Source organism: Paenibacillus terrae (assembly GCF_000943545.1).
Classification (GTDB): Bacteria; Bacillota; Bacilli; order Paenibacillales; family Paenibacillaceae; genus Paenibacillus; species Paenibacillus terrae_A.
Genome location: NZ_JTHP01000047.1, coordinates 1 through 54050, shown reverse-complemented (window position 1 = coordinate 54050; position 54050 = coordinate 1). Strand labels below are relative to the sequence as shown.

Genomic DNA, 54050 nt, shown 5'->3' with positions numbered 1-54050 from the left:
GTACGTAATGAATGAGGCTCCTCATTATCGTAGGTTGTTAAGAAACTATCCAGACAAAATCGCTCAGATTAATCCGGATTCAACAAATAGCAAAAATTCCCTAGACCTTGAGCTATATAAGATACAGCAAGTTGATGAGATGAAGAATTTAATTGATGTAAAGTCCATATTAAATATGAAGGAAGATGAAATTACAGACTTAGAAATATACAAGAAAAAATATGATGAGGTTCTTCAAAAAGTAAATGATGAAAGTAAAATGGACTTGGCGAAGTATATTGTAAAAAGAAGGACATTATTAAATCTACTTGAAAAAAGCTTAGAGATTCAAGATAACGGGAAGTATTTATTCGAAAAAAACCTGCATGAACTAATTATTCCTTTAAAAACTACGACAGATGAAATTGATTTCGAAAGCCACAACCTGTGGATTATTGATGAGAAGCTTGCGTATCACAGGTATTTGGCTTCGGATATTTCGCTAAATAATATGACTGAAATATTAAGTGGTGATGATTCAAGACCGGACATAATTGCGTTTAACGCACCTCATGCCTTTGGGCTTGAAAAGCCATACAACTCAATTGTAATTGTTGAGTTTAAACGACCAAATCGTGATGACTACAATTCTGACAGTGAGGGTAAAAACCCGATTGATCAAGTTTATAATTATATGTCCGTTATTAAAGAAGCAAAGGTGAGAGATAAAGACGGTAGACCATTCAATCTGTCACCGAACACTCCATTTTATTGTTATATCATTGCTGATATGACACCAAAATTAGAAGAAACGGCAAAGAAAAACAATTATAAGCCTACACCAGATGGAATGGGCTATTTTTACCTTCACGATTATTATAATGCATATATTGAGATAATAACGTATGACAAATTGCTCTCAGATGCTTCGAAACGAAATCGCATCCTGTTTGATAAATTGAAAATATAAATTTAAGATATGTGAAAATTTTTTTATAAATAGCAGGTTTCTTTATTGAGATGGAACGAGCGAAAGTTAAAGAACTTATTGTAATAAAGAATAGTTCAACGCAAGGAGAATCGTGATACATCATTTATTATTTTTACCGTTGCTCCTTTACAGAGAACATTATTACAAATAACGGGAATCGGAGTTGGAGGTTGAGGCTTCGATGCTAAACTTGCAGATTGGAGACTCTAAGAGACTGTAGCGAATGTGAAAATTTCGTAATTTACTTGCGGTGGCAAGGCGGGGCATTTACAGATAGATACGTTATTTTTGCAGCTGCTAAGTGTTACATTTGTTGCATGTGGAGTCGATTGGAGGTAGAAAATATGGGGTACTCTTATAGCGGCATAGTAGATGGATTAAAAGTATTTTATAGTTCTATGCATCAGCTTAATGTGGAGATAGGAACTTTTGAACATAAATACAATAATATTATATCAGATGCAATATTTGATACCAGAGATTCAAGCGGGTGGTCGCTAACATTTATAAAAAGAGTCAGGGGAAATGTTCTTTGTATTCCGATTCAAAAAGGATACCGTTTTGCTATTATTGGGGATAAAGAATATAACGCTTTTATTGAATACTTTGGGATTGGAAGTGGCAAAGGACAATTCAGCATTAAAGAATTTGTTGATTATTTAGATAAGCAGATTCCGGCTGAATACAGACTATCCGATAACAAGAGAAAAGTAATACTAAAGTATAATAAGTTAGATAATGATAGTGATGGAATATATCCTGTAGGTGTTAAAAACTGGGGAGTTATTCATGCTAGGAATCCAGAATTACCAGAAGATAAATATCATAGGACTGCAAAAAACTTATTAAAAACTAAAGAACTATATCCAGATATATATAACGCAATTAAAGATATTGATATAACAATTATTTACGGAAAACATCCTGGGGAAAATACTGAAACAATAAAGGCTGGCAAAATGGATTATAGGAATTGAGTTAACGGCTCGTTTCATATTAGCCGGTCATTTTAATGATTCGTAATGACTGTGATGTGGTTGTGTCGCTGCCTAAAGGAATAATGACACCTTGAGCTTGAAAAGTTTACGAGGGTTATAGGAAAGTTGAAATAGTAGTCGACTTATCAATGCATAATAAGATGATGTTAAAAAATGACCGGTCAAGCTACTGCTTGCGCCGGTCATTTTTTATCTAATTAAGCTAAATCCCAAGTTATGAATCGCTGCAGTATCTTTACCATTAGATTTTGCATATCTCAAAGCAAGAAAGGCATCGCAGAGACTAGGACTGACTCCCATTGAGAAAGATATCTCTTTACTACAGTTTTTGACAAGGTGGAAGAGTGGTTGAACTTCGAAGTTTTTTTTCTTGCATATTATCCCATCAGCACCGCTAAAAATAATTTCGTAGCCTTCAGCAACAAGCTGATTGGTTATGGATTGTACTGAATCTAAGACATGTTTATTGACTTGTTGTAAGCTACTCTCATCATTATTCATAAAACTTTTTTCGATTTTCAAACCAATATCGTAATTTAAAAAGCAAATGGTGCAACTCTATGAAAACGGGAAATCCAGAGCAGCCCTTGTGGAGGAATATGGCCTCACAGCCTCAGCTTTAGACCGCTGGATCAAACAAGCTCAGACATCGGGTTCCTTCAAAGAGAAGGACAATCGTTCGCCCGAGGAAAACGAATTAATCGCTTTGCGAAAAGAACTCCAGCGTCTGAGGATGGAAAACGATATTTTAAAGCCATGGGACGAAAGTAGCTATCATCCAGAATAACCGTGATAAATACTCGGTATCAGCAATGTGTGACGTCCTGCAAATCGCAAGAAGTACATTTTATTACGACGCCCAAGAACGAGCAACTGGAGACGATGTCACCGAAGCCGTTGTAGATATCTTTCACAAGAACCGAAAAGCCTACGGCACACGCAAAATCAAGGTGAAGCTCCGTGAGCGTGGGTTCATTGTCTCCAGACGCCGAATTGGTCGGATTATGAAAGAGCAAGGACTGGTTTCCAGCTACACCGTGGCACAATATAAGCCCCATAAAACCGCTTGTAATACAGCCACAACGGCGTGAGTTTGAGCAAACGGAAGCCAAACGCTTCGTTGTTAGCGATCTGACTTATGTGAAGGTCCAGAACCGATGGCATTACATTTGTGTGCTGGTCGATTTGTTCAATCGAGAGATCATTGGCCATAGCGCAGGTCCAAACAAGGATGCTGCTCTGATTTCCCGCGCTTTTGCGAGCGTCAAGGGCGATTTGTGTCAGATTTAGTGGTTTCATACGGACCGTGGCAGCGAGTTTAAAAATCAAAAGATGGACGAACTGCTGGAGACGTTTGAAATCGGCCGATCTCTGAGTATGAAAGGCTGTCCATACGATAACGCCGTGGCCGAAGCTACCTACAAAATCATGAAAACAGAGTTCGTGAACCAGATGAACTTCCAGAGCCTTCGTCATCTGGAACTGGAATTATACGATTACGTCAACTGGTTTAACAAGCTTCGTATCCATGGAACACTAGGATATATGACGCCTGTTCAGTATCGTCATGCAGCCCTTAAAAAAGTTGTCTGATTTACTGTTGACAATCCAAAGTCAGCTAATCGACCTTGCAGGAAGGCATTCTTAATCTCAACAACTATTCTAATAATTACCCCAACAACCACTGATGCTTTGAAGTCTGTCAGAGGTTGTTTTTTATTGAGATTTGCAGGGAGAGGGTACGGTCTGTATTTTATAGAGATTTTGTAGAGGCTACGATTTAAACTATGAAAAAAGTTTGGTGAAAATGTAGTTATCATGAGCTGATTTCCTAAGGATCACAATAAAATTGTGTTTTGAAAAAGCAGATATTCTTCAACATTGTCAGACAAGATACTAGAAGTATGTTTTCCAAGTCTTGTCGAAAAATGTTTATTGGCTTACACTGAGTAGGTAAATTGTCTCAAATTTAAAATATGAAAAAAGAACTAAGATAGGCTAGCTATATGTAGATGTCCTATAATCGGTGTCCTACATCTGAGAGTTTTCTTGTGATGATAGTCTACAGCGAAACGAAGATACTAGGAAGAAGGAACTACTACATCTACCAGCAAGCCAATCCGTTTCTAAGAGGAGGTGAAAAAGAGGGAACTTAGCAAGTTACATCTCGGCAGACGGTTTAAGCATACCTAGTTCCAAGAATAATCAACTGAACAGATGGTTGGACCGCATGTGATGGTGGAAATTGAGTTTCACGCTTCATATTGTCGAGTGGTTGTTTAGATTTTGTATAGGTCCCTCGTATATAATGTTGAAATACATTGTGTAAACTGTGCGTATTCTGCCATTTGCATTATGTAAGTGGCAAAGACCATCGAAGGAGAGGGGAAGATAGCTACTAAGCATGATCAACAGCCAGCACCCCACGGCACTTACACGTTCATCTGGAACTCCGCAAGAGTTTCGATGATATAAAGGCTGCTGGGATCAAGCCAATAGCATATGTTTATTCGCTTGAGCGGTTAAATCGAGGAAATGAGCTCGATATAGAAAAAAATCTGGCAATAAAGGGGTAATTTGTTTGAAAAGAAAACGCAGTTTGAGCAAAGCTGTGCTATCTCTCTGCCTAGCAGTTTTGCTTTTCTTGCAGACGGTGACGTTCTCTGCTGTCGCGTTTGCGGAGAGAACGTCAGACGGTTTCGGGACGGCGGACGAACCGTCGTCGGTATCTGAGGCAGTGTACGCTCCGCCGACCGAACCGTTGCCAGTACCAGAGGCGGTGTTCGCTATGCCGGCCAATCTCGTAGCGATGGCGGCAGTCCCGACGGACAAAACGGCGGTGTTCATGGAAGCTAATTCAACCTTTCCGCTGGAAGTGACGCAGGGAAATGCTGTTATTGATTCAAACGGTATTATTCAGGGTAGACAGCCATTTACTCTCAAATCGGAAGGTCTGAAGGTGCCAGTGAATGGTGATGACTCTAATCCGACAAATGCGAATCTCGACCTATACATTCAGAAGGGTGACTGGATCGAGCTGAAAAGAGAAGACTACTTCAAGGAAGTGGTGTTGCCGACAACTAATAAAACCCTGAATGCACAGACTGAATCAGGTATGAAACAGCTTGGTACCGCCTATTTCACTCCAAATAGCATCAGGATTGTATTTAACGGTGATGATAACTTTTTCAATGGTGTTGGACGAGGTATTGTCTTCAGCTTTGTAACTACTGCCGATGCAGATGTAACGGGAATGGAGTATGGCGATACAAAGCCTATCAACATCTTTGGCGGTGCTTATCAGCTAGAGAACCCAAATGTTACAGCAGCGTATAGCATTACTTTAAGCTCGCCTGGAATGATCAGGTGGGATCAGTATAGTTATCGCGGAATTCAACCGGCACAATTTGTTGAGGGAGCGATTACTTGGCAGTCAAGCGTATCTGCATTCGATCAGTTTGATAAAACAATCAAATTACCGCTAGACGGGAAGACATTTTATACGAATCCTTCAACTTATAATACCGGCTTTGGAAATGTCCGCGGTATCTATATGGAGGATTCATTCAAAGTAAATGACCAAAATGTAACTCCAGACATTGGGGCAGACGGATCGCTGACTTACACTTTCCCACAGGGGACAGGTGTAGATCCAAAGGTTGAATATAAAACATGGATTCCAAAGGAAGCCTATTATTACGAGCACCGGAATCCGCCAGGCAATCTTGGTCGCAGCTATCGGGATATGAATGGCAAAGTGGAACTGAGACAGGACAATAATATGTTGGTGCAGGCAGGTCAGGAAATTTCTTTCGCACCCGACTGGATTCAAGCCAGCGCCTCGTATGACAATCCTAATGAAACAATCACATGGAAAGTCACTGTTAACCAGTATAACAAAAAAGGTTTAAAGAACTTTACCATCACAAATGTACTACCTGAAGGGCTGGATTTTACTTCAGCCACATGGCAGACATGGGTGGATGGCACTGCATCTGAGGTACAATCAATTGCACCGGATGCGAACAGTGTTTATTCCTTTGGGGACATTAACGGTAAAGTGGAACTAGTGATTAAGACTAAGGTGAAAAACGGTTCAAATTTCAGAATCGATCCACGCGCTAACTGGAATTTGGACACACCAGGCGGTATTCAGAACAATGATGTGATAACTGGTATAAGACCTGCCGCAGTAACTGACGAGGCAATCGTTACTATTGGTGCGCATGATTTTACAAAAAATGGATCTGTTTCAATGGAGGATTATAACCTGGGCGGCATCACGTGGAGCGTTAATCTAACGCCACAGTATGCCCTGCCAAATGCGGCGGTATACGATGTGCTGGTGCATGGCGGAGATTTGAACGTCTTGGACAACGCAGTGGATGCAACCGGCGAGGTGAGCGCGGAAACGATTGCGAAAATCAAGGCAAATGTTAATACTACTCAGCTTTGGAAGCAATATCACGAAGGTACCCTCAAGAGCACAAACGGCTTAACCTTGAAGGTTATCCCTTTGACAGTGAACGGTGAAGTCGTGGCCGATTTGATCAAGGTAACCGGATACACCGACAAAGCTGCATCCTTCAGCTTCCGTTCACTTGAGACCAAGCCGGATATCCTCTTCAGACAGGATATTAATGCAGGGAAAACAAGTTGGAATCGGGCTTTGCTCTTTGACGGCGAAACCGTAAAAACTGCTGCGCAAAACGCTGTTAATCTTCATCTTCGTATGCTGAACAAGGATATGCTCTTTGCGTCGAAGCCATTGAAAGCAGATGGTACACTTGAAAATGTTAATCCAAATAACGTAAGTAGCTACATTAGAAACGACAGCAATGAAGCGTGGACGATTTCTGGCTATGACAGGACAACCAAGACTGTTACATTCCGCTTAGGGGTGAATATGCCAGGATACAACACAGAAGAAATGGCTAAGGACGGTGGTAGCCGAGTAATCAGCAACATCAAGCTAGTGGATACACTGCCTGAAGGCTGGGAATTCGTTCCGTTTTCTGAGAGCAAAGATGTTGAGCTTTGGAAAGGCTACTCGGACAATAATGGAGGTACCGAGTATGGTGTCAGAAACGACGCCAAAACAATTATTGAACCAGGCACTAATGCTCATGTGGTAAACTTCTCCCATAATGGAAACGTAGGAACTTTCACCTTCTCTAAATTGGAAAGTCCTTATGTCATTTTGGTAAAGGCAAGACCATCCAATGTGGCATTAGGCAAATATTTAGAGGAATACACTACAAACGGCACAACCAAGCAGGTGTTGTATAATAAAGCTGACCTTCATATGACATGGGGCGGAGAGGAAAAGGTTCTCACTGAACAACGTAAGATTATCGTACCTATTCAGACCTTGGGCAAGTCGGTAACTAAGCCAGTTCCAGGGGTGCTGGAATGGACAGTGAACTATACCCCGCCATTTAACATGAAGCAGGGCGTTTATCTGCAGGATACCCTAGGTGCAGGCATGAATCTGCGCTATGAAGAAAACGGAAAGCTTGTGCTGACAGCGCCTAGTATGGCAGTCTATCGTGCTAAACTGACTGCCAGCGGTGCTCTGGAACGAGAGGGCGCAGCACTGGATCTAAGCGACCCGAATGCTGAAGTTCAGGTAGAAGCTGCACCAGGCGCGGGAGGCACCACAGTTTTAAAATTCAAAATGAACGACCCTAATAAGTTTTACCAGTTTGTGTACCAAACAGAGGTTGATTCATCTAAAGCGAAAGCCGGAGACAAAATGGGCAACGAGGTAAAGCTGGAGGGTGATGACAATCTGAAATCTGTCAGTGCCAGAAGCGAAAGCACGCTGGACAGTTCGGATGTAGCCGGCAGTTCAAGCTCCAATGCCCTGCTGCCCCTGAAAAAGGTGGATCCTAATGGCAATCCGCTAAAAGGCGTAGAGTTTACGCTCTATAAGAAGGATGATGGAACTCAAATCGCCAAAGGAACAACCGATAGCGGAGGGAAACTTAATCTGCTATTCCCAGATCCAGGGTATTATGAGCTGAAGGAAACTTATATTGACACAACGACATGGTTGCCGACTACAAGAATTTATCAGGTGTACGTAGGGAATACGCCCGGGAAGCCCATCTGGGTAGATGGCGTAAAAGTAACCTCTGATAATCCGCTGGTCGTACCTACGCCGGCGCAAGGAAAGCTGACTATCGGCAATAAGGTTGGAGGAAACGGCAGCGATTCTTCCAAGGAATTTGAATACACCGTGACCTTTACCGGCGAAGGCAAGGATGGAGAGTACACCTATAAGAAGCCGGATAATACGTTTGGCACGATCAAGAGCGGAGATAAGATTACCCTCAAGCACGGGGAATCTGTGACGCTCCCGATATTGCCTGCGGATCTGGTCTATACCGTAACCGAGGCCGATTATACGACCGTTGACGGTTATATCACCACGCCGGAGACGAGAGAGCTGTCCGGCACAATCGTGAATAAAGGCGACCACAAGGCGGATTTCATCAATGAACGGACCGTCAACAAACTGACCGTCAGCAATACGGTCATGGGCAACGGCGGCGACAAGACGAAGGTGTTCGAGTACACCGTCGTCTTTGAGGATGCAGGCAAGGATGGAAGCTACTCTTACTTGAAGTCGGGCGGGGGCACAGGTACGATCAAGTCCCGCGATACCTTCAAGCTCAAGGATGGAGAGACACTGGATATTTCGGGTCTGCCTAAGGGTCTGAAATACACAATTACCCAGAAGGAATACACAGCCGACGAATACGTGACCATTCCTGAGGAACGGTATTATACCGGAGTCATGGAGGGCAAAGATGAAGATGCCCCGTTTACGAACGTGCGAGTCTTGGAGGGCGACTTGCTAATCAGCAACACGATTAAAGGCAAAGACGACGACAAAAAGAAGCCGTTCAAGTACACAGTCACCTTCACAGGCGAGAGAGCGAACGAATCCTACTCTTATGTGAAGTCGGATGGCAGTAAGGGCACGATCAAGAGCGGAGAGACCTTCGAGCTTACAGATGGCCAGACGCTCATTGTGCAAGGACTTCCGACATATCTCCAGTATAAGGTGACCCAGGATGATTATACGAAAGACGGCTATGTGACAGATCCTGAAAGTCTCGTTCGCACAGGCACCATTCCACAGAAAAAAGCGGCCGAAGCACACTTTGTCAATACCCGCCCGTATCTGGAAGGCGTGCTGCGTGATAACAACACAGGAGAAGTCATTCCGAATGCCCCCATCACGGTGACCGATCTGAACACAGGCAAGGAGCTTCAGACGAAGACAAATGAGAAGGGTGAATATTCGGTCCCAGCCGCAGCGGATACCGACTATACGATCACATATACGAAGTGGTATCAGGTAGGTGGGAAGGGTGTGACTGTCGAGTTCACGCAAAAAGCAAATGTGGACGGCAGCGTGACGGACGAGACCGTTCCGGCGGACATTACGGCGGTAGGGATCGTTCTGTTCAAGCAGCTGAATGGAGCAAAAGAGCTATTCAACGATTCGTTTACCAACCAGATGCATATCTATTTGAAGGACAAGGACGGCAATTATATTAAGGAGAACGGTCGTCCTAAGGCGTTTCCGATGGCTTCGAACGGAACTTTCTCTGTGGAAGGGCTAAGCGAGCAGAAGTACACAATGGAAGTTCGCTATAAAGCTGAGACCGGCGAGGAACTGCTCCTCAAAGTGACGCAACTGGACGTGAAAGCTAACGGAGAGCTGAATATTTCCGAGGAATTGGTCGACCCTTATGGTACGGTTTATGATGAAACGACAGGAGATGCCATCACTGGCAAGAAAATTGACGGAGCCAAAGTTACACTGTTTTATGCGGATACGAAGCGGAATAGAGATAACGGCCGCATTCCGGGTACGAAAGTAACGCTTCCTCCGGTTCCGAATTTTCCACCGCACAACAACGAGAGCCCGGAGCAGGATAGCGATGCAAATGGCTCCTATGCGTACATGGTGTTTCCTGAAGCGGATTACTATCTGATCGTAACGAAGGACGGATACGAGACGCACCGGAGTGATACGATTTCTGTCGATTTTGACATTATAAAATACGACGTGCCAATGAAGCCGATCAGTTCCGGTGGCGGCTCCGGCGGCAACGGTAACAGCGGAACCGGCAATGGCAACAACGGAACCGGCAATGGCAACAACGGAACCGACAACGGTAACAACGAAACCGACAACGGCAACAACGAAACCGGCAATGGTAACAGCGGAACCGGCAACGGCAACAGTGGAACCGGCAACGGCAACAACGGAACCGGCAACGGTAACAGTGGAACCGACAACGGCAACAACGAAACCGACAACGGTAACAACGGAATCGACAACGGTAACAACGGAACCGACAACGGTAACAACGGAACCGACAACGGTAACAACGGAACCGACAACGGTAACAACGGAACCGACAACGGTAACAGCGGAACCGACAACGGTAACAGCGGAACCGACAACGGTAACAGCGGAACCGATAACGGTAACAACGAAACCGACAACGTCGGCAACGAGCTGGACGATGCTCCGAAAACCGGAGACAACAGCGTATCGCCAATCTTCTATATGGTTTTGGCGCTGATGTCCTTGATGACGATTGGGTTCTGTCTACTCGGTAACAAGAAGAAAAAGCACATCCAGTGACCGGGAAGGCGGTAAGAAAATGAGCAAAACTAAAAAGTTTCTTATCGCCGTTTCCTCCCTTCTGTTGGTATTTTCCCTCGTTAATATTGCGAGAACCTTTCTGGGGGATTATGCCGAGCAGCAGAAAATCGAAGAGCTGACAAAAGTTTGGGAGGAAGGGTCGGACAAAGGCGGAGGGGATGCATTCCCCTCCCTTTTGTTCAATAAGGCGAATGAGCCGGTTATGCTTCCCGAATTTCGAGAGCTTTACGAGAGGAACTCGGACATCGTCGGCTGGCTGAAGATTGACGGCACCCGAATTGAGTACCCAGTCATGCAGAATCCACAGGATGCGGAGTACTATCTCAATCATGATTTCGATAAAAAGGAAAACAAAGGGGGCCTCCCCTTTTTGGACGCGCATAGCCGGACCAACGGTTCGGACATTTTGCTGATTCACGGACACCACATGAAAAGCGGCTGGATGTTTAAAGATTTAATGAAGTACAAGAACGAAAGCTTTTATAAAGAGCATGCTACGTTCCAGTTCAGCACGCTTTACGAAAAGGAAGAGTATGAAATTGTTGCCGTTATTCTGTCAAAAGTTTATCGCAAATCGGACGACGTTTTTAAATACTACCAGATTGAGAAGGTAAGTACGCCCGCCGAGTTTGACTCATATATTCAGAACATCAAAAAACTCGCTCTTTACGATACGGGCGTGACAGCCCGATATGGCGACAAGCTTATTGTACTGTCTACGTGTGAATACTCAACCGAGGACGGCCGGTTAGCGGTGATCGCCCGAAAGCGTAAATGACGATATTGAAACACGGTGTCAAGCTGCTTCATATGCGTTATAGAAGAGAGGCAGGGCATTAGTGCCTCTCTTCTATTTTTTGTGACCAATCTCTCCATCTGACGCCACCGTTTCGTTCCTTAAGCAAATGCACCTCCAGCATATCCTCTTCATACAGACAAGGAAATGGATCATCCCTTATTAGTCATGTTAGCCACCTGTAGAATCTAGGAAATTAGTGAAGAATACTACAGTATACTACATTTAAATGCTCTGTAAGATGTGCAGCTCTTAAATAGTTTTACTTAAAGGAGGTTTATTACAGGATTGATTGAGCAAAAGGTGGGCTACCTGATGAATGAAGAACTTATACACCTACCACGTCTTTGTTCTACTTTTACGATATAAACTGGGCGTTTGCCGTTACTAGGACGGGTGTCCCTACATAGAAATAAGTTGATGAGAAAGGCTTATGTCATGAGCAGGGATGGTGTAAAGTAGATGGCACAAAAGTTGCAAAAGAAAAGTACACGATTAACCGGAAGGATCGTAATTCCGGGTAATCCGTCATACAATACGGCCAGAATGGAGTTCAATAGGCGCTTTTCCAAATTTCCAAGGGTCATTGTTTTTTGCCAACGGACTCAGGATGTGATCAACGCAGTCAAATGGGCTCGTGAGCGGGGCATACGTCTGCGAGTGCGCAGCGGGCGGCATAGCTATGAAGGCTTCTCGGCTGTAAATGGCGGTATTATTATTGATGTGAGCGAGATGAATAAGGTTAAGGTTGATCGAAAAAATAGAGTGGCCATTGTACAAACGGGAAATCCACTTGCCCGTGTGTACAAAAAGCTGTGGGATAAGCGTGTGGCCATTCCGGCGGGGACTGCGCCCGACGTAGGCGTAGCTGGGCTTACCTTGGGAGGAGGCATTGGACTTCTTTCCCGCAAATATGGACTTACGTGCGATAACTTGAAACAAGTGAAGATGGTCGTAGCTTCGGGAAGGTATGGGGCAAGGACGATTGTGGCAAACCGGAAGAAACATTCCGATCTGTTGTGGGCATCACGAGGCGGAGGGGGAGGGAACTTTGGTGTTGCTACAGAATATACATTTCGGGTTAGGCCGATTTCATCGGTATCTATTTACAGTATTACATGGAAATGGAGTGACCTTGAGAAGGTGTTACCAACTTGGCAGCGCTGGGCCCCGTCTGTCACGAACCGCTTAACCTCAACAATTGAGGTGGCTGCCAAGCAGGTGGGAACCATTGTATCTACCGGGCAATTGCTTGGCGGTGCAGAGGAGCTGCGCCGATTGATTAGACCGCTCTTGCGAGCAGGCACTCCGGTGAAGGTGATGGTGAAGACAGTACCTTTTATTGAAGCAACCAAATTTTTTGCCGAATCGGACCTGAATTTGGAACCGAAGTTTAAAATAACCGGGGCCTACGGGTTCCAAGCTTTGCCGCCTGTAGGAGTACGAATTATACGTGACTTTTTATCCAAAGCACCCAACAGACATTCTAGCGTGTGGAGTCAAAGCTTAGGTGGTGCAGGAAGCGCGGTGAGTCGAGTATCGCCTACTGCAACGGCCTATCCTCATCGGAAGGCTGAGACAATCTACGAACTGTCAGCCCGCTGGAGAAACAATGGGGAGCAGGAGCGGAATATTCAGTGGGTGGAAAGGTTTCGCAGAGCGTTACGTCCCTTTGTTAAAGGGGATTATGTGAATTTTCCCGATCTGCAGATTAAGAACTGGCCCAAGGCGTATTATGGCGTGAACTTTGGCAGATTGAAGCAGGTGAAACGAAAGTACGATCCTCATAATGTGTTTCGTTTTGCTCAGAGTATTCCAGTGGATAAACAGGTCGGAAAATGACAATATGCACACCAGATCGAAATTGCTAAAAGAGCTGACAGATGCAGCTCCTTTAGCAATTTCGCTGATAGAGACGTAAGCTGAACCGTATCATAAGTAGGGCGAAAAATAATAAGAGCTACGAATTTCAATACCAATGCGCTTCAGCGTATGGACTTTCAGAAGAACTTTAGTCTTAGGTAACGACTTTAGTCGTTGACATTCATGTCAAAATCAACCTGCTTTGAGCAGGTGGTCGTTTAAGTGGGATGATGTAGCTTTTGGTATTGATGAGCATCGTCAATGCCAATCATATTCTTAGGTTGATTGGTTCAAAAGTTACATGGGGGAATACGAGCAAGCACGGTTATTGAAGGAATTTGTAGACACTGAGCTTGTGCCTGGTAACTTATTAATCGCCAAACCCTGAAAACTATACAGACAATGCTAGCGACTACATTTAATTCATGGAAAGGCTGATATAAAAATGGACTTGTTGTAAGTTATGCAATAAAGGCTAGGCGCTACTCCAGTGAGAGAGCTGCCTGTGAAAGATGGCTCAGAGGGTGTTAGATATACTTGATGATATAATGGCATAAAATATTAAAAAGGATGACTGATATGAAAAAAGCAGTGAAAGTAGCCTCCTAATATTAAATAAATTATATTAGGGGGCGTTGAAGTTGAAATTCAGTATTATTAATCGTGACAATTGGTATCGAAAAGAATACTTTGAACATTATTTACAACAACAGACAACATTCAGTATGACGAATGAAATTAATATTACTGTTCTAATGAAGAACTTAAAGAAAAAGGGATATAAGCTATATCCTGCGTTTATTTTTATGGTTACAAGAATAGTTAATTCTCACAGAGAATTTAGAACGTGTTTTAACTCAGAGGGTAATTTAGGTTATTGGGCAGAGATTTGTCCTTGTTATACTATTTTTGACAATAGGACGCATACATTTCCAGCCATTTGGTCGCCAAATATGAATAATTTTTCAGAGTTTCATTTTCAGTATGAAAAGGATGTCCGAAAATACAATGGTACAGGTAGTTTATTTCCAAAAGAACCTATACCAGATAATAATATTCCGATATCTATGATTCCTTGGAGTTCTTTTAAAGCGTTTAACTTAAAATGGTGGAAACTTTCTCTTACCAATAATAACTGGCGGAAAATACTCCCAAGTGAATAATGAATTATTCCTGCCTGTCTCTTTACAAATTCATCATTCTGTTTGCGATGGCTACCATGCATCTGTTTTTATGAATGATTTACAAAGATTCGCTAATGAAAGCGAAGACTGGGTTTAACTGGTCGTTTGTTGATAAGCTTGGCGTTCGATGGTGCTTGATGGTTTAAACGTATGTGATTACAAAGTAGGGCCATCCGACAAAGGATGGTCCTAAAACTTGCTGTTACAGACAGCGCGGAGAACCTTATCAGAAGCGAATAGTTAGGGAAATGTATACGCATTTTTTAGATAAGTTTGTTAAACTTTAAGTAAGAAAGCAGATTTCGAATATATTACATGCTTTTATAATGGAAACGAATCGGCTCGCTTGAAATTCTCCACTTGGGGTGTCCACTCTATTGACAGTAGTCCAAGCTGTTTGCTGCACCGGTTGTATACTGCTGAAAACCTACTTAAAGATACATATAATTCTAAAGAGATAAGACCCTTAGAAAAAATAATAAAATTGCTGGTTAAGCAAACAAAGGAAACCTGGCTATAGTCAACAGGAGGGTTCAATATGTGGTTTGGAAAGAAAGAAACGCAACTGGATCGAATAAAAAACAAACTGAATCAAGCCATGCGCAAAGACACGGCTTTCTCGGTGTTTGGAGCATCCTCACATCAATACAAGGTTAATGGGAAGCTTACTGCAAAAGAGCTGGCGGACTGGCAAGCCCACAATCAGGTCACTCTTCCTGAGCCTTACGCGCAGTTTTTAACGAAAGTCGGCAACGGAGGCGCCGGACCCTATTATGGAATTTATCCGATTGAAAAGGCAGCCTCCTATACCGAGCGCCAGGCACTCCTTGCAAAATCCGTTCTGCATCCCGGGATGGCCAAAGAGGAATGGAACCATCTGATTGAGCCCCTGACCAAGGATGAGGACATCCCCGATGAGGAATACGACGACACCTGTAATAAGGTGTTGGGCGGCATGTTGTGCATAGGCACTCAAGGCTGCGAATACGACATGTATCTCGTACTTGAAGGGAAATACAGGGGGAGAATTGTGTACACCTCTGATTTTCATCCCGATCATCCTTTTTTCTTTGTCTATGAAGACAGCTTTCTGGACTGGTACGAGCGCTGGCTGGATGAAATTATTCTGGATTATGATATCGGGTGGTTTGGCAGTCGAATACCGGGTGATGAGAATGCGCTGATCCAGATTTATCAGAGCGCTCCAAACGAAGAAATCCAAGCAAAAGCGCTTGATGGAATGTCCAAGTTTAAGAAAATATCTCAGCCAACCCTTGGTTTTTTGAAAAATATTGCGGAGCAAAGCCCAAAAAATCGGACCGCAGCCATTTGGCTAATCTGCAAAACTTCTTTTGACGCGGGTAGAAAATATCTTCTGGAGCTGTTGCAATCGGATGGGCATGAGGATTTTCTGCAAGCTTTACAGATTCTACATGCTTCCAGTAAAACTGCGGATTTAACGGAATGTATTTCAGTGATCTTGCAAAGGCTTGACAGGATTCACGACCCGGAAACGTTGCGTTATGCAGGGTATATTTTGGAAGATTACGGTGGGATTACTCTCCAGAACTTTGCGCCTTTCTTGTGTCACGCCGACCCGAAAATGCAAACCACGGCCATCTATGCCGCGCGCAGTTGCGAAAACAAGCTGGGAGGCTGGCAGATCATTGAACAGATGTTGATGGGGGGCGGCCCGCAGGTTATGAATAACTTAATTTTGTACTGGGGCATTATTCCACATGAGAAGTTGCTGCCTTACTATAAGGCGGTATGGCCGAAATATCAAAGAGATCCGAAATTCAGAGAAAAATTTATCGGTTGTTTGCGAGAACTACATTTGCCAGATGATTATTTCGACAAAGACGAATCGTGAGGAAGGTCTAGATGATCCCGTTAGTAGATTTGAGCCTATTGAGTAGCGGCAAGTTTTTTTGGAAATAATGAGATAAAAGGAGAGATGGAAATGTCCTATATCGTTGATTTTACTAATGTGTCTACGGTTGGTTTAGAGTCTTCACCTGTAGTAGAAGCGCTTGCTGGTTTGCGTGCTAATGAAGCCCGTTACTTTATGAACAAATACAAGCATGAATTTACGGTTGTGCCAGCTAGTGAAAGTCAGGAGACCCTTGATTATGTGAACCGAATTCTGAAAGAGCGTGATATTGAGTTTGCGGCCAAACCTTTAGAAATGTCACGTTTTCAAGTGGAAAATATCAAATTTGCCTATGTCTTTTATGAGGATGGTCTCGAGGTCAACGTCATGTATACAGTTGATGACCCTAAGAAGCGGGCCGTTGGTTTTAAGCTTTCTGAGGGGATGGAGGTACCAAAGGAGTTAGAAGGGAAGTTTAAGTTTGCTAGGCAGAAGTCAAAACTAGCTGGAACAATTCGGGGTTCGTTTTTTGTAATTAAAGGAGAATATTAAAGTAAGCAAAAGTGCAATTTGGAGGAATCGATCCACTTGTTCTATTTGCAAAAAAGATGCGATATCAAAGAATGGACCTTCCCGCAAAATGATGGTCCTAAACCTTGCCGTTACAAACAGCACGGAGAACCGTATCACAAGTAGGGCGAATTTTTTTTCAAGGAAAGGGTTGGGCGATCTTCCGCATTTCAACCCTGATCTCGATTTCGATGAAGGACCTGCTTCGGTAAGAGAACTACGGACACAGCTTTGGGAGGCAAATGATGTACTTTTATACATTTGAATATGGGAATGCCGTGCCTGGTGTGTTAAAAAATACCTTGGATTTGAATGCTGGGATTGTAGAAAGAGGGAACTATTTAATATTTTTCTTTAGTAACAGTAGACGTTCCAATCCCACTGCTCATTTTTTTGAATAGCAAGATGGCAAGAAGTAATGCAACGCTTACAGCAGCCAAACCTACCCAATTCAAATTCAGAACAGAGGTACGACTGATGACAAGGCCGCCTAATCCAGATCCTAGCGCAAAGCCAAATTGGATGAAGGAAGTATTTACGCTCAGGGCAATGTCTGGATTTCGAGGTACCAGAGTGACCAAAAATAGCTGCTGAGCAGGGGAAATGCTCCAGGTTGCTAACATAAAGATCATTAAAACTAAGATTAATACAATGATATTGACACCAGCTAGAGTGAATAAAAGGAGCATTGCTCCCTGTAACAGGAGTCCAATACAAATTGTGAATTTCGATCCCTTTGTATCTGCCAATTGTCCACCCACTTTGGATCCGATAAAGCTGCAAATTCCCGCTAGGAATAAAACACCGCTAATTTCGGTTATGGAAAGAGAGGATGCGGCTTGCAAGAAAGGTGTAATATAAGTAAAGAGCGTAGAGTAACCACCAATATAAAATAAAGTAATAGCCAAGGCAGTTACAATTTTTGAATCCTTTAAAATAGAGAGCTGCATCCTGAGGGTAACAGCTTCTTCTTCTCTGATTGCAGGAACCTTTTTATAGATGATAAACAATGGAAGAACGCTTATTATACCGATCAAAATAAACAAAACTCTCCATCCAAACATCTCGCTAAAAAATGTGCCAGCTGGAACACCCAGAACTAACGAACTACTGAGCCCCATCAAAATAATACCGATGGCATTGCCCCTTCTTTCTTTTTCGACGAGTCGTGTCGCTACTGCCATGGCTACTACGGTAGCGATTCCTCCGCTAACCCCTTGAATAATTCGTACCCATAGTAATGTTTCGTAAGAAAGGTTTACAAGCATAAGTCCGTTGCTGACAATAAACACACTGAGGGCAGCCATCAGTAGCTTCTTGCGATCCATATTTATTGTTAATGCAATCAGAATCGGAGCAACAATGGCCGCTGCGAGAGCAAATACAGTCACCAGTAAACCAGCTTCTGAAGTAGATACTCTCAAATCCACGGCGATCATTTCAATGACTCCTGTAATAATGTATTCAATGGTTCCGATTAGAAAAACAGCAAGTGCTAGGACATATATAATCAATTTATTTTTCAATTTAATCCGCTCCTCCTCAGTTTCATTCAAGCAAGAAACTTTTTAGACTTTTATCTATAAATACGGAGTCTGGTTCATGCTGTCCAATGCCTGCGCAATGCCCCCACTTGGATTCAATCGGGAGGAAGAATGCATTTGGTATATGGCGTGCTTCAACTTTGTTATCCTGGGGAGGGAAGAAAAGGTCTGTACTTCCCGGCATAACCAGGGCCCGTGCTGTTATCCTGCTTAATGCAAGGTCAAAATCGCCGTTATACGTCGGATTAGCGCTAATGTCACCTGTAATTCCGGTACGTAACATGGTGATCAGGTCATTAGCGTCAAAGGCCAAAAATACTTGATCCCAGTAATCGACGAGATATTCCTCCAGTGTGTGGTAGCCCTCTTGCTGATAGAGCTGCTCTAGATAATAAGCCTGAGAGAACCCCCAAGCTGCGTAGACTCGACCCATGGCTGCCAATCCCGTTTTGGGTTTCTGCGTGTAAAAGCCATTTTTCCAAGCAGAATCAGCCTGAAGGGCAGCGATCATTCCTTCAAATACAACCTTTGCATGTGGCCGGGTCATGGCAGTCCCGCCGAATGGAGCGATTCGTTTTACCATATCGGGATAGCTTGCCCCCCACTGAAAGGTCTGCACAGCGCCTAGTGACCAACCTACAACGAGGGCGATTTCTGCAATACCAAACTTTTGATTCACCAGTTGATGCTGCAGTCGCACATTATCATAAATCGAAATCAGTGGAAAATTCGCTTGATGATAGGGCGATGGCGTATTGCTTGGCGAGGAGGAGAGTCCATTGCCCAACATATTAGGGACGATGATAAAATATTTTTCTGGATTCAGTGCCTTGCCAGGTCCGATTAACCATTCGTTATCAGTATGCAAGCCGGCAAACCAGGTGGGATATACAATCACATTATTTTTGGCTGCATTTAGCATGCCGTATGTTTTGTAGGCGAGAATGGCATTTGGCAGAGTGATACCGGATTGCAGCAGAACATCTCCTAGTTCATAAATATCATAATCCTTCATATAATAAACTCCTTTTCATAGCTAAAGTATGGATTTGCCTTCCTTGTCATCACTCTACGATGCTGCTATTGTTAAGTCAAAGAAACGTTTATGAATAGAACGTTCATTATTTTTGAATTAAGGAGCGGGAACTTGATGGAATTGCGCCAATTAAAAACCTTTTATACGCTTGCGTCCACACTCAACTTTACCCGAGCTGCAGAAGTGCAGAACTATGTCCCTTCAACGGTTACGATGCAAATGAAGGCCTTAGAGGAAGAATTGGGTGTCAAGTTGGTGGACAGATTGGGTAAAAATGTGACTTTGACCGATGCAGGGAGAAAGTTCCTGCGCTATGCAGATAACATATTGAGTGTGGTTGAAGAAGCACAGCATGCCGTCAAGCAATCCGGCGAATTGACGGGTACGATAGTCATAAGTGCCGATGAAACGTTGTGTACGTACCGGCTGCCGGCTGTATTGCGCCAGTTTCGTTTGTGCTATCCAGGGATTGGGTTAATGTTTCGACCGCTGGCTAATTCGAACCTCAAACAGAGCTTGCGTGAAGGGGACGCTGACATTATTTTTATGCTGGATGAGGACAAGGGTGAGACAGGATTTTGCGGTGAAAAAATGCTGGATGAGCCCTTTTATCTATTGGTATCACCAGATCATCCTTTGGCTGCACATACTGCATTGGCCATTGAAGATTTTCATGGCGAGACCTTTTTGTTGACGGAGAAGGGATGTTCCTATCGCACTTTTTTTGATCGAAGTCTTTCACAGAGGGGCATGGGGGGAATTACCGAATTGGAGTTTAACAGTGCTGAGGCTATTAAACAATGTGCGAAAATAGGAATGGGCATTGCCATATTGCCTGAAATGGCCGTGATAGGAGAAGTGGAACGGGGAGAACTGGTTCCGTTGCCGTGGGATTTGACCGCCACATCGTTTGCAACCCAAATGTTTTGGCATGAAGAGAAGTGGATCTCGCCTGCAATCGAAGCCTTTTTGAGCTTGACCAGAGAAACATTTTTGAAATCTTCGGGTGGATTTGAAACCTTATCTTCAAAAGGAAGGTGATTTAGAATCTTTCATTCCTGTATGGGTGGATGTGAACATGACTCAATGGAGCGTTTTTCACTTCACTGTGCAGTGAATTTATTATTATTCCAAAAACAAAATATTTTAATGCTCTTACCAACAACACGGGATTTGCAGACGGAATGTTTGCGGTAGTAGGCGGTCATCTTGACGGAGGAGAATCTGCAACCTCCGGATTGATTCGGGAGGTAAAGGAAGAGATCAATATAGAGGTGCAGCCGCAGGATTTAAAGTTAGTTGTAACTGTTCATCGAAAGCTTGATCACTGTGAATATATTGATTTATTTTTCACCTCAGATACCTGGCGAGGAGAACTAAAAAATAATGAAATATTTGCCGGAAAATACCATTCCACTTGTTCAGCATGCCCTTGAAAATTACCTGAAAGGCATGAACTATCTCGAACTTGGATGGCACAATGAAGAATAGGTGGAAAATCTCTATCTCTGTAGTAGTCTCTAAGAGGTAGTCTTACATTCTGAGAGACTGCAATACTTTAGCTGAAGGTGGAATTAAGTTGTTGGTATGGCCTTACCTTACACCCTAAATATGTGTAGGGTGTTGCTGATTCTCGGGAGGCCCTTATTCTAGGGCGAAACTTTGGCTATAGTTGCTTGCTGGGCGCAGAAGGCTGTCCATGAGCGAGGTAATGAATTAGGTCCACCGCAGAGAAATATCTCCCTTATACGGGACTGTACACGGAATTTTGGGGGCAGACGCTAAATGATGGCGGCAACTAAAAAAGCTTTGGATGGGAATTGAAATCAAAGGGTTGAAAATTTCCAGAAGCGATTGAGCAAGTCGAAAAAATCCCTGCATGCAACATGGCCTTTTAAGGTGTACCGAGCTTCAAAACCCACGTTGGCTATTTGTTGCTGCTCCAGCATCACTGCTAACTGTTTACGCTGCTCTTCCGTGAGCTTTGTCGGTTGTCCAGGGAATGATCCAACTTTCAGGCCGGACAGACGATGCGTTTGGTAGGCTCTCCAATAGAGGCCGATGGTTTGACGCGCACGACTGAGCAGATCACCGATCTCATCAAACGTATGTCCTTCAAGACGAAGACGGACTGCCAGGTACCTTTCGTAGAGTCGTTTATCCGATGTTTGTTTCATTGCTGCATTCAACCGCTCTATTTCTTCGTTTCTCATTAATATCGCCGCCTTGAATTATATAATGAAACCAGGTGGACCGAGGAAATAAAAGCTATTCCTCATCATACTCCGACAGCATACCTAGATCTACTGGTTGAATTTAATATGAAAAGAGAAGAGTTAGTCAATACAAATAAAGAATTTCATGTTTATTACTGTGGACCTGATGAGAAATACGCCCTAAGATTAAATGCTTTCAAAGAGGTTATATTGCATGAATACGACTATAATAATCATAACATTGCGAAATATTTAAGGGACCAAGGGGAACTACAAAAAATATTTAATCAGTTTTTGCAGGCTCAATCTAGAAATTAGCGGTTGAACGTTTCAAGATGATAAACGGAGACGATTGCATTCAATTAGAATGCCAGCTTTGTAGCACTCACGATTCCGTGTAATGTAATGCCGACGCTGGTAAGCCTTAATGCGATTATGACATCCTTCTACTGTGGCATTCGTCCAACGACAACGATGTCATCTTGCCTATTGCGCATGGTTTTTCAAGGTGCCTCGGACGGTGTCATGATCAATTTTTTCGCCTTGCTCCAACCATCGGGTAAAGCCCAGACGAGCTATGCAGACATTTGATGAACAGTCGTACCATCGGGAAAATGCCTCCTTCCATTCCCAAGCGCTGCGAAGCAACGCAGAGCAGGCAAGCAGGAATTCAAACTGAGCTCTGCTCTTTTCAGACAGACTGTCGACGGGTGGATTCAGTAGTCGATGTGACTTTTCAAGATCGACTTGGCCCTGGGGGAGAGCGTCTGCTGAACCGGCTTGCGGACAGCCTGGACACTTTCCATGACATAGCCATCAACATGGAACCGATCCGCAATTCGGATGGCACGCGGGAAACATTCGCTGATCCAGGTGTGATAGGCCTGAGCCAGATCCATCACAACCGCTTTGGGGTTCAATGCCAGAAAGTCGGGATGTTAGCGAGCATAGATACGCAGATCCTGGAGTGATATCCTTTGCATGGTGAACCGTATCATAAGTATGGGCAAGTTCTTTGAGGAAAAGCTCGCAGGATCTGTATTTACAACATGCTGACATTGGGAGTAGAGTAGATCACACACCGGTCTGAACGATGCGTAAACAACAGTCTTCTGATCCTGAAACGAAAAGAGCAGCACGCCCGCTACATCGGGGCACGCTGCTCTTACTATTGTTCCAGTTTCAAAGCCAGATGTTTCATGCAGTTCACAAGTTCGCAGCACCACCGCCCTTTAATCAGTACGGTTACTGACAGCGACGTATTACCGACATGGCCTGTTATCTCCGTATTGAACCGATGGGCAAGAACAGGTTCGATGAATCCGCCATGGCTGACCAGCAACATTCGTCTCCCATCATGAGCCTGCACCCTCTCTTCAAAAAAGTGATCCCAGCGGACCAGCAAAGACTCGATGGACTCTCTCCCCATATCCAGCTGCCGCCAATGCTCACCCCACCGCGCGTTTCTTTCCTGTAAGGTGGTTCCTTCCAACAGGCCAAACCCGCGTTCGCAGAGCCTGCTGTCGGTGCCAAGGCATGGAATACCCGAACTCGCAGACAGCAGCTTTGCCGTCTCCTGCGCACGCAATAGATTGCTGGATAATATACCGTCCCATTCCTCAAGGGCCAGCCGCTCTGCCAGCAATTGTGCCTGTTCCCTTCCCGGTTCAGCGAGCACGGTATCCTGCTGTCCCTGCATTCGGCCAAGCTGATTCCATTCCGTTGTCCCATGGCGCACAAAACCTATTTTCATCATGCTTTCTGGTTATGATCCATCAAAGGTTCGGGAGCAACGAAATATTTAGCGTTGTTCTCCAGAATTTCATTGGACTGATCGGTGATAATAATGCACTCCTCAAGCCCGAATGCCCGGCAGAACGTGGTTCTGTCCGCCTTGGAACTGTCTGCAAGCACATAGGTGTCCGTAGAATTGTTCTTCACAATTCCCTTCTTCTTGGACTCCTTCAAGTCATGGGTATTAATGCCGCTCTTGAGGCTGTAGCCGCTCGCCCCCAGAAATGCCTTGTCAAAAAACATGCTTTCCAGCATCGTTTCGGTGATAGGTCCTGCTATGGAAGCAATAGATTTCGTGATCTCCCCTCCAAGAACAATACAGGAAAAAAGAGCATCATCGAGTTCAGCAATTACTTTCGTATTGGAGGTTACTACCTTCACGTTCTTATGTTTAAGGTATTTGATCATCTCAAAAACGGTTGTTCCCGAATCAATGTAGATGACGTCACCTTCGTTGACCAAGGAAGCTGCAAATCTGGCTATTTGATCCTTCTTCTCGATATTCAGCATTTTTTTGGTTTCGATCGGCGTTTCGTAAGCGTCTTCCTTAATTCGAACACCGCCGCCGCGAAGCAGTTCGATCTGCCCTTCTTCGGCAAGCGTACGCAGATCCCGTCTGATGGTGGACAAAGACGTATTCTTCACTGTTAGCACGAGCTCATCGAGATACACAATGTCCTTCTTCTCCACTTCTTCAAGGATCTGTTTTCTTCGTACATACGGTATCATAATTTGTCTCACCCCGACTCTGGCACCATTTTTGAAAGCCAAATAAATATAGTAAATTATATCATACTACCGGAATCATACCCAATATTTCCTTTTGAACTCTTCCATAGTCGGCATTGCGGGCTGCGCTCCGATACGGGTAACCGTGATTCCGGCAACCTCCGATGCAAAGCGGGCCGCGGCCCCGATTTCAGCTCCATTGAGAATCTGGAAGGCAAACGCGCCTATATAGGAATCTCCCGCCCCAGTCGTCTCTATGGCTGCTGCATCCGCCGCCTTGATATGCAGTTTGTTAATTCCGTCATACAACAGACTACCGCCCTTACCCAGTGTAATGATAAGCACTCCACCGACTTTACTAAACAGCTCTTCGCAGTGCAGCATGGCGGAATCCAGATCGTCTATCACTTCGCCGCAATAAAAACTCGCTTCCGGTTCGTTGACTACCAGACAGTCCACCTTGGATAAGGCTTCCGGCGATAACGCTGCTGCCGGAGCTGCATTCAACAGGACGTAACAGCCCTGTTCTTTGGCTTTATGGATACCGTATTCTACAACATCGACAGGCGTCTCCAGTTGAAAAATAACGATATTGCTCTTCACCAGCAGCGGCGTGGCCTCGTCAATACGTTGTCTCGTCAGCGTGTAATTCGCGCCTTGGGAGATCGTGGCGGCGACTGTGCCGTCCTCCAGCGCCTGAACCACACCCACCCCGGTTGTTTCATTCACTCTATTCACGAATTCCGTATTCACACCATATTCCGCCAGACCGCGGAGCAGGAAGTCACCAAAGGTATCGCTTCCCACCGCCCCCACAAGCCAGGTTGAAGCTCCAAGCTTAGCACACTGCACCGCTTGATTAGCGCCTTTGCCGCCTCCTGTTGTCGTCAGGCTGTCGGCTGTATACGTCTCGCCCTTCGCAGCCAGCCGCTTCTGTTTCAAGATGATATCGAAATTCAGACTACCGATCACTGTAATAATATTCTCTTTCATAATTGATTAGCTCCCGTCCAATCAAAGTGCAGCCGATTCTTTACTGGCCAACCGTTTTTTGCGGATTCCGCTGAATTTGCCTTGGAATGCTTCGAAGTAAGCGGCCACTCCAATAATGGCGCCCGTTGCAATATACTGCCAAAAGGTATCTACACCGACCACCACAAGACCAGTTCTAAGCGCAGACAGCAGCAACGCACCGAGCAGTGTCCCCAGAATGCTACCTCTTCCTCCGGCCAGACTCGTTCCACCGATCGCCGCTGCGGCAATAGCATACAGCTCATAGCCTTGTCCTGCCGTAGGTTCACCTGTGCCCAGACGGGCCAGCATGACCATGCCTGCCAGTGCCCCCCCAACGCCGCAAAGCGCATACGTCACCACTTTATTAAAGTTTACATTAATTCCGGACAACCGTGTGGCTTCTTCGTTGCCGCCGATAGAGAACACAAACGTTCCGAAGCGGGTTTTTTTGAGCAGCACATGCCCCACAATGGCAAATCCAAGCAGAATCGGAATGGATATTGGAAAGTTGCCGATCAGATCGCCATCCATCATGCTTCGGAAGGCCGGGGGAATATCCAGCACCGGCCAGCCTTTGGTAATGATATAGGCAACGCCCCGGAAAGCGCTCATTGTGGCAAGGGTAGCTATGAACGGCTGCAGCTTGACTTTGGTAACGAGCAGACCGTTCATCGCTCCAATCAAAGCGCCGATGATCACACCCAGGAACATAGCCAGGTACGGATTAAGACCGTATTTGGTCAGCAGCAGCCCCACGCTGACGATGACAATGGCCATAATGGAGCCGATGGACAAGTCAATGCCGCCAGTAATGATAACAAAGGTGATGCCGATAGCCAGCAGCCCGTTAATTGTGCTTTGATCCACGATATCAAGCAGATTGCCCGGACTTAAATAAATGGGGTCAATCGCCGTAAAGATAAGAATCATAATAATTAATGAGACGACCAAACCCATCTCTCTGCCCATTTTTAACTTGAATCGGTTTAAGTTTCTCATGACGTCTGTTCCGTCCCTCCCATAGCATAATGCAAGATGGTCTCTTCGTTCAGTTCGCTGCGCTGAAGCTCCTTGATCAGCTTTCCTTCATGCATCACAATCACCCGGTCACTCATGCCAATAACCTCTGGCAGCTCTGAAGATACCATGATGATCGATTTTCCCGCCTCCAGCAAGTCTTCCATAAGCCTGTAGATTTCCGCCTTGGCTCCAACATCCACACCTTTGGTCGGCTCGTCAAAAATGAGAATATCCGCATCGGTCGAAAGCCATTTGCCGATGACCACCTTCTGCTGATTTCCTCCGCTGAGGTTATAGGTCAGATAAGAGGGGTCCCTCCGGTTAAGCCGGATCTCCTCACTGAAGTGGCTGCAATTCTCCAGCTTCTTCTTCTCATTTACAAAGCCGAACGCAGAGAATTTATTCATTGCCGCCAGGCCCATATTATCCGCGTTGTTCAGCACACTTACAAATCCTTGGGTCTTCCGGTTTTCGGGAATGAGTCCAATGCCGTGCTTCAAGCCCTGCTTCGGTGAACCGATCTTTACTTTCCGGCCACGGATGTAAAGATCACCGGAGGATTTCCGTTCCGCACCGAAGAGGGTGCGAACCACATCCGTTCTTTTGGAGCCGACCAAGCCGGAGAAGCCCAGAATTTCACCCTTTTTTAAGTAAAAACTGACATTTTCGAAAACTCCATTTCTGGAGAGTCCTTTGGCTTCGAGAACGACCTCTTCGGTATACAGATCCGGTTTCTTGCGTTCTGCGAAAGCCGCGACATCGCGTCCCACCATGCTCTGAATCAATTGTTTCCGGGTAATGCTTCCAGTGTCGAACGTCCCCACATGCTTGCCGTCACGCAAAACTGTAATGCGATCCGAAATTTGAAACAATTCATCCAGCCGGTGTGAGATGAATAGCACGGTAATACCGTTGGTCTTTAATTCCTTGATAATCTCAAACAATGCGGTAGTCTCATTCTCGGTAAGCGCAGCGGTCGGTTCGTCAAATGAAATGATCCGCGATTGGTGAAACAGCGCCTTGGCTATCGCAAGCATCTGCATTTCTCCGGTGCTTAATTCGCTTACCAGATCTGTACTTTTGAATTTGCATCTGAGCCTGATCAAAATATCATTTACCTTGTCGTGAAGCGCCTTGAAGTCGATAAAAGGTCCGTTCATCGGTTCAAATCCAAGGGCAACATTCTGCCCTGCCGTCAAGTCAGGAATCAAACTGACTTCCTGATGGACCTTGGATATTCCCCGCTGCAAAGCATCTTGGGCATTTCGGAAGGCGACCTTCTCTCCGGTAATCCAAACTTCTCCTTCGTATTCGTTATAAATACCATGAAGAATATTCAGCAAAGTCGATTTACCGGCACCATTCTCCCCGATCAGGGCGTGAACTTCACCCTCGCACACATCAAAATGGATATTATCGAGCGCCTTCTGTCCCGGGAAGATTTTCGTTACGCCCTTAAAGCGGATAATCGGATTTTCACTCATTCTATTCACCCTCTTATTCAAGTAAGCAGGCGGGCAGTTAAAGATCACAGATGCTTTATTGTCGGCTGCTTACACTCAGATTTATCTACGATTTTATTCGAAAACTGCCGGTGTCCAACCAATAATTTCTTCTGCAGGCGTGTTTACATTCGTGCTGTCAATCAAGGCTTGCGGTGTCCAAATGACGCGTGGAATTTTCTGGCCTCCCAGAATCCGTAAGGTAACTTCGACTGCGATCTGGCCTTTATACTTAGGGAAAGAATCGATCGTTGCCGACAGTTCTCCTTTCTTGATGGATTCATAGGCTTCGCCTGTTCCGTCTACTCCCACTACAAGGATGTCTTTACCGGAGGTTTTGACAGCCTCCACCACGCCGAGTGCCATGGTGTCATTATTCGCGAATATCGCCTTCAAATCAGGATGCTTCTTGATCCATGTCTCGGCCAGATCTTTCGCTTTGGCGCGATCCCAATCTGCGTTCTGTTTCTCAACGATGGTAATGCCGGGAGCATTTTCTTTTATCCACTGCTCAAAACCGGCTGTCCGCTGACGGGCTGCAAACGCTTTCGGCATTCCGATTACAATAGCGACCTCACCTTGGCCGCCGATTTTTCCGGAAATCCACTCTGCAGCCAGTTCCCCATTCTGGATGGCCTTGGGACCGAGATAATTGGGAGCGATTGCAATAAGTCCGTCGTTAACATTCACTACCGGAATTCCGGCCTTGTTGGCATCCTCAACACCCGGTGTCAGGTTGCCGTCCGAAATGGGCGACAGCAGCAGGGCGGAATACTTCTTGTTGATCATATCCTTGACAATGGAGAGCTGGCCTTGCTCATCACTTTCACCTTGAGCGGCCTTTACATCTATGCTGATATCAATTCCTTTAGACTTCATATCGGCTGTCCCGATCTCCATCCCCTCTTTAAGGGTGCGCCAATACTCGTTTTCGAACGCTTTGGATACGCCGCCAAGCTTGATCGCTCCCGCGGGCTTCGGCACGGGGCCGAATTGCTCACGCAGCTGGGTTAAATCGATGCCGCCAGTAGCCTCATCCGGGTTAAAAGCAACCGCATTGGTCTGCCCTGACACATTCCCGCCATTGGCGCCTGTGGAATTTGCTGCACAGCCTGTCATCAAAATAAGCAAAGATGAAAGTAAAACAAGCGCTTTCAAAATGCCGGTTCTTTTCATGTGTATTCCCCCTAATATAATGGTTTGGCTATTGCAAATTATTTCAGGCAAGCAAGCATGATTTCCTGAGCAGCGATCGCATCGTTCTTATCTATGATTGACTGCAGGTTGTGCAAGCCCATGTGCTCGATCAGGCTGTCCAGTTTGCTGTACATGGCGATATTGGCTTTCAGTTCTTCCAGCGGATTCTCTCTTACCGGGAAGGTATCGAAATAGATGACGCCGCTGTAGTTGTATTTTTTAAGATAGAAGATAAATTCAAGCGACTGTATGAAGTTCACCGAACCCACAATTAAACCGTCATCATTCAGCTTATTGCCGTCATTGAGGTGAACGCCGTACAATTTATCGCGCTCGGCCACCAGACTAAGTCCGTAAGAAGGATTCTCAGCCTTCATCAGCATGTGGCAAAAATCCAGTGTAACGCCCAGATTGGAAGCCCCTACATCATTCACCATAAGCAGCGTGTCCCCATAGCTGGAAATAAATGAATAAGCCCGAGGCTGAAACGGTTTATATTCAATGCTGATCTTTAGGTCGGCTCCGTATTCACATATTTCGGAAAATGCGGCTGCAACTTGCTTCCATACCTTGGAGTAATTGAGTTGGAACGAATAGTCAAATCCTTCATTTCCCAACCAGATGATAATATTGCTCCCTCCGAGCTCGCGGCAAACATTGACGGATTGTTTGCACAGCTCGATGGCCTTACGTGAAATTTCAGGATCGGCGTGACCCAGCTCTCCGTTGACGAACTGGCTTCTAAACCGGGGTGCGATGGCATTCAGCTTCAGATTGTTCCGCTCCAAAGCTTCCTTGATTTCTTTCACCGAATGCGTTTGAAAATGTTCGGGATAATTCAAATCCACATGGGTAAGTCCGGATACCTTTGCGATTTCATCAATCGTCTCAATAATGGACATGCTTTTGAACGAATTTATTCGGGTTGCAAATTTCATCGTTAACGCTCCTTGTCATTTCAAATCTCAAAATCTCAAATCCATTCAAAAGAGGACCTTGCGATTAAAAAGATAACGCTTTCAATCGCGGGATAGAGGATAATCATCTCCCTTTCGCAGACCAACAAGCTTTGAAATTTGAAAATATATGATAATTTCTTAATCAGATAGTACATCCAAGAATCATTAATTGTCAATAAAATTTATTTAAAGTCATAAATAAATGAAAAAATATGATTTTTAATAAAATTAAATGTTTATTTAGATTTTCAATTTGCTTATTAATGGATTTTATTGAAATAATGTTCTGCTATGAATCTACTCCGAACTCCAAGAAAAAAGTGGAAAGCGCTCATTAACCAATGCTATCAGGGACACGGGGTTCAGTTTAATCACACCGGTAATTGTCGCCAGTTTGGGCAGCTTTCTGAATGTGCTTAAAACCGATAAGGACAGCATCTCATATGGATGAAGATTTGCTTACTGTCATAATTTAAGTTTTTTAAACTAGTCATATAGGAGTGGACAAAAATGGGCGTAATTCGTAGACGGCATCAGACTGGAAAGATGCGATTGATTTCTATTACCGCTACAAAAAGGACATCGCATTGTTTGCAGGAATGGGCTTCAGCGCAAACCGATTTTCTCTGAGCTGGGCGCGGATTCTGCCTGATGGCATAGGTGCTGTCAACGAAGAAGGCCTGCAATTCTATGATGAGATGATCAACAAACTGCTGAAGCACGGCATTGAACCGGTTGTCTGAAGAAGATCTCGATTATCTGCGGGAGGCCAAGTTGGATACGGTATCTCAAGGGGACTTTTGAAGATTCATTGTAATAACGAGGGGGAATTAGTGATATATGTAGAAATTTATATAAAAAGTAGATAACTGGGGAGAAGGAACTATGATACAACCAGAGCCTCAAAGCACTGAATTTAATGCGTTAATGGCTGATATTTCTAGTGGGGGAATAAAAATACCTCAGTTTCAACGTGAGTACGTAAAGGGAAGGGAAGATTGAAGATTTCTCTGAAATATACATCAATTTTTTCGCCGGGGATGACGATGAAATCACCGTAGTAGATATCGATCGGAATGTACCTGAAAGATACATAAAAGTAACGGAACTTCTTTATGGTAAAATGAGCAATCTACTAAAGAAATATTCTGAAGTTTCGATTGATAAAATTGATAAGTACAAGGAACGGTTTACATCCTATCAGTTTTCATTATTAATTTTACGAAATGCGCCGATTGATGTAGCAACTGAGGTATTTACTTCAAATGATACGGTGAACCGTATCATAAGTAGGGGCGAGTTTTTAGGTTTGGAGAATGGCTCCAATTTCAAAGTAGACATCATAAGCCACCCCCAAGCCAAGTGACTCGTAATACTTACGAGTCACTTGTTCAATAAGCCCACCGGGAAGTTGAGACTGACTCCGGCCTTGCTGTGTGTTTAGTCAGATCGTAGATGCCTTGGCGCCTCATGTTGAGCCTTCCAAGCCTCCATCCGATTGATCTGGCTTGTAGCATAGCTTGGGGGGAAGAGTTTTATCAACCTGCGTTATCCGACAATACATGGCCATTCCTTCTTTGGTTAGATGAGGCAGTATAAGGCTCCATAGGATGGACAAAATATTATTCAGCTTTGGAATAAATTTTTGGAGAAGAATTATTTCCTGTGTGCCATACATATTTATCGATAGTAAAGAAATAGACAAATCTTCATATTGCCCGGCATATAATTCTTCTTTCATAATTCCTTTATTAACAAACCCCTTAAATATGTTGGTAAAAAGCGTATAGAAATCATTAACAACCTTAATTTGCATTTTAGCTATCTCCGGATACAACTTAGGCAATTCTGTAAAACTGGAGAAATAAAAGAAATATTTTTTACGGAATGCATTAAGAATTAAAAACTGCTGATTCAGCCCTTCGATAGAAACCTCCGCTGAGAAATTTAAGTTTTGGTATTCTTCATACTGCATTGCCATAACACCGATCATAAGATCATGTTTTTTTTTGAAATAGTATGTCAAATTACCAGGACTTATATTTAACGCATCGGAAATATCCCTCAATGTTACATATGCATATCCTTTTTTATTAAATAATTCAATTGAAGTCTCAAGGATCTTATCTCTTAAGTTAATATCCATTTCTATCTCCTTTAGAGCGTTTGTGCTATGCACTTGAAATCAAAAGCATTATATCATAAATTGTTCCTTCAAGCTGAAATAAGTAGCTTGATTAAGAATACGGAAGAATTCGAGAGATAATTTGCGAAAATCCTCAGCCAAGAATGCCATTCCCAATAAAGACCAGAGTTGAATTACTGCATTTGCAGGAATATACTGGTTTTAGTACACGTGTACTAAAACTTTTCTGAATAATTATTGGAGGGAGTGAATCCACTTGCAAGAAATCAGAAAGAGACCTAGGAGATATCCTGTTTGATGTTAATGGAATTAAACAGTTCTATGACGAGGTTTTCAGCAAGGATAAGAGCCTAGCAGTATATCCAGGGAAAGTTCACAATGCGATTGAACAGGATACAGAAGCACGCTGCTTATTGATTGACTGGTTTGAAGAAAAACTATCAAATGGAGGCAAGCTATGAATCCACTACCTATCGACATTAACGAAAGAAGTAATCACTTTTATGAACTTACTTGGAAAGAAGTACAGATTCCTATGAGAGACGGGAATTATCTCGCCGCAAATCTTTATCAGCCTAATGTGGATGGGAGTTTTCCAGTAATCATGACGATGTGTCCGTATGGAAAGGATCTGCATTTCTCGCAATTTGCTCCTGCTAATCCAACGATCGCAATAGAATATACACACTCGCAGGATAAAGGGCCCTTAATTAGTTGGGAAACACCAAATCCTGAATTTTGGGTGCCACAAGGCTATACTGTCTTGCGAGTAGATGAACGTGGTATCGGTAATTCTCCAGGAAAGCTGGATATATTATCAAATGCTTTGAAGAAGGATTATTATGATGCAATCGAATGGGCTGGAACGCAACCATGGAGTAATGGAAAGATAGGGCTGCTGGGCATCTCCTATTTGGCTATGAGCCAATGGGCCGTGGCATCCGAACAACCTCCTCATTTAGCTTGTATCATACCTTGGGAAGGTACAGTAGATTATTATGCAGAATTCTGTTATCCGGGCGGAATCCAGGCGAACGGTTTTCTTTCATTCTGGTGGAAGAACGGAGTTTTGGCGCATCAATACAATCCCGATGGAAGATTCTCGGAAGAACAATTGCAAGCCAATCGCGCTGATTTCCCGGAGATGGTAAAAAACAATCCATTACGTGATCAATCGTGGACGAATCGATTCTCTGATTTGAATAAAGTAGAGGTGCCTTTATTATCCGCAAGCAACTGGTTTAGCGCCGGAATGCATACCCGTGGAAATTTCCTGGGTTTTCAGAATGCGGTATCAGAGCACAAGTGGCTTGAAGTACATATCGGGAGCCATGTTGGCGCATTTTACACCGCTCAGGGTCGGGAACTGCAGAAAAAATTTCTGGATTATTGGCTTAAAGGACTCGATACTGGCATAATGAGGGAACCGAAAGTGAAGCTTGCCATTCCTCGCGGAGGCAATAACTACACATGGCGCTACGAGAACGAGTATCCGCTTAAGCGCACCCAATGGACCCGCTTTTACCTTGATGCAAGCTCGAATCTGCTTTCGCAAGAGCCTCCGCAAGCCAAGGCCCAGCTTTGCTATGAAGGCGATAAGGAGTGCGAGTCAAAACACTGGTCAAAGCCTTTTATGGTGAAAGAATTCTCGAGAGAGGAAAACAATTCAAAGCGTGTTCTGTTTGAAACCGATCCGTTTGATAACGAAACAGAAATTCTCGGGCCTATCAAGCTCCGTTTGTGGGCATCGTCAACTACAGATGATATGGACATTTTCGTATCTTTGCGAAATATTGACTCACTAGGCAATGAGGTCGTTAACTCAGGAGCACTAACAGAGAAATTCCCAATTAGCCAGGGCTGGCTGCGCGCTTCCTTACGTAAAACTGATGATGAATTATCCACGGAGTATAAGCCTTATTACACCTTCGATGAGGTTCAAAAGCTGGTTCCAGGAGAAGTCTATTGCTTGGATATTGAGATATGGGATAGCGCAATTGTTGTAGCTATAGGAAACCGATTGCTCCTGGAAATTGGAAGCCAGAATCAGAGTGGCTGCGCACTGCTGACTCAGACGGGGGATGACAGGGTTTGGGATGCAGACATTACTCTATATACAGGGGATGAATTTGATTCTTATTTGTTGCTGCCGATCATACCCTAACTGAGTTCAAGTTGACATGCTTCCCAACGCCCATGATTTTCAAATACTAAAAGCCAGCCGACTCCGGAACAGCTTCCGATAGTGTCCATCTTCTACCTCCCGATTGTTCATTACGTTCCGTCCATTGTTTGTATATCGCTTATCCCACATCGCCTGAAGATCATTCTAAGTGAAATAACGTGCCGGTCAACTCTACAAGGCAAAATAAAATCAAAAAGGCTGACTTTCCGTAGTGCCTTGGCAACGGAATCGTCAGCCTATCGTGCAAATTATCCTACACCATCACTTTCTAACAAGGAATAAAAATTATCACGGTCTTCGTCATCAAATTTGCCAAGTGTCCGTATCCTAACAAATTCGTGTTGTCCATACATGTCTATTTCCCCACCGTACCTATTGTAGAGCGCGATCATATTGCCATCCTGATTCAACTCCATGTACCCGTAACATTTTGCTTCAGGCGCTTCACCGTAAAAGAGCGTAAATTTGATTTTGATCACTCTGTGCATGCAGATCCTCCTTTTTTGTCTTTCATATTAGCTTTGAATATATACAGTATTCTCCATAAAATGTCAACAGATAGGTTTCTACGTGATAACGGCGGAGGAGTGTACCAGTAAGTTTTGAGCGCAGAACCGTAACATAAATAGCAGCAAGTTTTTTTGGGAATAATGAGATAAAAGGAGAGATGGAAATGTCCTATATCGTTGATTTTAATAATGTGTCTACGGTTGGCTTAGAGTCTTCACCTGTAGTAGAAGCGCTTGCTGGTTTGCGTGCTAATGAAGCCCGTTACTTTATGAACAAATACAAGCATGAATTTACGGTTGTATCAGCTAGTGAAAGCCAGGAGACCCTTGATTATGTGAACCGAATTTTGATAGAGCGTGATATTGAGTTTGCGGCCAAACCTTTAGAAACGTCACGTTTTCAAGTGGAAAATATTAAATTTGCTTACGTCTTTTATGAGGATGGTCTTGAGGTCAACGTCATGTATACGATTGATGACACTAAGAAGCGAGCCGTTGGTTTTAAGCTTTCTGAGGGGATGGAGGTACCAAAGGAGCTAGAAGGGAAGTTTAAGTTTGCTAGGCAGAAGTCAAAACTAGCTGGAACAATTCGGGGTTCGTTTTTTGTAATTAAAGGAGAATATTAAAGTAAGCAAAAGCGCAATTGGAGAAATCCATCCACTTTTTCTATTTGCAAAAAAGATGCGAGATCAAAGAAAGGGCTATCCCACAAAAGGATGGCCCTAAATCTTGCCGTTACAGCCATCGCGGTGACGGCGAGCCCATCAAGCGATTTTGGGCGTGCGCATGCCCCATTCGCACAAGCAGGCAGCCCGCCCCTGGCGTAAACTGAATTATAATCAGTGAGCGAGGTGAACTTCCATGGCACAATCGAATGAGATGCGCGCACGGGCTAAGAAGCTTCAGGGCCGTCCGGTCTGCGTCACCCTGCACAGCGGAGAGACTTACGTCGGCTACATCACCGACGTAAGTTGCGGCGGGTTGGTACTTGCCACCGCTGGAGCCCCCCCACCCGCTTCTTCCGGGAAGCAAGGCTCCCGATCTCCCAAACGCAGAGCCGGTTCGCATGCCCCGGGCGTTCGTCTCGGCAACCGGAGAAGCGGCGCGCGCAAACCGTCCGTCCGTTCGCGCTCCCGCAAGCCGGACGCCAAGGTGTCGTCATTCCTGCCGATGATGGGCTCGCTGCTCGGCGGCCTGGGCGGCGCCACTGCGGGCGCAGGAGCGCTCGGCGGTGCGCTCGGTGGCGGCCTGCGGCTGTTCGGCATGATCCAGAAATTTGTTCCGGTCGTGAAGATGGGCTACGGCATGATCAAGTCCATTCGTCCGTTCTTCGGCGCCGTTCAAGGCTTGATGACCACGGCCGCGCCGGATAACGAATAATCGTATATCTGTCAAAGGGGGCTATTCGCGATAGGTGCGGACGCATATTCTGCGCGGATCAAGGGATAATGGCGGCACGGCCTATACCCTATCCTTTTCTAAAAAGGAAGCTAACGTGACCTCGAAGGACTGGTCGTCTTTGACAACCAGTCTTTTCGTTGCTGTTTCAGACAGCACGGTGAACTGTATTATAAATAATAGAAAGCTTTGGTATAATAACCCGGGAGGGAGAAGAACATGTACACGATAGAGAGCTTAATGAAGCAATTAGAGCAGCTGGGCATTGACAGCAAAGGGACATTGTTGGTCCATTCTTCGATGAAAAGTATGGGGGCGGTCGAGGGTGGTGCGGACACAGTCTTGGATGCGTTTACAGAGTATATGAAGGATGGGCTGCTGGTGTTACCTACCCATACGTGGTCCTACATCAACGCGGATAATCCCATATTTTACGTGGATCAGTCATCTTGCTGCGTCGGTATCCTACCTGAACTTTTTCGCAAACGGCCTGGCGTGGTGCGTTCGTTACACCCCACCCATTCGGTGGCAGCATTAGGTCGGGATTCCATAGCTTTCACCAACGACGATCATCGTTACGATACGCCATGCGCAAGAGGCTCCGCCTGGGGGAAGCTGCTCGATCGAAAGGCGACCATCTTGTTGGTTGGGGTCGATTTAAAACGCAACACATTTATCCATGGAGTTGAAGAATGGGTGGACATCCAGGGCAGGTTAACGGATGAGCATGAGATGCTTTACACGGTTTTACCTGATGGAACGGAAATTCCTGTACCTTCCCGCAGACATTGTGGGTTGTCGTGGTCGGAGCATTTTTGGAAAGTAGATGAGGTCCTTGAACGTAAAGGTGCGATGTATAAGGGACAGCTTGGCGATGCGGTTGTAAGGGTTTGTGATGCGGCTATGGTGGCGGAAGTCATCACGGAAATGCTCAAGGACAATCCGGATTTGTTCTCGGATAATCTTCCCCTGGATCATTAATATGGATTATGAAAGGGCTGTCCGGTAACGGATGGCCCTAAAACTTGCCGTTACAGACAACCCGGTGAACCGTCAGAGATTGAACTGCGATTATGTAAGCTGGCTCACTCTTTTTGCTGTATGATAAGATGTAGTTAATTTAACTAAACGCAATATTAAAGAAATGTTTCTTGAAGGTTCATTTAAGAGCTAAGGAATATACTATTTGAGGATTTTGCAAAATCCTGTATTTCAATGAATCGTAGTTGTCGAATCAAAAAAGGAGAAGATTTGTGAGCCCATCAGTATGGTATGATCTCGTTTTATTCCTCCTATTGTTTGCTTTATATGTTTATGTTTTTGCTACCGTTAGGATTACAAACTTACATAAGGTTTATTTCTTATTTCATTTTTTAATGATGCTTTGGCCATTGTGTCAATTTGCCACAGATATGGCTCATGATCGGCGGTTGCAGTTGTTTTATGTGACCATGTCCTTTGTCTCACTCTCCATGTTGGGGAGCGGTTGGCTTCTTCTTACCGTTTTTCTTACCGGAAATGCTGATGAATTAGGAAAAAAAAGATTATTCCTGTTGTTTGCGCCAGCGGTTATTGTTGCAGTTGGTGTGGTCATGAACCCGTTTAGTCTGTTTGTAACTCCGCTGGAGGGCGGTTACATCGATAGAGCATATGGCCCATGGTTCTGGATTGTGATCGTTATTCTGGTCAGCTACTTTTTTGCTTCCCTCTCTGTTTTGTTTCGGGCACTGCATTCTTCCCAAACGTCACCAACGATTAAAAAACAAGTGAAAATAACGCTGTGGGGAATATTCGTGCTGGCCGCTTTTGCAGGTAGCGACGCCCTTCTTAATGTGGTCCTAAGCGAGTGGTTACCTATCATTCCAGGATTGACTTCTCTGGGGATTTTTCTTTCAGATCTATTTTTCGTATATGTCATAAAAAAATACAATGTGTTTGATCTTGTTTACATCGCTCATGAGGATGTGATCAATACGATTCCATATGGAATACTTGTGCTAGATGAAAATGAATCCATTGTTGAAGTCAACAAAGCTTTACGATCTTTTATAGATCTACATGTAGGCGATCACTTTGATATGGAGGCGTTTCTGGGGTCTGTTCGTGTAGAGGACAGTAGCAAGAGGTTTCTGGATCATTATAAGCAAAAAGAAAATACCTTGTCTCAAATGGAAATCATTGTTGAGCGCGACAGCGCGCGTCATTTTATACTACAAGCTTCTCCGATTGTTGATTCTTACCGTATGCAAATCGGTCATATCCTTACGTTTCAGGATGTCTCACAAGAGCGCTATCTTGTTAAAGAAATGAATCGGCAGAATGAGATCCTTCAGGAACGAAATCATTCACTTGATCGCATTCGTCATGAGTTATCCCAAGCCAATCGAAAACTTGAAGAATTAGTCCTTACTGACAGTTTAACAAACTGCTACAATCGCCGTTATTTGACCCAACACTTGGCTCATGAGGTGATTACCAATATTCATTATAGAACCCCGTTTTCACTCATACTCTTCGATATTGATTTCTTTAAAGCTATCAATGACCGCTATGGACATGTAAAAGGGGATGAAGTTCTTTATCGTACTGCTCAAGCAGTCAAACAATCCATTCGTAGTACCGATATTCTAACTCGATACGGCGGGGAGGAATTCATGATCTACCTTCCGCATACAGAACGCCAGTTAGCCAAACAATTAGCGGAACGAGTAAGATTATCGGTAGAGTCGAACCACATTGTAGTGGAGCATGAGATCGAACAGGTTTCCATTACGATAAGTATAGGGATTTTATCCATTGAGGATTTTGATCATGAACATGTACTGGACAATCCAGAAGAGTATTTAATCCAACTTTTTGCTGCAGTAGATAAGGCACTTTATCAAGCCAAGCAAAATGGACGCAATCGGATCGAATTTGCAGAATTCCAGAGTAAAAAGGAAGGATACTCATATGATACAAGGAATTTTTGAAACTCATATTAACGTAAGTAACTATGAAAGTTCAGCACTCTTTTACGAAAAGTTACTTAATATTATTCCCCTACATGAAGATCGCGTCGGGAAATCAAAATTCTACTGGGTCGGGAAACCAGGCGAGTCTATGCTCGGAATTAGGGAGGTTTGTATGATTGCTGGACTATGGGAACTAAAGGTCAACTGATGATGTAAGAGAATATGTCATAGCCGAGACGATAAGAAGACTCTTAGATTACAAAAAAACTCTGGGTTCCTTGGTGCAGGTACCCAGAGTTTCGCTTTGTTGATGGTATGCAGGGAGCCGTGCGGCCCCACTTTTTGGTCATAAATCGGCTTCCGATCTCTCCGCAAACATTGTCATGACTTGGATTAATTATCTTTGGAGTGTCGTTCCCCCACTTGGTACTCATTTGCATGTTCAAACATATATTTCACCGTTACGGGATCTTGGCCCGTCAGCTTCTTGAAGTCGTCCGTAAATATATCCATTTTCCCTAAGCGAATTGCTTGTCCAAAGGTAACCATACCTTCAGAAGAGAAGGGGGCTTCGGAATCTTCTGCAAATTTGCCATCCGTTGTTCTGGGAACTCCCATTGCATCAAATATGGCGTAATTTTCTTCATCCGTAATGTGCTTGTAGGTAACATGATGACCCGTTACTTCATTTCCAATCTCGATAAAGTCGGACATTGTTATTAATTCAGGACCATTTATATTTAATATCGCCTCGTGATAATTGCTTGCTGCTAATGCATAAGCGACAGCTTTTGCACAATCTTTCCGTGAGATATAGGCCATCTTGCCGTCACCCTGGTTATTTTTCAACACGCCGTCCGACTTCACAAAGGTGAAGTAATTGGTAACCATGGCTTCCGCATATTGCGAATTACGCAGGAAAATATAATCTAACCCGACACTTTTGATATAATCTTCCGTATAGACATGGTCCAGTTTTTCAACACTTGGATTGGATTCATCAGCCGCGTTAACCAATGAAGTATAGATGATTTGTTTTACTCCAGCTTCTTTCGCCGCATCGACCACGTTTTTGTGTGCATTTTGGCGCTTTATCCCTACAAAAGGCATGGAGATTAAAGCAAGCTTATCTGCATTAGCAAAAGCTTTTGCAAGACCGTCTATTTTATTGAAATTGGTCACATGCGTTTCAATGCCTTGTTCTGCATACTCTTGTAAAGATGCCGGATCATATGCACAAAAAATAATTTGGTCTTTTTCCACTAATTTTAATAAATATTCAGCCGCTTGTCTGCCCAGATTGCCATCCACACCCGTTAATAATAACTTACCCATGCTCGTCGTCACTCCTTGCTGAAATGATCTACACTTGAATCAATTTCATAATACCCTCAGTAGCTTTAATAAAGAGTACATATAGATCAAAATGGTTTAGTTTGTCTATATGTACTATACATTTCGTTGGCTTAATCATTTATGAAATTGATTCACTTATATATTATGTGAAAAAAATAACAATGTATAACACAAAAAACTTATGGGCTATTGCTAAAACGAATTTTGTATTTGTTGCAGGAATGAGTATAAGGCCGGATTAGAATTATTTTTTAAGTAGCCTATTTCGATTTTAAAAGTATGGTGTGAATCATGTATGGGAATGAATCGGACCTCTTCCTTCAGGTCAGCAAGATCATAGTTATCTGGAAAAAAGCCAATTAAATTCTCTGTAATGATATAAAACAGCTCTGTCTCGACATCATCTGCGGTTCGAAGGATGTTGGGCTGGTAACCATCTTCCATGGCATGTTGAATCATTAAATAATAGGAGTCTCCAATAACCATTGGATTCAGCATAACAAGCGGATACTTATATAATTCATCCTTTGAGATGGATTCAAAACAGAAGAGGGGATGTTGTTTACTTACAGCCGCGTAGTATCGTCCGCTATATAATGTATGGGTTAGGATTTCCTCTTTCCCTTTAAACTCTGAGTCAAAGGCAACGGCCACGTCATATATTCCTTTTTGCAGATACTCAGCGATATCCTTTAGCAATACTTTATTTAATTCAAGTTTAATCTTTGGATGATTTTCTTTAAAAGAAGGAATGAATTTTAATAGGCTATGGATATCTGTGATCGCAGCATATTCGATGCTCAATAGTTGGGTATTATATTTCTGAAAATTTTCCATGCTTGTTTTCATATGATTATATTGCTTCCAGAGCACGACGGACTCTGCATAAAACAGCCATCCCGCTTTTGTGGGCTCAATCGGAATTTGTTTTCTGTCAATCAACTGAATGTTGAACTTATTCTCAAGCGCGGCAATTTGTTGGCTAATCGTAGTCTGCGATACAAAATTTTTCTTTGCTGTTTCTGTAAAATTTCTACATTCAACGAGATCTATAAAATATTTTATCCTTTTTAGATTCATGTTTACCTCCAATTGTATGAAATTTATTATAACTTACGTTCCCGCCATAAATTCAAGCCAGCGTACCCTAAGGTTAATAGGCAAACCGGCGGTTCATAATTTGGAGGTAATGTCAGCTTATTGCCGCGCGTTGCTAAGTAAAGAATAAGCATAAGGATTTCCGCTACAGATTCTCGGGTCCTTATGCTTTCTTTGGATTCTATTTTTTGTAGTATTGGCCGTTGGGCAAGAATGGATAATTCATCATTAGTATATCACGCTTACGATTCTTAGACATACCAAGCAGACATGCAAAATGTGAACTTGTGTATCTGCTGACCCGTTGTTAATGTACCGGAGCATCCGAAAAATAATGCGGAGCGATGAGAAAAAAAGCACAGGGTGCCACGCTGAGCTGGTTCTATTTTTTTATACTACATGAACGATGATTTCAAACTTTCTCTTTTCAAGAAAAATGCTGAGCTATATTTGCTAGATACTCTTCTTCATCCGTATTTTCTTTCATATGAATGAGCATCTTTGCATCTTCTCCAACTACATATCGGAATTGATTTGTACCGTCTGTGGCCGCTTGATATATTGTTTCGGCAACAATATCTGGAGGCGAAGCGTATGCTGGGTGTTTTTCCATTTCACCCAATTTACCCAGAAATGCAGTAGTAAACGGCTTATAGTCCGTTAATGCATCATTAAAAAAGAACTCCATCGATCTTCCACCAAAGTCCGTATTAATAGCACCTGGTTCAATCAATTTTACTTTGATGTTTTGTGATGCTAATTCATAAGATACGGATTCAGAAAAACCTTCTACCGCGAATTTAGATGAATGATACAGAGACATCGTAGGAAAGGTCACTTTCCCTCCCATAGAAGAGATATTGATCAGCAAACCTTCTTGATTAGATCTAAAATGTGGCAACATGGCTTTAGTCATACTGATAAGACCAAAAACGTTCACTTCAAACTGTCTTCTAATCTGCTCATCCGTAGCTACTTCTATAAGACCCATTGTTCCATATCCAGCATTATTGAGAAGAACGTCAATTTTATCAAACCGTTGAATCGCTTCCGCTAACGCAGATTGAATAGTATCTTCTTTCTCAACATCAAGCCTTAGCACCAACACATTATCTAGTGTAATGAATTCAGTTTCTTGTTCAGGTGAACGCATCGTGGCTACTACGTTCCATCCTCTTTCAGCAAAATGTTTTACTGTAGCTCTCCCAATGCCCGATGAAGCACCCGTGATAAAAATTGTTTTCATAACAATTCCTCCTAAAAGTTTTGTGAGCGTTACATCTTCAACATGTTTGTACAAAACTTACTTCGTAAGCGTTTGGATTCACTACATTCAGCTCTACTCTTGCACTAACTTCTCCAGGCTTACCAATCCCTCGGCAATGGTTGTAAGTTTAGCCTTATATTCTTCTATCCCAATTTGGATGCAGATGATCTGTGCTGGATGCATTTCATCTTTATAAAGCGAATATTGCTCAAATAATTGATCTAACTTTTTTTGTGATTCCTCTTGTACTTGCTTCAACCAAATAATCACCTTGTCATACCCAACAAATTCACCGAAATAAAGCCTCATCATAAAATCAGATTTCTTAATACTGTCTCCCTCTAGTGGCGCTTGTAAATAGGCGTTAAAACAATCTCGTCCTTTAGCCGTTATATTTAAAACATTCTTGTTAGGTTTACCTTCCTGGAGCACAAATTCCTTAGTTATTAATTCCTCCTTCTCCATTCGAGTAAGTGTGGGATAAATCGTTCCATAACTTGAACTATAGAAATTAGAGAATACATCCTCCAATAACTGTTTTATTTCGTATCCAGTCAACGATTTTTTCATAAGCATGCCTAAAATAACATCCTGACTGTTCAAATTAGGACCTCCTTGCAATTTAGAAATATTTGTATATCACGATTACAATATATCAGTTAGATATATGCTATGTCAATATATAAAATTTATTATTGCATGTAGATAACAAGAAGAAGCCCCATCTTTAGCCTGTGCTTTTACCTATGTATAAATTGCTTTTGGTTGTCCACGGAATGCTTCATCCATGGTGAGTTGTTAGCACCTTCTTAAGGTTGACGCTAAAGCAAAACTTGCGGTTAAAATGGTTCTCAATGAAGGAAAAGTAATTGTCTATTTTATGCTTACTTGTTCAATAATTTCGAGAAAGTGAAGTGGAGAACGATACTACAAGTAACGGCCAATCCAAGCCATAACCCTTGCAAAAAGCTGAGTTAAGGCCTAGATTTTATATTCTTGGAGCCCTGTGGACAACTTATCACTTTTTTTTCCATATTCAAATGGTTTATAATTATCAGATAATAGTCGATATAATTTTTAATAGACTATATTTTAGTTATAATAGAGATAGAAAAGGTATGTTCCTGAGTGGAGCCTTGCTTCTTGTATCACCTAAGCAGGAGGGCCTGCTCTTTTTTGCAAAATAAGAGATAAGGAAGGTTTTTATGAGTAGCATACAGAAAAAAACAGACGTTATCTTAATTGGTGCCGGAGTCATGAGTGCGACTCTGGGGTCATTGCTGAAAGAGTTAGCACCGGAATGGGAAATTAAAGTGTTTGAGAAACTCGCAAACGCAGGAGAAGAAAGCTCTAACGAATGGAATAATGCGGGTACGGGTCATGCTGCACTGTGTGAGCTGAACTATACATCCGAAAAAGCTGACGGATCTATAGATATTAGTAAAGCTGTAAACATTAATGAGCAGTTTCAGCTCTCAAGACAGTTTTGGTCTTTTCTTGTAAACAGCAATTTGATTCGTAATCCGCAGGACTTTATCAAGTCAATACCTCATATGAGTTTGGTAATAGGGGAACAAGACGTATCTTTTTTGAATAGGCGATTTAAAGCGCTATCAAACGTTCCCCTGTTCCGAGGAATGGAATTTTCTGATGACCCTGAAAAGCTAAAGGAATGGATTCCGCTGATCATGGAAGGCCGTACATCGAGTGAACCGATCGCGGCAACCAAAATCGACTCTGGAACAGATGTCAACTTTGGTGCTTTAACACGCATGTTGTTTGATCATTTACAAAGTAAAAATGTCGAGATCAAATACAAGCATAGTATTAAGAATATTAAACGTACGAGTGACGGTTCGTGGGAAGTCAAAGTGCATAATCTTGAAAGCGGTAAAATCGAATACCATACTGCCAAATTTATCTTTATCGGTGGTGGTGGCGGAAGTCTACCTTTACTACAAAGAACCGGTATTCCTGAGTCCAAACATATCGGAGGATTTCCGGTAAGTGGACTGTTTATGGTATGTAACAATCCTAAAGTTGTCGAGCAGCATCATGCAAAAGTATACGGTAAAGCTAAGCTTGGTGCTCCTCCCATGTCTGTTCCGCATCTGGATACAAGATACATCGGCAACAAAAAGGCACTGTTGTTTGGACCGTTTGCCGGCTTCTCACCAAAGTTTTTGAAAACGGGTTCAAATTTGGATTTGATCTGTTCTGTCAAACCCAATAACCTCTTCACGATGTTAGCAGCAGGCGTAAAAGAGATGGCATTGACCAAATACCTGATCCAGCAAGTGATGTTATCGAATGAAAAGCGTCTGGAAGAATTACGTGAGTTTATTCCGAACGCCAAAATTGAGGACTGGGAGATCGTGATAGCGGGCCAACGTGTGCAGGTGATCAAAGATACGGAGGCTGGTAAAGGAACCCTTCAATTTGGTACGGAAGTGGTTAGTGCCGCTGACGGCTCGGTAGCTGCATTGCTCGGTGCTTCTCCGGGTGCTTCTACTGCTGTTAACGTTATGCTGGAAGTATTAGAAAGATGTTTCCCACAACATATGAAAGAGTGGGAACCGAAGATAAAAGAAATGATTCCTTCTTATGGTGTGTCACTAGCAGAAAACCCGGAGCTTTTCCAAGAAATTCATGATTCCACAACGCAGACGCTTGGTCTGGGCGAAAAGGAACCGATCCATGGTTAATTTTTGGATGTAGAACCTAGTCCCAGGCTCAACTCACTTGTGAGAATTACCTTTTTTGATAAAATGCACATTAATCTTACGATATGTATTAAAATCGCATAAGCAACAACGTCAAGCGGTGGGAAATATTCCCACCGCTAAAATGCTTGCATAAGAATACAAAATGTTGCAATCCTCCCATGTTTCCGATCATAGGTGTCTGATATAGTGATCACAGTAATTATGTAAGCGCTTCACACAACGGAATTGTTTATGGGTATTCGGGGTTGAAGAAAGGGGACAGAGAGATGAGAAGAAAGAGGCAGGCATGGTTGTTGCTGGTGGTGGTGATCATGTTCAGTTCGTGGCTGATGCGGCTGACACCAGCGGCGGCAGCCGCATCAGCAGGTGTTTCGGCAGTCGTAAACGAGGGATTTGAGACGGACTTCTGGAGTGATCAATCGTGGCAGGTGGAAGCATCGGATTGGAATCAGGTGGATATTCAGCATTATGCCTATGCCAGTGATCCTCTTATTACGCCGTCCGAAGACACGTATGCACTCAAGTATTGGATCAACGACGCGGCGCCGACGGATCAGCAGGTCACGGTCAGCCAGAAGCTTCCGACGCTGCAGCCAGGCAGTTATGAGCTGTCGGTGCAATCGATGGGCGGTGCCGATGCCGAAGCTGGACATGTACAGGTATTCGCAGGTACCGATCAGAGCAGTGAGGTGGCAACGTCAGGCTACAACCAATGGGGAAGCGTGACTTTGAAATTCGTGCTGACCGAGCAGACTTCCGATCTGGTCATTGGAGCGAGGATCAGGGGCGCTGCGGCTGCGTGGGGCTATCTGGACCACTTTACCTTAAAGCAGGCCAGCACGGATACGACCCAGCCGGTGGCAGCGGATATTTTCGTGAAAAAGGTCGAAGGATTGAAGTCTGATTTTATCAAAGGTGTCGATATATCCAGCATTCTTTCGCTGGAGCAGAGTGGAGTACGCTTTTATAACGAGCAAGGCACAGAACAAGATATATTCCAGACGCTGAAGGAATCCGGCGTAAACTATGTCCGGGTGCGTGTGTGGGATAACCCGTATGATGTGAAAGGTAACGGCTATGGCGGCGGGAATAACGATCTGGCCAAAGCGATCGAAATCGGCAAGCGGGCGACCAACAACGGGCAGAAGCTGCTGGTGGATTTCCACTATTCCGATTTCTGGGCCGATCCGGGCAAGCAGCATGTGCCGAAGGCCTGGCAGAATCTGAGTTTTGCTGACAAGGAACAGGCGGTGTACGACTATACCCGGGACAGCCTGCAGCAGCTGCTCGATCAGGGTATAGATGTGGGGATGGTGCAGGTCGGCAATGAGACGAACCAGTCGTTTATCGGGGAGAAAGATTGGACGAAGATTAGTGCTTTATTTAATAAGGGAAGCCAGGCGGTGCGTGCCGTGGATCCGAATATTCTCGTGGCACTGCATTTTACCAATCCGGAGACGCCGGGCCGCTATGCTTCCTATGCGAAGGCGATGTCGGACAACCACGTGGACTATGATGTCTTTGCCAGCTCGTATTATCCGTTCTGGCATGGTTCACTGAGCAATCTCACAGCAGTACTGAAGCAGGTAGCAGATACGTATGGTAAAAAAGTGATGGTGGCGGAAACGTCCTATGCGTATACATCTGAAGATGGCGATGGGCATGAGAATACCGCCCCGAGAAGCTCGGGACAGACACTGGACTATCCGATCAGTGCTCAGGGGCAGGCCACGTCGGTCCGTAATGTCATTGAAGCGGTGTCCAATGTAGGCGATGCAGGCATTGGTGTATTTTATTGGGAGCCAGCCTGGCTGCCGGTAGGACCAAAAGCAGATGTCGAGCAGAACAAGCAGCTGTGGGAACAATATGGTTCCGGCTGGGCGGCGAGCTATGCTGCGGAATATGACCCTGACGATGCGGGCAAATGGTATGGCGGCAGCGCGGTAGACAACCAGGCGCTGTTTGATTTTACGGGCCATCCACTTCCTTCGCTGAAGGTGTTTAACTACGTCAACACGGGAGCGATTGCTACGCTCCAGGTCGATGAGGTCCAAGCGGTAACATTAACGGTCAACGCGGGCGAGAACATCTCGCTGCCGGATGCGGTCACTGTGACGTATAACGATGGCAGCACCGGAACACTTGCTGTGGAGTGGGATCAGGCGGCCTTAGCGCAAGCGGTGAGCCAGGGGGCGGGCAGTTACGTGATTAACGGGACAGCCAAAGGAGGTTATCCGGCGCAGGCGGTGCTGGAGATTCGCCGGCCGAATCTGCTGGTGAACGGTGGCTTTGAACTGAGCGATCAGAGCACGTGGAAGATTACTTACGGTGGCGAAAGCGCACCGCACACCGACTACCAGAACAAAGCTTCCGATGCGAAGTCGGGCCAGTATTCGCTGCATTTCTATTCGGCGGATGCGGTCAATTTCCGGGTGGAACAGGCGGTCTACGGTTTGAAGCCCGGCTACTATGAGCTCTCGATGTCGATCCAGGGCGGTGATGCGAAGAACGCGCAGATGAAATTGTTTGCTGCGACCGGCGGCAAGGAAACTAAGGTAGATACCGGTGTAAATGGCTGGGTACAGTGGAATCAGCCGGTCATTCGCGATATACGGGTAACCGACGGCAAGCTGACGGTGGGTGCTTCCATCCAGGCAGACGGCGGGGCGTGGGGATCGCTGGATGATTTCTATCTGACGTTCGTCCGGGATGTAGAGGCAGCACCGGGCAAAGATTCCTCCGGAAATTCATCTACTGGCGGCGGCGGTACATCTGACGGACAGAGCGAGAATGTGACAGTCAGTGTGGACGGCGGCAAGAACAGTAGTACTATGCTCTCCAATGTCGTTATTCAGCGGACAACGCTGTCCGACGGGTCGAAAAAAGACCGGGTCAGCTATGGAGCTGCTCAGGCACGGGAGGCATTGAGCAGCGTGAAGGCTGAAGGACGTTCCAGCGTCCGGCTGGTGATGCCTGATCCAAAGGATGAAGTCTCCGAGCTTGAATTCGCCCTGCCAAAGGATACGGCGAAGACGCTGGCGGATGCGGGGGTCGGTCTGGAAGTATACACTAACCATGCCCGTCTGATCCTGTCCCCATCAACGCTCGGTTCGATGGACGGGAATCGTCAGTTTACACTCAGTCCAGTAAAGAGTGAAGCGGCAATCCAGGCGGTAGCGGAACGGGCAAAACAGAATAGCCTCGTGCAAGCAGCCGCCGGACAGGGTGAAGTTCGCGTTATCGGCCGCCCGGTGATGATCGAGACGAATCTGCAGGGGCAGTCGGTAGAACTGGTGCTGCCACTGCCGCAGCAGTCGCTGCCGAACTCTGCCGAAGAACGCCAGGCTTTCCTGAGCAATCTGGCTGTATATGTGGAGCATAGCGACGGCACCAGGGAGCTGGTGCAGCCGACGCTGCTGTGGGACGGTAACCAGCCGGCAGGGCTTAGTTTTAGTATAAACAAGTTCAGCACCTTTACGGTACTGCATCTGAACAAGCAGATCGCGAGCATAGGCGGAGAGCAGGAGAGTGAGCGTTCGCAGCCGTATATGCAAGGCTACCCGAATGGGACATTCCAACCGGCGCGTAGGATGACACGGGCGGAGCTGGCAGAGATTCTGTTTCGTCTGGCTGTTGACCGGTCGGAGCAGCCGTTGGTGGAATCGTCAGCATCGCAGAATCGCGCCAGCTATACGGATGTTGCTGGGCAGAACTGGGCTGCCGAAGCGATTGATACCGTGACAACGGCTGGATGGATGAAGGGCTACAGCAGCAGCACTTTCGCACCGGAGCGTCCGATCACTAGAGCAGAGATGGCGACAGTGCTGGCACGCTGGAAGAATCTGAGCGGGGCAGCTTCGGCAACCTTCCCGGATACGACCGGACACTGGGCGAAAGATGATATTGCACGGGTACAGCAAGCCGACTATATGCATGGCATGCCGGACGGCAGCTTCCAGCCGGACCAGACTCTGAGCCGGGCAGAGGTGGTCACTTTGTTCAATCGGGTATGGAAGAGAGAGCCAGTATCCTTCACTGACTCGTCCAAGTGGTCAGATGTCCCAGTCGGACATTGGGCCTTCGGGGACATTGCCGCAGCAACAACTCGGATTCGCTAGGATATACTGGTAAGCGAAACTTATCTGCATTTCCTGCCTGCATGTCTGGATCACATTCGGTCGGTGATTAAATCATGTGCATGATCAATTACCTCATGATATATCTCGTTTAGATTACTTCGCAAGAAGAGTCTATGAGTTAGTAGGCTGGTACTCAGAATTATATATTGATTCTACTTCTTTAACTGAAATTGCATCAACAGTGGCGACTTTTCCTGCTGTTTCGATAGACCATTTGGGTATATCAAAGCTGTCCTTTGCGGGATGGCTTTTTGGTCAAAACTTGCCGTTACAGATAGCGCAGCGAGCCGTATCACAAGTAATAGTAAAGCGCAAAAAGTAGGATAGACCGAGTTTTAAATCATCCGGTTGCTGGAGATAGCGGTGCCGGGAATGTTAGAATTAAAAAAAAGGGCGAAAAGTAGGAGGCAGAGCTGATGCGGGACAATCTGTTGCCACAGCTGGAAGCGTGGCATGAGGAAGATGAATTCGAAGAAATCGTAAATGCCATTATGGAGATTGCTGAGGAGGACAGGAATTATGTGTTGATCAGTCATTTGGGCAGAGCGCTGAACAATCTCGAGCGTTACGAAGAGGCGGTTGAACAGTTCCTATCCATTGAAGAGGAGGGGAAAGGCGATCCGCTGTGGCATTACCGCATAGGTTTTGCCTATTACTACCTGGATCAATATGAGGAGGCCTTGCGCTCATTTGAAACCGCAGATCAATTAGACCCTGGGGATGAGGATACCTTGGAGTTCCTGGATTTGGCTCGGAGCAAAGTCCTTCAGAAGGTAGTGGAGGTGTCTAATGCCGAGGTTGATACTGTTGTGGATTTCGATTTCACGGACTTTTGGGATGACAGTGAACATGCGTTAGAACAATATGTTATGGATGATCCGCCCACTGATGAGCTAATCGCCTCCTTAGAAGAAGAATTGGTATTCAGGCTGCCGGCCTTCTATATTCATATGATGAAGCTGCATAACGGGGGAGTTCCTCAGAACAGATGCTTCCCTATAGGTGGATCGGTCTCCGGGTTGCAAGAGCATATCAGAATTTTAGGCGTTCTGGGAATTGGACGGGAAAAGAGACATTCGCTGTGCGGTGAATCAGGCAGCCGTTTCAGAATTGAGAATGGGGGATATCCTGAAATTGGCGTGGTCATTTGTGATTGCCCTACCGAGTCCGAGGTGGTCATGCTGGATTACCGGGAATCTGGCAATGACGGCGAACCGGAGGTTGTCTATGTGGATAAGGAGAATAACTACAAGATTACGCAGCTTGCGCCCAATTTCGAGGCCTTTATTCGCGGGCTGGTAAAAGAATAAATGAGGAGTCTGATTCGTTCAGGCTCTTTTTTTGCCTTGCTATCGTTCCGCTGGTCCGTTCGTTCTTTTCCTGAGGTAGACATCATATAACCCCCTATTTTTCTGAACTGATTTCATTACAATAGGGGGGGATGACGGTTCATTGACTTAAATCAAGGGCGTGTTTAAAGCTCAAGGGTTTGTCTTAAGCGACTTGCTGTGAAGAAGCCTGCGAGAGCAGCGATTCGTTACGATTCGAGCCAGTCTCGAGAGACAAGTACGTCAAAGCCTAGCTTTGTTATGATGAAAAGTGAACCCAATCTTTCCCTTGGGCAGCTCCCATCTTTTTAAAGAAAATTTGAGCCCGTTTATTCTCAGTAGAAGTTATCCAGGTCATACGAGCATATCCATGATTTTGTGAATATTTTTGACATTCTAAAAAAAGCTGTGATTCCACTTCCGTATCTCTAAATGGTTCCATTACAAAGAGGTCGTTCATAACTGTGATTTTGTCTGCTTTCATCGTGCTAAATGTAAAGAATAATGTAGCAAAGCCGACTAGCTTTCCATCTTGTTCTGCCACAAATTGTATACCGTTTTGCTGATCTAAAAGGGTTTGAATCAAATTATGAATTTTTTCGACAGGTGGCCTAGGGTTTTGATAAAAACCAACGATGTACTCATACATTAACTCGGTCAAACTGTTTAAATCATCAGGCGCAGCGTTTCTTACTACAAATGACATTAGATAGACTCCTTTTTCATTAATTTTGAATTATTATACTATATTAAGTATAAATATTCAAAGGGCCGTGTACTGTGAGAATGTGAACAGCGCATCCTAACAACCATTGCCGACGTTCCATGTCGTTGATGGTTGTTTTTACTCCAATAGGCTTATACAGGCTTAGATGGCTTAATCATAGGTCGTTTTTAGCCGATAAACCGTTAAGCTGAACCGTATCATAAATGAATGACCCAATCGTGATTCCCATTCGTTAAAATTGAACTTATTCCGAATTACTTAAGCAATGTAAGTGTCACCTCTATCGTATTATGAATAAATGATCGCTCTGGACGAGACTTCATCATTACGGTTAGTCCAATTAACGATACGATTAGCGCCTGTGATACAGCCTTCGCATCTAGCCCAATATCAAGTTCACCTGATAGTATACCTCGTTCAATGGTTTCTTGAAATATGACCGATAGGTACATTTGATGTTCCCTTGTAAGAATTTCAAATTTCTCATCATGAGGCGCAAGTTCGACCATTGTATTGATGCAAAAGCATCCTTTTCTAGGGTCTCCTGTATATTCCTCATCGACCACACCTTCAAAAAAAGTGCGAAATGCTTCTTTTACAGATGGGTTGCTTTGAAGTCTGGTTCGGACCAGAGAAGCATGGAACATCATGTATTTGCGTAGCGCGACTTCGAACAATTCTTTTTTGCCCCCAAAAGCTGAGTATATACTGGGGCGTTGAATTTCCATTCTGGAAGTTAAATCACTTAATGAGGTAGCCTCATATCCCTTCTCCCAAAATAGTTGCATAGCTGCATCTAATACTTTTTCTTCGTCAAATTCGCGGGTTCGTCCCATAATCAATACCTCTCGTTACTCTTGATTTTATTTTAATTGCTCAATGACTCCGATCATGTGTAATTGTCAGCAGTCTTTTTTTGCGTACCAAATAGTATGTTATTATCTTATAATTAGCCGTTTATATTGTCAAATGCAGGTTGGTTTATCCTAACAAGTTTGATTTATTGACATTATTAGTTTCTGTGAGTTATATTTACTGGGCAAATTATCGTACCGATCAGTATGATATTTTTTACGGTATTTAAAATCAATGGAGATAGGGTGGACAGCATCAATCTGAGCTACACATCAACTTGCTTGAAAATAACCGGAATAATAGTTTGAAGCTGCTGACAGAGAAAGCTATTAGTATAGGAGAGATTGATCATGGAAATAGGTATTACTTCGTTTGTAGAAACGAAACCGGACGTTCAGACAGGTGAAGTGATGAGTCACGCACAGCGATTGCGTGAAGTTGTCGAGGAAATTGTCCTTGCTGATCAAGTAGGACTTGATGTGTTTGGCGTAGGTGAGCATCATCGGAAGGATTATTCGGCATCTTCACCAGCAGTTGTGCTCTCTGCGGCTGCATCGCAGACGAAACGGATTCGGCTGACCAGTGCAGTGACGGTGCTTTCTTCAGCTGATCCGGTGCGCGTTTTTCAGGATTTTGCTACGCTGGATGGTATTTCGAATGGACGTGCGGAGATTATGGCTGGCCGGGGCTCCTTTATAGAATCTTTTCCACTGTTTGGCTATGACTTGGACGACTACGATGAGCTGTTTGAAGAACATTTGGCATTGCTCCTTAAAATACGTGAGTCCGAAAAAGTAACCTGGAAGGGCGGGCATCGGCCAGCGATTAACAATTTGGGCGTGTATCCAAGGCCGGTTCAGAATCCTTTACCGATATGGGTTGGCAGTGGGGGCAGACAGGATTCTGCTATCCGAGCAGGCCTGTTAGGACTGCCATTGATGCTGGCGATCATTGGTGGGAAACCGACGGATTTTGCAGCGCTTGTGCAGCTTTATAAGAAAGCAGCAGCGCACGCTGGTCATGATGAATCGCGGCTTAAGGTTGGATCGCACTCGATAGGATTTGTTGGAGAGAATACTGAACGGGCTGCCGATGCATTTTTCCCTTCTACCATGGCAGGTATGAATAGCTTGGGTAAGGAGCGGGGCTGGGCGCATTATGATCGTTCTAGCTACGACGCCGCGCGCAGTTTTGAAGGTGCACTGTATGTTGGCGATCCCGAGACTGTTGCCCAGAAGATCATTCATCTTCGCAAAAATGTAGGCGTTACACGCTTTATGCTGTATGTTCCGTTAAGCACGATGCCGCATGCCGAGGTGATGAGAGCCATTGAGCTGCTAGGTACAGAGGTAGCACCCCGAGTTCGAGAAGAAATAGCTAAGTGGGAAGCCGAGACAGAAAAAAG

At 44.4% G+C, this 54050-nt stretch carries 39 protein-coding genes and 4 pseudogenes; 23 read left to right on the top strand and 20 right to left on the bottom strand.

Annotated elements, in window-relative coordinates; translation table 11 throughout:
- A partial coding sequence (locus tag QD47_RS32195; RefSeq protein ID WP_200893481.1) for a hypothetical protein occupies positions 1–949 on the top strand: 949 nt, incomplete at its 5' end.
- Between the two features lie 365 nt (positions 950–1314).
- Entirely contained in the window at positions 1315–1947 is a 633-nt protein-coding gene (locus QD47_RS20355) for a DUF6037 family protein (protein WP_044647842.1), read from the top strand.
- 210 nt (positions 1948–2157) lie between these two features.
- Here QD47_RS20355 and QD47_RS20350 read toward each other — a convergent pair whose 3' ends face one another.
- Positions 2158–2490: a mCpol domain-containing protein gene (locus QD47_RS20350; protein WP_152643833.1), complete on the bottom strand. Its 333-nt coding sequence runs from the start codon at positions 2488–2490 to the stop codon at positions 2158–2160.
- A 25-nt stretch (positions 2491–2515) separates the two neighbouring features.
- Between QD47_RS20350 and QD47_RS20340 the strand changes: the two are divergent.
- The 7 genes and pseudogenes from QD47_RS20340 to QD47_RS20310 all read left to right on the top strand — a co-directional run bounded on the left by QD47_RS20340 (position 2516) and on the right by QD47_RS20310 (position 16928).
- Positions 2516–3561: pseudogene (locus QD47_RS20340) on the top strand (IS3 family transposase).
- Positions 3562–4549: 988 nt separating this feature from the next.
- Positions 4550–10639, top strand: a complete 6090-nt coding sequence (locus QD47_RS20335; protein WP_044647839.1) for a DUF7601 domain-containing protein — start codon at positions 4550–4552, stop codon at positions 10637–10639.
- Between the two features lie 19 nt (positions 10640–10658).
- Positions 10659–11438 carry a class B sortase gene (locus QD47_RS20330; protein ID WP_044647838.1) on the top strand — a complete coding sequence of 260 codons (780 nt, stop codon included), beginning with the start codon at positions 10659–10661 and terminating at the stop codon, positions 11436–11438.
- Positions 11439–11918: 480 nt separating this feature from the next.
- Positions 11919–13298, top strand: coding sequence for an FAD-binding oxidoreductase (locus QD47_RS20325; protein ID WP_044647837.1), 1380 nt, complete (start codon positions 11919–11921; stop codon positions 13296–13298).
- Between the two features lie 662 nt (positions 13299–13960).
- Positions 13961–14600 (top strand): annotated as a pseudogene (catA, locus tag QD47_RS20320) (type A chloramphenicol O-acetyltransferase).
- A 441-nt stretch (positions 14601–15041) separates the two neighbouring features.
- Entirely contained in the window at positions 15042–16376 is a 1335-nt protein-coding gene (locus QD47_RS20315) for an SMI1/KNR4 family protein (protein ID WP_044647836.1), read from the top strand.
- 90 nt (positions 16377–16466) lie between these two features.
- A complete protein-coding gene (locus QD47_RS20310; protein WP_044647835.1) occupies positions 16467–16928 on the top strand; it encodes a hypothetical protein in 462 nt (153 codons plus the stop codon).
- A gap of 359 nt (positions 16929–17287) precedes the next feature.
- Here the strand turns inward: QD47_RS20310 and QD47_RS20305 are convergent, their stop codons facing one another.
- Positions 17288–18472 (bottom strand): MFS transporter, encoded by a 1185-nt coding sequence (locus QD47_RS20305; protein ID WP_044647834.1) that lies wholly within the window; start codon positions 18470–18472, stop codon positions 17288–17290.
- Between the two features lie 22 nt (positions 18473–18494).
- Positions 18495–19505, bottom strand: coding sequence for an alpha/beta fold hydrolase (locus QD47_RS20300; RefSeq protein ID WP_044647833.1), 1011 nt, complete (start codon positions 19503–19505; stop codon positions 18495–18497).
- Positions 19506–19640: 135 nt separating this feature from the next.
- On the opposite strand from QD47_RS20300, the gene QD47_RS20295 reads away from it, so the two are divergent.
- Both QD47_RS20295 and QD47_RS31030 read left to right on the top strand, forming a co-directional pair.
- Positions 19641–20567, top strand: coding sequence for a LysR family transcriptional regulator (locus QD47_RS20295; protein WP_044647832.1), 927 nt, complete (start codon positions 19641–19643; stop codon positions 20565–20567).
- A 143-nt stretch (positions 20568–20710) separates the two neighbouring features.
- The gene (locus QD47_RS31030) at positions 20711–20962 is read left to right on the top strand and encodes an NUDIX domain-containing protein (protein ID WP_082067253.1); all 252 of its coding nucleotides are present in this window, start codon (positions 20711–20713) and stop codon (positions 20960–20962) included.
- A gap of 390 nt (positions 20963–21352) precedes the next feature.
- Here the strand turns inward: QD47_RS31030 and QD47_RS20290 are convergent, their stop codons facing one another.
- The gene (locus QD47_RS20290) at positions 21353–21739 is read right to left on the bottom strand and encodes a helix-turn-helix domain-containing protein (RefSeq protein WP_052646822.1); all 387 of its coding nucleotides are present in this window, start codon (positions 21737–21739) and stop codon (positions 21353–21355) included.
- A gap of 108 nt (positions 21740–21847) precedes the next feature.
- On the opposite strand from QD47_RS20290, the gene QD47_RS20285 reads away from it, so the two are divergent.
- Complete coding sequence (locus QD47_RS20285) at positions 21848–22060, top strand: hypothetical protein (RefSeq protein ID WP_044647831.1); 213 nt, start codon at positions 21848–21850, stop codon at positions 22058–22060.
- Between the two features lie 12 nt (positions 22061–22072).
- Here the strand turns inward: QD47_RS20285 and QD47_RS34390 are convergent.
- The 8 genes and pseudogenes from QD47_RS34390 to QD47_RS20245 all read right to left on the bottom strand — a co-directional run.
- Positions 22073–22710: pseudogene (locus QD47_RS34390) on the bottom strand (ISL3 family transposase); the annotation flags it as partial.
- A 200-nt stretch (positions 22711–22910) separates the two neighbouring features.
- Positions 22911–23498 carry a histidine phosphatase family protein gene (locus tag QD47_RS20275; protein WP_044647829.1) on the bottom strand — a complete coding sequence of 196 codons (588 nt, stop codon included), beginning with the start codon at positions 23496–23498 and terminating at the stop codon, positions 22911–22913.
- Positions 23495–24265: a DeoR/GlpR family DNA-binding transcription regulator gene (locus tag QD47_RS20270; protein ID WP_044647828.1), complete on the bottom strand. Its 771-nt coding sequence runs from the start codon at positions 24263–24265 to the stop codon at positions 23495–23497. The genes QD47_RS20275 and QD47_RS20270 overlap by 4 nt, the downstream gene beginning before the upstream one ends.
- 75 nt (positions 24266–24340) lie before the next feature.
- A complete protein-coding gene (locus QD47_RS20265) occupies positions 24341–25258 on the bottom strand; it encodes a ribokinase (RefSeq protein WP_044647827.1) in 918 nt (305 codons plus the stop codon).
- 21 nt (positions 25259–25279) lie between these two features.
- Complete coding sequence (locus QD47_RS20260) at positions 25280–26278, bottom strand: ABC transporter permease (RefSeq protein WP_044647826.1); 999 nt, start codon at positions 26276–26278, stop codon at positions 25280–25282.
- Positions 26275–27783: a sugar ABC transporter ATP-binding protein gene (locus QD47_RS20255; RefSeq protein ID WP_044647825.1), complete on the bottom strand. Its 1509-nt coding sequence runs from the start codon at positions 27781–27783 to the stop codon at positions 26275–26277. The genes QD47_RS20260 and QD47_RS20255 overlap by 4 nt, the downstream gene beginning before the upstream one ends.
- A 93-nt stretch (positions 27784–27876) precedes the next feature.
- On the bottom strand, positions 27877–28977 hold the full coding sequence (locus tag QD47_RS20250) for a sugar ABC transporter substrate-binding protein (protein ID WP_044647824.1): 1101 nt from the start codon (positions 28975–28977) through the stop codon (positions 27877–27879).
- 38 nt (positions 28978–29015) lie between these two features.
- Positions 29016–29936, bottom strand: coding sequence for a sugar phosphate isomerase/epimerase family protein (locus QD47_RS20245; RefSeq protein WP_044647823.1), 921 nt, complete (start codon positions 29934–29936; stop codon positions 29016–29018).
- A 572-nt stretch (positions 29937–30508) separates the two neighbouring features.
- Here QD47_RS20245 and QD47_RS31020 point away from each other — a divergent pair.
- Positions 30509–30700, top strand: coding sequence for a family 1 glycosylhydrolase (locus QD47_RS31020; RefSeq protein ID WP_082067252.1), 192 nt, complete (start codon positions 30509–30511; stop codon positions 30698–30700).
- A gap of 725 nt (positions 30701–31425) precedes the next feature.
- Here the strand turns inward: QD47_RS31020 and QD47_RS20240 are convergent.
- Positions 31426–32103: a TetR/AcrR family transcriptional regulator gene (locus QD47_RS20240; protein WP_044647822.1), complete on the bottom strand. Its 678-nt coding sequence runs from the start codon at positions 32101–32103 to the stop codon at positions 31426–31428.
- Between the two features lie 457 nt (positions 32104–32560).
- Between QD47_RS20240 and QD47_RS20235 the strand changes: the two genes are divergently transcribed.
- Positions 32561–34267: a CocE/NonD family hydrolase gene (locus QD47_RS20235; RefSeq protein ID WP_044647821.1), complete on the top strand. Its 1707-nt coding sequence runs from the start codon at positions 32561–32563 to the stop codon at positions 34265–34267.
- Positions 34268–34536: 269 nt separating this feature from the next.
- On the opposite strand, the gene QD47_RS20230 is transcribed toward QD47_RS20235, so the two are convergent.
- On the bottom strand, positions 34537–34776 hold the full coding sequence (locus QD47_RS20230; RefSeq protein ID WP_044647820.1) for a hypothetical protein: 240 nt from the start codon (positions 34774–34776) through the stop codon (positions 34537–34539).
- Positions 34777–34961: 185 nt separating this feature from the next.
- On the opposite strand from QD47_RS20230, the gene QD47_RS20225 reads away from it, so the two are divergent.
- From QD47_RS20225 to QD47_RS20210, 4 genes are all read left to right on the top strand, one after another.
- The gene (locus tag QD47_RS20225) at positions 34962–35423 is read left to right on the top strand and encodes a hypothetical protein (RefSeq protein WP_044647819.1); all 462 of its coding nucleotides are present in this window, start codon (positions 34962–34964) and stop codon (positions 35421–35423) included.
- A gap of 235 nt (positions 35424–35658) precedes the next feature.
- Positions 35659–36177 carry a hypothetical protein gene (locus QD47_RS20220; RefSeq protein WP_044647818.1) on the top strand — a complete coding sequence of 173 codons (519 nt, stop codon included), beginning with the start codon at positions 35659–35661 and terminating at the stop codon, positions 36175–36177.
- A gap of 237 nt (positions 36178–36414) precedes the next feature.
- Positions 36415–37176, top strand: coding sequence for an AAC(3) family N-acetyltransferase (locus QD47_RS20215; protein WP_044647817.1), 762 nt, complete (start codon positions 36415–36417; stop codon positions 37174–37176).
- Between the two features lie 272 nt (positions 37177–37448).
- Positions 37449–39167: a histidine kinase N-terminal 7TM domain-containing diguanylate cyclase gene (locus QD47_RS20210; RefSeq protein WP_044647816.1), complete on the top strand. Its 1719-nt coding sequence runs from the start codon at positions 37449–37451 to the stop codon at positions 39165–39167.
- Between the two features lie 375 nt (positions 39168–39542).
- On the opposite strand, the gene QD47_RS20200 is transcribed toward QD47_RS20210, so the two are convergent.
- From QD47_RS20200 to QD47_RS20185, 4 genes are all read right to left on the bottom strand, one after another.
- On the bottom strand, positions 39543–40484 hold the full coding sequence (locus QD47_RS20200; RefSeq protein WP_044647815.1) for an NAD(P)H-binding protein: 942 nt from the start codon (positions 40482–40484) through the stop codon (positions 39543–39545).
- Between the two features lie 213 nt (positions 40485–40697).
- Positions 40698–41585, bottom strand: a complete 888-nt coding sequence (locus QD47_RS20195; RefSeq protein WP_044647814.1) for a LysR family transcriptional regulator — start codon at positions 41583–41585, stop codon at positions 40698–40700.
- A gap of 445 nt (positions 41586–42030) precedes the next feature.
- Entirely contained in the window at positions 42031–42849 is an 819-nt protein-coding gene (locus tag QD47_RS20190) for an SDR family oxidoreductase (protein WP_044647813.1), read from the bottom strand.
- A gap of 93 nt (positions 42850–42942) precedes the next feature.
- A complete protein-coding gene (locus QD47_RS20185; protein ID WP_082067251.1) occupies positions 42943–43473 on the bottom strand; it encodes a PadR family transcriptional regulator in 531 nt (176 codons plus the stop codon).
- A gap of 602 nt (positions 43474–44075) precedes the next feature.
- Here QD47_RS20185 and QD47_RS20180 point away from each other — a divergent pair.
- The 4 genes and pseudogenes from QD47_RS20180 (at position 44076) to QD47_RS20170 (ending at position 51045) form a co-directional block, all read left to right on the top strand.
- Positions 44076–45575 (top strand): malate:quinone oxidoreductase, encoded by a 1500-nt coding sequence (locus tag QD47_RS20180; protein ID WP_044647812.1) that lies wholly within the window; start codon positions 44076–44078, stop codon positions 45573–45575.
- Between the two features lie 287 nt (positions 45576–45862).
- The gene (locus QD47_RS20175; protein ID WP_044647811.1) at positions 45863–49714 is read left to right on the top strand and encodes a glycosyl hydrolase 53 family protein; all 3852 of its coding nucleotides are present in this window, start codon (positions 45863–45865) and stop codon (positions 49712–49714) included.
- A gap of 97 nt (positions 49715–49811) precedes the next feature.
- Positions 49812–49964, top strand: a pseudogene (locus QD47_RS33345) (amidohydrolase family protein); the annotation flags it as partial.
- Between the two features lie 187 nt (positions 49965–50151).
- The gene (locus tag QD47_RS20170; RefSeq protein WP_044647810.1) at positions 50152–51045 is read left to right on the top strand and encodes an SMI1/KNR4 family protein; all 894 of its coding nucleotides are present in this window, start codon (positions 50152–50154) and stop codon (positions 51043–51045) included.
- Between the two features lie 277 nt (positions 51046–51322).
- Here QD47_RS20170 and QD47_RS20165 read toward each other — a convergent pair whose 3' ends face one another.
- Complete coding sequence (locus QD47_RS20165; RefSeq protein ID WP_044647809.1) at positions 51323–51769, bottom strand: GNAT family N-acetyltransferase; 447 nt, start codon at positions 51767–51769, stop codon at positions 51323–51325.
- 275 nt (positions 51770–52044) lie between these two features.
- Positions 52045–52626: a TetR/AcrR family transcriptional regulator gene (locus QD47_RS20160; RefSeq protein ID WP_044647808.1), complete on the bottom strand. Its 582-nt coding sequence runs from the start codon at positions 52624–52626 to the stop codon at positions 52045–52047.
- A 369-nt stretch (positions 52627–52995) separates the two neighbouring features.
- Between QD47_RS20160 and QD47_RS20155 the strand changes: the two genes are divergently transcribed.
- Positions 52996–54050: LLM class flavin-dependent oxidoreductase (locus QD47_RS20155; RefSeq protein ID WP_044647807.1), on the top strand; the 1055-nt coding region annotated here is incomplete at its 3' end.

What these genes read in the sequence shown, in the direction of transcription:
- QD47_RS20355 (WP_044647842.1), top strand. Translation starts at nt 1,315, where the DNA reads ATGGGGTACTCTTATAGCGGCATAGTAGATGGATTAAAAGTATTTTAT.
- QD47_RS20330 (WP_044647838.1), top strand. Translation starts at nt 10,659, where the DNA reads ATGAGCAAAACTAAAAAGTTTCTTATCGCCGTTTCCTCCCTTCTGTTG.
- QD47_RS20325 (WP_044647837.1), top strand. Translation starts at nt 11,919, where the DNA reads ATGGCACAAAAGTTGCAAAAGAAAAGTACACGATTAACCGGAAGGATC.
- QD47_RS20315 (WP_044647836.1), top strand. Translation starts at nt 15,042, where the DNA reads ATGTGGTTTGGAAAGAAAGAAACGCAACTGGATCGAATAAAAAACAAA.
- QD47_RS20310 (WP_044647835.1), top strand. Translation starts at nt 16,467, where the DNA reads ATGTCCTATATCGTTGATTTTACTAATGTGTCTACGGTTGGTTTAGAG.
- QD47_RS20300 (WP_044647833.1), bottom strand. Translation starts at nt 19,505, where the DNA reads ATGAAGGATTATGATATTTATGAACTAGGAGATGTTCTGCTGCAATCC.
- QD47_RS20295 (WP_044647832.1), top strand. Translation starts at nt 19,641, where the DNA reads ATGGAATTGCGCCAATTAAAAACCTTTTATACGCTTGCGTCCACACTC.
- QD47_RS31030 (WP_082067253.1), top strand. Translation starts at nt 20,711, where the DNA reads ATGTTTGCGGTAGTAGGCGGTCATCTTGACGGAGGAGAATCTGCAACC.
- QD47_RS20290 (WP_052646822.1), bottom strand. Translation starts at nt 21,739, where the DNA reads ATGAGAAACGAAGAAATAGAGCGGTTGAATGCAGCAATGAAACAAACA.
- QD47_RS20285 (WP_044647831.1), top strand. Translation starts at nt 21,848, where the DNA reads ATGAAAAGAGAAGAGTTAGTCAATACAAATAAAGAATTTCATGTTTAT.
- QD47_RS20275 (WP_044647829.1), bottom strand. Translation starts at nt 23,498, where the DNA reads ATGATGAAAATAGGTTTTGTGCGCCATGGGACAACGGAATGGAATCAG.
- QD47_RS20270 (WP_044647828.1), bottom strand. Translation starts at nt 24,265, where the DNA reads ATGATACCGTATGTACGAAGAAAACAGATCCTTGAAGAAGTGGAGAAG.
- QD47_RS20265 (WP_044647827.1), bottom strand. Translation starts at nt 25,258, where the DNA reads ATGAAAGAGAATATTATTACAGTGATCGGTAGTCTGAATTTCGATATC.
- QD47_RS20260 (WP_044647826.1), bottom strand. Translation starts at nt 26,278, where the DNA reads ATGAGAAACTTAAACCGATTCAAGTTAAAAATGGGCAGAGAGATGGGT.
- QD47_RS20255 (WP_044647825.1), bottom strand. Translation starts at nt 27,783, where the DNA reads ATGAGTGAAAATCCGATTATCCGCTTTAAGGGCGTAACGAAAATCTTC.
- QD47_RS20250 (WP_044647824.1), bottom strand. Translation starts at nt 28,977, where the DNA reads ATGAAAAGAACCGGCATTTTGAAAGCGCTTGTTTTACTTTCATCTTTG.
- QD47_RS20245 (WP_044647823.1), bottom strand. Translation starts at nt 29,936, where the DNA reads ATGAAATTTGCAACCCGAATAAATTCGTTCAAAAGCATGTCCATTATT.
- QD47_RS20240 (WP_044647822.1), bottom strand. Translation starts at nt 32,103, where the DNA reads ATGGATATTAACTTAAGAGATAAGATCCTTGAGACTTCAATTGAATTA.
- QD47_RS20235 (WP_044647821.1), top strand. Translation starts at nt 32,561, where the DNA reads ATGAATCCACTACCTATCGACATTAACGAAAGAAGTAATCACTTTTAT.
- QD47_RS20230 (WP_044647820.1), bottom strand. Translation starts at nt 34,776, where the DNA reads ATGCACAGAGTGATCAAAATCAAATTTACGCTCTTTTACGGTGAAGCG.
- QD47_RS20225 (WP_044647819.1), top strand. Translation starts at nt 34,962, where the DNA reads ATGTCCTATATCGTTGATTTTAATAATGTGTCTACGGTTGGCTTAGAG.
- QD47_RS20220 (WP_044647818.1), top strand. Translation starts at nt 35,659, where the DNA reads ATGGCACAATCGAATGAGATGCGCGCACGGGCTAAGAAGCTTCAGGGC.
- QD47_RS20215 (WP_044647817.1), top strand. Translation starts at nt 36,415, where the DNA reads ATGTACACGATAGAGAGCTTAATGAAGCAATTAGAGCAGCTGGGCATT.
- QD47_RS20200 (WP_044647815.1), bottom strand. Translation starts at nt 40,484, where the DNA reads ATGGGTAAGTTATTATTAACGGGTGTGGATGGCAATCTGGGCAGACAA.
- QD47_RS20195 (WP_044647814.1), bottom strand. Translation starts at nt 41,585, where the DNA reads ATGAATCTAAAAAGGATAAAATATTTTATAGATCTCGTTGAATGTAGA.
- QD47_RS20190 (WP_044647813.1), bottom strand. Translation starts at nt 42,849, where the DNA reads ATGAAAACAATTTTTATCACGGGTGCTTCATCGGGCATTGGGAGAGCT.
- QD47_RS20180 (WP_044647812.1), top strand. Translation starts at nt 44,076, where the DNA reads ATGAGTAGCATACAGAAAAAAACAGACGTTATCTTAATTGGTGCCGGA.
- QD47_RS20175 (WP_044647811.1), top strand. Translation starts at nt 45,863, where the DNA reads ATGAGAAGAAAGAGGCAGGCATGGTTGTTGCTGGTGGTGGTGATCATG.
- QD47_RS20170 (WP_044647810.1), top strand. Translation starts at nt 50,152, where the DNA reads ATGCGGGACAATCTGTTGCCACAGCTGGAAGCGTGGCATGAGGAAGAT.
- QD47_RS20165 (WP_044647809.1), bottom strand. Translation starts at nt 51,769, where the DNA reads ATGTCATTTGTAGTAAGAAACGCTGCGCCTGATGATTTAAACAGTTTG.
- QD47_RS20160 (WP_044647808.1), bottom strand. Translation starts at nt 52,626, where the DNA reads ATGGGACGAACCCGCGAATTTGACGAAGAAAAAGTATTAGATGCAGCT.